The sequence below is a fragment of the Pseudomonas sp. FG13 genome, from assembly GCF_057809755.1.
The window spans coordinates 1-44,369 of record NZ_JBMDKO010000044.1 but is presented as its reverse complement, the minus strand read 5'-3'; the positions used below and the strand labels follow the sequence as shown (position 1 = coordinate 44,369).

The following is a 44,369-nucleotide window of genomic DNA, read 5'->3' as shown; positions in this document are numbered from 1 at the left end:
TTTTGAGCGTACGTGTTCCCCCTGTGGGAGCGAGCCTGCTCGCGATGGCGTCGGTTCATGCAGCACTTTTCAAACTGACCCACCGCTATCGCGAGCAGGCTCGCTCCCACAATTGATCGGGGACAGCGGAAAAAGATAGGTCGCCTTCGCGAGCAAGCTTTGCTCCCACAAGTGGATTCAGGTACAGCCGGAAAAGTCAGGCCGGCCACTAGGCCGCCTCGCTTTTGCTTTTGCTTTTGCTTTTGCTCTTGCTCTTGATCTTAGACGCCCCGTAAACCACAAGGGCCGAACGCAGGCGTTGCGTAGTGGGCAATCCGGCATGGATGCCGGATTAGCCGCGCTGGGCCATGGATGGCCCTTCGCGGCGGGCCCACGGAGCAACGCCGGAGTGAGGGAACACCTCGCCTTGGCGAGGTGCCCAGTGGTGGGGCAAAGCGCTTTTGGTTACTTTTGGCGCTTTTCCAAAAGTGACCCGCCGTAAGGGCGGAACCTTTAGTGGCCGTTACCGAAGAAATGGATATACACACCTACTGGCATTTGCAGGCGATTGAAATCATCAGCGATCTATCGCGCGGTCTGTCAGACGCACCGAAGTTTCCGACAAGTTTTTAAGGTTGTCCCTCGGAAGCGGCGGCTCTAGCCTGTGGGTGTCGCTGCCAATTCAGCGACCGGATTTGACCGTCCGAGAATCTAGACGCGCCAGCGTTCCAAGACCCAGTTCAGGCGTTTTTCTTTCGTCTGATGTATCGTGTCGCGGCGGCTGTGCGTGGGACGTCCTCGGACGTGCCGGATTCCTGATTCCCGGTCGGTCAACCCGCGTACAGCTGCCACTTTTTGTTTGACCGCAGAAGGTTGGCAACTCCACCGAATCAGGAGCTGCACATGATCAAAGAAACCCCAAACCCTCCAAAACCCGCATCAACCTTCCCCTACGGCGACTACGCCCCCGAAAAGCTCCAGCAGGCCGGTGATCGAGCCCTGGACTTCTATCTCAAGCCTGAAGACAGCGAACCCGAATCCAAATCTTCGACGCAGCTGTTCATCGTCGCAGACAGCGTCGACACCGAAGTCCTGCTAGCCAACCTCAGCGAAACCCTGGCCTCGGCCAATGCCATGCTCAGCGACCTGGCCTTCGACCTCGACGGCTCGCGGCGGCATGTGGCGCTGGGGGTGGCGCAGATGATTGAGTTGGGCGCGCTGTTGGCGGACAAGGCGCTGGATCGGGTGGAGCTACGGGCTTGATGGCGTAAGGGCCGGCGCCATCGCGAGCAGGCTCGCACCCACAGGGGGGTGTTCACATATGTGTGGCCCCCCTGTGGCGAGGGGATTTATCCCCGCTGGGCTGCGCAGCGGCCCCAAAGCAAGCGACTCAATCTGCCTGACGCACCGGGTTGTTTGGCTTTAGGGACGCTGCGCAGCCCAGCGGGGCGGTGCGACGTTTCGCTGAATCCCCTCGCCACAAAAGCTTTCATGTCGCAACAAGGCTTCCATGCCTCAACAAGCGCTTGCCACATAAGAGACAGACGCTACGGCCGGATCTCGATCATCGTGCCATCCGGCACCAGGTTCCAGACTTCGCGCATGTCGACGTTGCGCATGGCGATGCAGCCATCGGTCCAGTCCAGGGTGTGGAACAGCTGTTCAGGGGTTTCTTCGGAATCAGGCGTGCCGTGGATCATGATCATGTTCCCAGGCTCCACGCCTTCGCGCCGGGCGCGGGCGGCGTCGCTGATGTTGGGGTAGGAGATGTGCATCGACAGGTAGAAGCGATCACTGACCTTGCGCCAGTCGATCCAATAGAAACCTTCAGGGGTGCGCTTGTCGCCCTGGATCAGCTTGGGGCCTTTCTTGGCGCCCTTGCCGAGGGAAATACGGTAGGTCTTGAGTGGTTTGCCGTCGTTGATCAATTGCAATTGATGGGCGGACTTGAGCACCAGCACTTTTTCGATGACCTTGCCGTCGTAGGTCCCCACCGCAGAAGCCTGGGACACAGCAGCGAACGACAAGCAGAACAGCACAAGCAACCAGCGCATTGAAACGGTATCCCTAAAGGTCGTGACGATATGGTTTTTCAGGTCTTGGCAGGCTGAGCCAGGGGTGGGATCGATTCGGATCGCACCGGGTAATGCTCGGTCCGCCGATCAGCATAGAAGTATTCCAGGGTCCGGCCCACTGTGCGAAAAGCCAGTTCGTCCCAGGGAATGTCCGCTTCTTCGAACAGTTTCACTTCCAGGCTCTCGGGTCCGGCGGCGAAATCCTCATCCACCAGCTCGGCGCGAAAGAATACATGCACCTGGCTGATGTGCGGTACGTCGATCAACGTATAGATGCTTAAATTTCGCACCCGGGCGCAGGCTTCCTCGGCGGTTTCGCGTTCGGCGGCCTGTTCGACGGTTTCGCCGTTTTCCATGAAGCCCGCCGGCAGCGTCCAGTAACCGCGTCGCGGCTCGATGGCGCGGCGGCACAGCAGGACTTTGCTGCCCCAGGTCGGTACGCAACCGGCCACGATGTTGGGGTTCTGGTAGTGGATGGTGTGGCAGGTGTCGCAGACAAAGCGCAGGCGCGAGTCGCCTTCGGGTATGCGCTGGGTCACCGGGTTACCGCACTGGCTGCAGAATTTCATGCTTGGGTTCCTGAATGCTGCGCCTATCTTGGCGTGCGGGACGGGTGTCGGCAAGTTGTCGTTTCGCGACACGACGCGGTCCGGGGGTTGGGCGGCTTGAACGATTGGTGCATGATGCAAGGCAGCGAATGAATCGAGAAGTCTCATGCTGGACGAGCTACTGCATCGAGTAAGCAACCATACCCCGCGTGATTTGCAGGCCGACCGACGTTTCCCTGAAGCCGCGGTGCTGGTGCCGATCACCCGCAGTGACGAGCCGGAGCTGGTACTGACCTTGCGCGCCAGCGGGCTCTCGACCCATGGCGGCGAAGTGGCCTTCCCCGGCGGACGGCGCGATCCGGAGGACCCGGACCTGGTGTTCACCGCCCTGCGCGAAGCCGAAGAGGAAATCGGCCTGCCCCCCGGCCTAGTGGAAGTGATCGGCCCCCTCAGCCCGTTGATTTCGTTGCATGGCATCAAGGTCACGCCCTATGTCGGAGTGATTCCGGATTTCGTCGAGTATCAGGCCAACGATGCCGAGATCGCCGCGGTCTTCAATGTACCGCTGGACTTTTTCCGCAAGGATCCCCGCGAACACACCCATCGCATCGATTACCAGGGCTGCAGCTGGTACGTGCCCAGCTACCGTTTTGGTGAGTACAAGATCTGGGGCCTGACGGCGATCATGATCGTCGAGCTGGTGAACCTGCTGTTCGACGCCGGCATTGACCTGCACAAACCACCTAGAAGCTTCATCAATACCTGAGCCCGAGGATCCTCATGAAATACCGCCTGGGCGATGCCCGTGTCGAAACCCACCCACAGAGCTGGGTCGCCCCCAACGCCACGCTGGTGGGCAAGGTCCGCCTCGAAGAAGGCGCCAGTGTCTGGTTCAACGCCGTGCTGCGCGGCGATAACGAGTTGATCCTGATCGGCAAGGACAGCAACGTGCAGGACGGCACGGTGATGCACACCGACATGGGTTTTCCACTGACCATCGGCACCGGTGTGACCATTGGCCATAACGCCATGCTCCACGGTTGCACGGTGGGGGATTACAGCCTCATCGGCATCAATGCGGTGATTCTCAACGGCGCGAAGATCGGCAAGAACTGCATCATCGGCGCCAATGCGTTGATCGGCGAAAACAAGGAAATCCCCGACGGTTCGCTGGTGATGGGCTCACCTGGCAAGGTCGTCCGGGAACTGACCGAGGCCCAGAAGAAGATGCTCGAGGCCAGTGCGGCGCATTACGTCCACAACGCGCAGCGCTATGCCCGCGACCTGGTCGAGCAGGAATCATGAACACCCCCGAACGCCCGGTGCCTTCGCCCTGCGTGAGCATCTGCTCGCTGGACGATGACGATGTCTGCACCGGCTGCCAGCGCACCGTGTCCGAGATCACCCGTTGGCGCAGCATGGACAACGATGAGCGGCGTAGCGTATTGGCGTTGTGTCATGAGCGGGCGAAGGCCAGTGGGCTGGTGTGGATGTTGCCGGGGAGGTCTTGAGTACAAGTCCTCTGTGGCAGTCTTCTAATACCGTTGCCCCATCCACCGATCCAATCCCACCACCCCCAGCGCAATTCCGACAAACCCCAGCAATATCTCCCCGGCATTGATGAACACCTGTGGATAACCCAGCGTTGCCACGTCGATGAAAGGGTAGGGGTACGCCCCGAGGAAACTCCCCCGCAACAGGACATGGGCGAAGTACACCACGGGGTAAATCACCCACAGTCCGATATGCCACAGGCGCAGGGTGCCTTTGGGCACGTACCGCCACCAATAGGCGATGAACAGCAGTGGCATCACGTCGTGCAACAGTTCGTCGGCCACGAACTGCCAGCCTTCGGGTTGCCACAGATGGCGCAGCAGCAGGTTATAAGCCAGGCCGACCAGGGCGATGCTCGCGGCGATACCACTGCTGACGGCGGGGCGCAGGAACCAGCGTCGGGCGGCCGATTCGCGGCGGGTCACTTCACACGTCAGCACCACGGCCACCAATGTATTGGTCAATACCGTGAAGAAGCTGAAGACATTCACCAGGCCGCCCAGCAGGCTCGCGCCCAGTTCCCAGCGCCCCAGCAGGATCAGATACAGCTGGATGCTCAATCCCGCCCAGCCCAGCAGCGCCGCCACGGATACGAAGCGCTGTCGAAGGTTCATGAGTCAGACCGGCCGCTTGGTACGCATCAGCTTGATATACAGCCGCTCGACTTTCTCCCGCGCCCACGGCGTCTTGCGCAGGAAGGTCAGGCTCGACTTGATGCTCGGGTCGCTCTTGAAGCAACGGATATCGATGCGTTCGGCCAGGCCCGACCATTCGTAGTGCTGCACCAGGGCGTTGAGGATTTGCTCCAGCGTCACGCCGTGCAGGGGGTTGTTGTGCTGTTCGGTCATGGAGGTATTTGCGTGAAGAGGAATAAGCCGCGCACCTTATCCGAGGCGCCCATGTGTTGGAAGTCTAGTGGCAACACTGTTACCGGATTCGAAAAGATTCATGTCGGCAAAAGCGCTTTCTCTATTGGTAGCGGGCCATTATTCTTGCGCCCCCTGCTGAAACGGTTCTTCTGACGTATCAGGATTTAAAAAGATAGCGCTGTCTTTGCCTGCAACCTCATGTGGGAGCGAGCCTGCTCGCGATTACGGCGTCACACGCAACAGGCGTGTTGGCTGATCCACCGCAGTCGCGAGCAGGCTCGCTCCCACAAGAGGCTGCTGATAGCGGGTCAGCTTTTTACTGAACCATGCCTGCGCAAGATCGTCATCTACAGTGATTACTTGCGCGGGACTCCTTAAATATCACGGAGAATCACACTATGAGCACTGAAGGTGCTTTGAACCGAGGCCGTCTGCTACCGAGTCTGCTCGGCATTCTGCTTCTATTGATGGGCTTGGCCCTGTTGGCCGGCGGGGTCAAGCTGAGCACGCTTGGCGGTTCGTGGTATTACCTGCTGGCCGGTATCGGCTTGGCGCTGACGGGTGTGCTGTTGATCATGGCCCGTCACGCGGCCCTGGGCCTGTACGCGCTGGTGCTGTTCGCCAGTACGGTATGGGCCTTGTGGGAAGTGGGCCTGGACTGGTGGCAACTGGTGCCGCGCCTGGCGATGCTGTTCGCCTTGGGCATCGTCCTGTTGTTGCCATGGTTCCGCCGTCCGTTGCTGACAGCCGATGCGTCACCCATGGGCACTCGTGCGCTGGGCGCCGCCGTGGTCATCGCCGGTGTCGCGGCACTTGCCAGCCAGTTCACCAACCCGGGTGAAATCAAGGGGCAACTGGACCGCGACAACGTAGCGGGCATGGCCAACACCGCGCCGGCAATGCCGGACGGCGACTGGAATTCCTATGGACGTAGCGCCCATGGCGACCGTTATTCGCCGCTGGCGCAGATCACGCCGCAGAACGTCAGTAAGCTGGTACCGGCCTGGACCTATCGCACCGGCGACCTGCCGGGACCGAACGACCCGGGCGAGACCACCGCTGAAAACACCCCGTTGAAAGTCAACGGCATGCTCTACGTGTGCACTCCCCACAGCCAGGTGATTGCCCTGGAGCCTGAAACCGGCAAGGAAATCTGGCGTTTCGATCCGAAGCTTTCCACCCAGAAGGCGGAAAACTTCAAGGGTTGGGCCCACATGACCTGCCGTGGCGTGAGCTATCACGATGACGCCGCGTACGCCTCTGCCGAGCAGAGCCCCACCGGTGCTGCCAGCACCACGCCGGCCAGCGCCGTGTGCCCGCGTCGCATTTTCCTGCCGACCGCCGACACCCGCCTGATCGCCCTCAATGCCGACACCGGCAAGATGTGCGAAGACTTCGGTGACAAGGGCCAGGTCGACCTGAGCGCCAACATCGGTGGTTTCACCGCGGGCGGTTACTACTCCACCTCGCCTCCGGCCGTCACCCAGAACCTGGTGGTGATCGGCGGTCATGTCACCGACAACGTTTCCACCGACGAACCCAGCGGCGTCATCCGCGCCTACGACGTGCACACCGGCAAGCTGGTGTGGAACTGGGACAGCGGCAAGCCGGACGACACCATGCCGATTGCCGAGGGCCAGACCTACACCCGCAACTCGCCGAACATGTGGTCCATGTTCAGCGTCGATGAAAAACTCGGCATGCTCTACCTGCCGATGGGCAACCAGACTCCCGACCAGTTCGGTGGCTTGCGCACCCCTGAATCGGAAAAATACTCCGCCGGCCTGACCGCGCTGGACATCGCCACCGGCAAGGTGCGCTGGTACTTCCAGTTCACCCACCACGACCTGTGGGACATGGACGTCGGCGGTCAACCGACCCTGATGGACATGAAGACTGCCGACGGCGTGAAGCCGGCCGTACTGGCTTCGACCAAGCAGGGCAGCATCTACGTGCTGGACCGCAGCAACGGTCAACCGATCATCCCGATCAAGGAGATCCCGGTGCCGCAAGGCGCGGTAGAAGGCGACCACACCTCGCCGACCCAACCGATGTCCGACCTGAACTTCGTGCCGCCGGTCCTCAAGGAACGCGACATGTGGGGCGTGACCCCGTTCGACCAAATGCTCTGCCGGATCGACTTCAAGTCGCTGCGCTACGACGGCATGTACACGCCGCCGTCGCTGCAGGGTTCCATTGTTTACCCGGGTAACTTCGGGGTGTTCGACTGGGGCGGCATTTCGGTAGACCCGGTGCGCCAGATCGCTTTCGTCAACCCGAGCTACATGGCGTTCAAGTCGAAGCTGGTACCGGCGGCCGAAGTGGCCGGTGGTCCGGGTCGCAAGAGCGAAACCGAAGGCGTGCAGCCGAACAAGGGCGCACCCTATGGCGTGATCCTCGAAGCGTTGCTCTCGCCCATGGGCCTGCCCTGCCAGGCTCCGGCCTGGGGTTATGTGGCCGCGGTCGACCTGACCAACAACAAAACCCTGTGGAAACACAAGAACGGCACCGTGCGTGACAGCTCGCCAGTGCCGATTCCGCTGAGCATGGGCGTACCGAGCCTGGGCGGCACGTTCACCACCGCCGGTGGCGTGGCGTTCTTGAGCGGCACCCTCGACCAGTACCTGCGTGCCTATGACGTGAAAAACGGCAAGCAACTGTGGGAAGGCCGCCTGCCCGCCGGCGCCCAGACCACGCCGATGACCTACACCGGCAAGGACGGCAAGCAATACGTGCTGGTCGTTGCTGGCGGTCATGGTTCCCTGGGTACCAAGCAGGGTGACTATGTCATTGCGTACAAGCTGCCGGAATAAGCCCAATCGGCGCTCATGAAAAAGGCGACACCCTTGCGGGTGTCGCCTTTTTTTGAGCTTGTTGATCGTTCCCACGCTCTGCGTGGGAATTCAGCCCGGGACGCTCCGCGTCCCAAAGAGCCGAACGCGGAGCGTCCGCAGAGGCGTTACCACGCGGAGCGTGGGAACGATCAATGCAGCAGGGTAGTCGCCAAACTTAAAGCTCGATCTTCACCGCCTGGGAAGCCCGGGTCGCCTTGGCGCGGGCGGCTTCGATGGACTCGTCGCGGGCCAGGGCCACGCCCAGGCGGCGTTGGCCGTTGACTTCCGGTTTGCCAAACAGGCGCAGCGCGGTGTCCGGTTCGCTCAGGGCCACGCCCAGGTTGGCGAAAGCGGTCTGGGTCGACTGGCCTTCCACCAGGATTACCGCCGAGGCCGACGGGCCGAACTGACGGATCAACGGGATCGGCAGGCCGAGGATGGCGCGAGCGTGCAGCGCGAACTGCGACAGGTCCTGGGAAATCAGCGTCACCAGTCCAGTGTCGTGAGGGCGCGGAGAGACTTCGCTGAACCACACCTGATCGCCCTTGATGAACAGCTCGACGCCGAACATCCCACGCCCTCCCAGAGCCTCGGTCACCGCCTTGGCGACGCGCTCGGATTCGGCCAATGCCGCCGGGCTCATGGCCTGGGGCTGCCAGGATTCCTGATAATCGCCTTTCTCCTGGCGGTGACCGACCGGCGCGCAGAAGGTGGTGCCGCCGACATGACGCACGGTCAGCAAGGTGATTTCGTAGTCGAAGTCGATAAAGCCTTCAATGATCACCCGACCCTTGCCGGCGCGGCCGCCTTCTTGGGCGTAGTCCCAGGCTTTCTGCACGTCGTCGTTGCCACGCAGCAGGCTCTGGCCCTTGCCCGACGAGCTCATCACCGGCTTGACCACGCACGGGAAACCGAGGGTTTCAACGGCCTTGCGGTAGTCTTCCACGGTATCGGCGAAGAAGTACGGCGAGGTCGGCAGGCCCAGCTCTTCGGCGGCCAGGCGACGGATGCCTTCGCGGTTCATGGTCAGCTGCGCGGCGCGGGCGGTAGGGATCACGGTGAAGCCTTCGGCTTCCAGTTCCACCAGGGTAGCGGTGGCGATGGCTTCGATTTCCGGCACGATGAAGTGCGGCTTCTCGGCCTCGATCACGGCACGCAGGGCGGCGCCGTCGAGCATGTTGATCACATGGCTGCGATGGGCCACTTGCATGGCGGGTGCGTTGGCGTAGCGATCCACGGCGATCACTTCCACGCCCAGGCGCTGCAATTCGATTACCACTTCCTTGCCCAGCTCACCGCTGCCACACAACAAAACGCGGGTCGCGGTGGGCGACAAGGGAGTTCCGATACGGGTCATCTGAAGGTCCTCAAACAGGAGCGGATCATCGAGGGTTGCACGCCGGGCGAGCTTCCCATAGGGAGAAAGCGCGGCATTTTACATGAACCACGGGGTTTGGCTTCAGCCGGCGACGGCCTGTTTGCGCAAACGCCAGGCCATGATCAGCCAGACGGCAGTGACCCCGGCGAATTTCGAGGCCAGGGCGGTGATCACCACCGGTGGGGTCAGGGCGTCGATCAGGCCGAAGAAGATGAACGTGTCCAGGGGAATGCTCAGCGCCGAGCTGATCCACAATCGATCATGCAACGGACGCTTGGTGATCGTGAACACCAGCCAGTCGATGCACTCGGACACCGCGAACGCCGTGGCGCTGGCCAGGGCGATGGTCGGGTCCGAGGTGACGTAGGACAGCACCAGCGCCGCCAGCATCGCCGCGATGGCGCCATGACCGAACCGGGTCTGCACCATGTCCCGCAGGATGAATACCAGGCCACCCCAGGCCGACCAGATGATGTCCAGGTGCGGTGCGGCAGAAAAGGCGTAATTGATCAGCACGACGCTGGCGATGTAGGCGATCAGGAAAAGCATAAATAGGAAATACCTGATGAATTTCGGGCAACGATACACCTGTGGCGAGGGGATTTAGCGAAACGTCGCACCGCCCCGCTGGGCTGCGAAGCAGCCCTAAAACCAGCCAACTCGGTGGGTCAGGCGAATTGAGGTAACAATGATGGGGCCGCTTCGCAGCCCAGCGGGGCGGTGCGACGTTTCGCTAAATCCCCTCGCCACAGATAAACCTGCCTTGCCCTGGCAGGCCGGTTTTGTCGGAGGATCATTCCTCCTCGCTACCATCCGCCTTCCAATAACCCACCGCTTTTACGAAGTTCTGGTCCAACCCTTTCTCCTCCAGCAACACCTTGCGAATCTGCCGCGACACCTTGCTTTCGGTGGCGACCCAGGCGTACAGCTTGCCGACAGGCACTTCCAGTTGACGAACGGTGGTCAGCAGGCTGTCGTGGCGACCTTCGCGCAGCACCCAGATCACGTGGACCTGGGCCGGACTTTGCAAAACCTGCTGCTCGGCACCGTTTTCCACTTCCACGACCACCAGCGCACGCCGGTTGGGCGCCAGGCCTTCGAGGCGACGGGCGATGGCGGGGAGGGCGGTTTCGTCACCGATCAGCAGGTAGCTGTCGAAGATGTCCGGCACGATCATCGAGCCCCGTGGCCCTCCGATGTGGAGGTACTGCCCTGGCTCGGCCTGGGCCGCCCAGGTCGACGCGGGGCCGTCGCCGTGGAGCACGAAATCGAGGTCCAGCTCCAGGGTATCCAGGTCGTAGCGGCGCGGGGTGTAGTCGCGCATTTCCGGCAGCGCGCTCTGGGCCTTGCCGGCGCTGGGATCGAAGGTTTCCAGGGCGGCCCGTTCCTCGGCGTTCTGCGGGAAAAACAGTTTTACATGATCATCCGTGCCCAGGCTGACGAACCCGGCCAGTTCCGGCCCACCGACGGTGATGCGGCGCATGCGCGGGGTCAGGTCCACCACCCGCAGGACTTGCAGGCGACGACGCTTGATCTCGTGGCTGACGCGGTGAATGGTGTTTGGATCGATTTCAGTCATCGCTTGACTCCGAAACAGGTGGACGGGCAGGGCCGTCCATGATGGCTTTGGCGGTGTCGTTGAGTAGATCGCGTATCCGCTGGATTTCTTCCGGGCTCCAGCGATCCTGGTGTCTCTGCAGGGCACGACGCAGGTTACCCACCGCTTCGTGGATTTCAGCCGGTCGATCCTGCTCGCGCAGGATGCGCTTGCTGGCTTCGATGCGTATCCGCACGCCGTCCAGCGCCTCGGCCTGGTCTTGAAGGAATAGGCGTCCGACATCGGTGGCGCTGTAGCATTTTTTCCCGCCCTTGGCGTCTCCGCTGACCATCTTACTCATTTCCAGATGAGTCAGGGTGGGGTAGATCACGCCGGGGCTTGGGGTATAGGCACCGTCGAACATGGCCTCGATCTGGCGTATCAGCTCATAACCGTGACAAGGCTTTTCGGCGATCAGTGCCAGCAGCAGCAACTTAAGGTCGCCGGCAGCGAACACCCGTGGACCGCGCCCACCTCTCTCACGGCCCGACGGGCGCCGTTCGAAGCCATCGTGATGACCCTGTTCGCGAATGGAAGGAGGATAAGGAACTGTCATCTATCTGCTCTCTGTTCTGCATAAATAGAACCGAGATATATCTTTGACTTCAGATATATCTTCGACTATAGATATATCTTTGTTAAAAGATATATCTCAGTTGCGTCATACTTGAAATGAAACAAGACCTTACCTGAATCCCTTATGTCTGCGGGACGAAACCGGATGGTTGTCTGGGTGTTTTAACGGCAACTAGTGAGAATGTCGGAAGTCTCTTACATTAAAAGTTACGTTTTATCGAAAAGTGCGTATTTTTCGACGTTTTGTATGCGCGATTTACTACATGAGTCTACGAACTTTCCTGCTTATTTTTAATTAAAGAGCGACGATCATGCACCGGCGTTGAAGGGGCACGCCAAGCTGTATTGGTGTGCAACTTCGGCCCTTCTCTCTTTATTGCTATGAACAGGTGTTAACAATGCTCATGAAAATCGTAACCGCCGCTTCCCTGACCGCTGCGGCCCTGAGTTCTTCGCTGGCTTTCGCTCTCGATGACGCACGTTCGTCCATCCACATCACCGCGAATATCCCGACCCAGCAGTTCCATGTGCAGCCACGCGACGGGAGCTGGGGTAAGGACGAGACCATGTCCTACAACACGGTCAGCGGCACTCTGACTTCGCTGCGTCAGACCTACGACGTGAAGAACACCGACGGTTCGGTCAATGCCTACATCGAAGGCGGCCCGGCTTCGCTGTACAACGGCAGCGATGCCATCGCCCTGACCACGACCTTCAATGGCGTCACCCTGACCGCCCTGTCCCAGGAAGTGGTCGACGATGCAACCTCTACCCCGGGCACCCAGGCTGAGATGACCATCGTTCCGGCCAAACCGCTCGCGACCCAGAACGGCCTGTACACCGCCGACATGACCGTCATCTTCGACGCCGTGCCGCGCCCGTAAGGCTATTCGTTACCCGGTGAGCCTCACCTCGCCAGCAGCAGGTCGGCCGGATCTCCCCAGCCGGTCGGCCTGAACCTGAAACACCCCGAAAGCTCGCTGATTATGAGAGTCCGTTGATGTTACCGATGACACCCATCGCGGGTGCGCTTGCGCTGTTGTTATGCGCGAGTGCATTGGCCGCGCCGACTGCCCCCGGTACTACACCGACAAGCCTGCTGTCCCAGGCCAAGGGTCTGCCGGCGGAGTTTGAAGCCCACTTCTTCGATGTGCCATTGGCTGTTCGTATTGAGCTCAATCAACAGTATCTCGGTGAAGCCATGGTGGTCTTGACGCGGGATGATCGCATTACCCTGCTGGAATTTACCGACACCCACGACAGCACGATCAAAGCCGCTGAGCGGGACCAATGGGAGCACACACTCAAACAGGGACAACTGTTAGGTGCCTGTGAAAAAAACTGCACCGCCGGGCTGCTTGCAGTGCACTACAGTCTTGAAAACTCACTGGTGTCGATCCTCACTCGGGATGTCGAGCGCGGTACCGAAACCCAGCGCTATCACGACCAGCCCCAGGGGGGCAGCCTCGGCCTGATCTTCAACAACCAACTCAACCTCAACGGTGGCCAGGAACAGGACACCGGTGGCCGCTATGGCCTCAATGCCAGTTCCAGCGTGGGCAACTGGAGCCAGTCCATGGACCTCCAGCTCTCGCGCCTGGGTGGGCCGGACGACAAGCTCTACCACGCCGTTTATGAGCTGTTCACCCAACGTGAACTGGAAGGGCATTTTTTCCGGCTGGGGTATTTCACCCCCAGCTCCGATGGCTTGAACCGCCAGATCCGCTCGTTTGGCGCCAACCCGGACACTGCTCTGGGCGTGATGTACGGCAGCTCGGACAGCCTGGCGATCGAAAACCCCAAGCCCAGCGTCTACCCCATTTACGTCACCGCCAGCCGCCAGGCTTCGGTGGAGATTTATCGCAGCGGCCTGCTGATCAATACCCAGGCCGTCAGCGCAGGTTTGCAGAGCCTGGACACCCGCCCATTGCCCGGCGGCATCTATGAAGTGGAAGTGCGGCTGATCGAGGACGGACAAACCACTGCCACCAGTCAGGAACTGGTCTACAAGCCGAACAATTGGAGCAGCACCGAGGAGCGTTGGCGCTACAACCTGTTCGCCGGTCGTGAAACCCGGCTCTGGAGCAATTGGGAAGACCAGCCCTCGGGGTTCACGACGGCGGGGTTTGGCGTCAATTACCTGCTGCACCCACGGGTTATCGTCGGCGGTTCCACGCGCCAGGTGCAGGACAAACTGCAACTCGGCACGTCGGTGGACTGGACGCTGGCCTCCCACACCAGTCTGTACGCCAACGTCTACCACACCGAGCAGTACGGCAACGGCATGGACGTGCAAGCCCTGTACAGCTACGGCCAGGGCAGTCTCGTCGCCAGCCACAATCGCAGTTGGCTGGACACCCGCAACACCTACGAGACCCTGCCGGACGGCACCCGCATCCGGCAGCGCAACGTGTTCGTCGGCCAGACCAGCAACTCATCGCTGTCGGTCAATCATCGCTTGAACAACAAGTCCTCCATCAACGGCCGGCTGGCCTATAGCGAAGGCAATGTCCAGGGCGCGGGCCTGGACCTGGGCTGGACCCAGCGCGGCAAGTTGCGTGGCAGCGATGCCAACTGGCGGCTGTCGGTGTTCGATCGTCCCGGCACCTCGAGCACCAACGACCGTCGCAATCGCGGCGTGGACCTGAGCTTCAGCGTGGCATTGGGCGGGCCGGGGGAATACTGGTCGGGCAGCATCGGCACCCGCACGTCTCGCGAAGGTGACCGGGACAACAATGCGTCGCTGACCTATCGCCGCGACCTCCAGGATCACGTGCTGCAAAGTGTCTCCGGCACAGCGCTGGCCGATACCTATGGCGTGGGCCTGTCCGGCATCGCCAGCTTCAGCACCGAGTCGCTCTATGGCGACGGTTTCCTCCAGCGCTCGTCCTATAACGACAACCTCACCGGCGGCCTGAACCTGAGCAGTACCGTGGCCGTCGGCGGCGAGAAAGCCGTCTTCACCGGTCTGCCCCAGGGCCGTGGCGCGGGGATGATCGTCGACGTGGAAACCGACCTGGACGACATCGTCCTGCGCGCCGACGACCTGACCGGCGGCAGTACCACCTTGCATCCGGGCCGTAACTTCGTGCCGATCACCGCCTATCGCAACAGCATGGTGACCTTCGACTTCGAGGGTGTGCATCCACCGGCGGCGAGCATCGAGCCGGCACGCACCCGTTATCACCTGAACAAGGGGGGCGTCGATTACCGCAAGGTCAGCGTGGTGAAAACCGTGACCGTGCTCGGACGCTTGCTGGACGAACAGGGGCAACCGCTCAAGGGCCATCACGTGATCAACCACGCCAGCCGCGGCGTCAGCGAGGCGGACGGATTCTTCTCCATGGAGATGAATGCCGCGTCCCCGACCCTTGAGGTGCGCTACGGCAACGAGTTGTTCTGCCGCTTCCGTCTCGACCCGGAAAACGCCAGCGACGAAGGCGATGTGTTGATGATCGGCGACCTGCGCTGCACGCCGGACAGCCTGGCCGATAGCTCACTGGCCGCGGCCGACCTGGCGAAGCAGCGTTCATGAGTTGTGGGAGCAAGGCTTGCCTGCGATGAACGATAACGCCGTTCGCGTGAAGACCGAGGCGCCTGCATCGCGGGCAAGCCTTGCTCCCACTGTGAAATTTTCTCCCAAAAAACTAGCAGGGATTGGCTTTGATGTATGAGGTTGTATAAATGAAATCCTTATCGGTAGCCGTGAGCAGCGTGGTCTCGATGCTGTTGCTTGCCTGCGTGCCTGCTGCCAATGCCGTGAACCAGAATATCAGCGCGATATTCAGACCCGATGCTTCGAAACCAAACCTGAATCAATTTACCAATACCACCCCGGTCAGTGGCTATTGCACCTTCTATCCGGCGGATTGCGCGGCCACCAAGATATTCAGTATTCAGTTGCCTATCCGCTTCAGTTCGGTCGGCCCAATTCAGGCGAATCACACTGATTACCGGCAAGGGGCGACGTTCAAGGTACCCGCCAACTGGCGTACCGCCCAGGTGACTCACGCCGGTACGGGTGAAACTGAAACCATCGAAGTACGCTTTTCGGGAATCGGCTCGAGATACCGCCTTCCGATGAGCGTGCTCGAACTGATAGGTAATCCAAGCATAGACCTTACGCTGGCACACAACCGGTTATGGGGCGGTTATGGGAATAGCTGGGTGAACCCCCCTTCACCTTGCGGATATACCGGTCACGGAGGTTTGAACGCGACGACTTACAAGTTTTTCTGGAAGACCCGAGTCGAAGCGCCTTGCTCCAAAAAGAGTAGTTTTCTGATCCCCAGCCTGGTCTACGACTATCTGGACTTCGCCTACGAATTGCGCACCCCGAACCCCCTGAAAATGTCGAGTGGTTTGTACACGGGGTCTTTGACCTACAGCATCGGGCCGGGCCAGGATCTGGACATGGGCGATATCATGATCCCCTCCGATCCGATACTCACGTTCGATTTCAAGCTGACTGTCGAACACACCCTCAAGGTCGAAGTCCCCCCCGGCGGCAATCGCGTGGAACTGGTGCCCCAGGAAGGTTGGCAGTCCTGGCTCAACAGCGGACGCAAGCCAACGCGCCTGTTCCGTGACCAGCGCTTTCATATTTCCGCCTCATCCCGTTTCAAGATGGCAATCGAATGCCAGTACATCAGCGGCAACACCTGTGCGATCGCCGAAACCGATACCGGCCACACCGTGCCGGTGAACGTCGGCGTGACCCTGCCCGATGGCGTGACGGACGGCGCCGGGCAACCGGTCAATCGCCGACGACTGTTGCGCGACGGCAGTGGCACCGAATTGTTCCAGCCCGGCATCTACGTCGATCGCCGGCTCGGGATGCTGCATTTCGAAGTGGACCGCAGCGGTGTCGAGGCGATGCTCGACACCGGGGCCACGCGTTACGCCGGCGATGTCACGGTGATCTGGGATTCGGAAGTTTAAAGGGCATGGATTGGCCAGCCTGAGGCGAAAGGAAGGTGAGGGATTGATGAAAGGTCTACCAGTAGCAGTGCGTAGTGTGGTTTCGGTGATGTTATTGGCCGGCGCATCGACGGCTCATGCCGTGAGCAAGGAGATCACCGCAATCTTCAGGCCCGATCCATCGAAGCCCAACGAGAATACCTTTCGCAATACCACGCCGGTCTCGGGTTATTGCGCCTTTTACCCGGCCGACTGTGAAAGGGAGAACATGTCCAGCCTTCAGTGGAACATCAACTCCTATTCCAACGCGCCCATCCAGGCCAATCATGCGGATCTGCGGCAAGGGGCGATATTCCATGTGCCTGCCAATTGGCGTCTGGCGCAGATCACTCATACCGGTACGGGCGAGACTGAAATCGTCCAGGTACGCATCGCCGGCATCGGCTCGATGTACTACCTGCCGGTCAGCGTGATCGACCTGGTCGGAGGGGGGGTGGACATGGGGACCGCTCATGCGATGTTGTGGGGCTCCACCTGGAAGTACGCCCCTGCACCTTGTCGATCCAGCAGCCAATCGAGCTTGAACGACCGTGCCTATTCCTTCTTCTGGAAAACCCCGGTCGAAGGGAGCTGTGCCAAAAGGGCCCGTTACCTGATCCCGGGCATGGAATACACCTCCATGGACTTCGCCTACGAACTGCGCACCCCCAACCCGTTGAAGATGTCGTCCGGCCAATACACCGGCTCCCTGGTCTATGGCCTCGGTCCGAGGCAGGACTTCGACTTCGGTGACGTGATGATCCCCAATGAATCGGTGATCACCCTCAATTTCAAACTCGACGTCGAGCACACGCTCAAGGTGGAGGTGCCCCCGGGTGGCAACCGGGTGGAACTGGTGCCCCAGGAAGGCTGGCAAGCCTGGCTGAACAGCGGGAGCAAACCGACGCGGCTGTTTCGCGACCAGCGCTTCCATATCTCGACCTCTTCTCGTTTCAAGATGAGGCTCGAATGCCAGCACGCCAGCGGCAATACCTGCGCGATTGCGGAAACCGGCACCGGCCATGCCGTGCCGGTGGACATCAAGGTGACGTTGCCTGAAGGCCTGACCGACGCCGCTGGGCAACCGGTCAACCAGCGCCCGTTGCGGCTTGACGGCAGCGGCACCGAGCTGTTCCAGCCGGGCTTTTATGTCGATCGCAGGCTGGGAATGCTGCACTTCGAAGTGGCCCGGGGCAGCGTCGAGGCGATGCTGGACAGCGGCGCCAAGGCCTACACCGGCAGTGTCACGGTGATCTGGGATTCGGAAGTCTAGCGGCTTGTACGGTTAGTTTGAGTACACGAATTAGCCACACAGGCCACCAGTGACCTGCCGGCCAAATTTCTAGTGAGTTGCGTTTAATGCATGAGGTTAAGCAAGTGATGAAACAGCTATGGGCATGGGTTGGTTTTTCCCTGTTTTGCGGCGTGGCCCAGGCCGGTCCGCAGATCGGTGTCGGGGTGGTCTACGACTACCTGGACGGCAACAAGACCACGTACATGAAACGGGTGTTCAACGGCGGCACGTCGACGGCTTTCGTCAAGGTGAACATCTTGGAAATCATCTACAACGAAGACGGCACCTACAGCGAGGTGCCCCTGCAGAACCAGGCCAGTGCCCAGGCCAAGGATGGTCTGATGGCCAGCCCGGCGCGGCTGATCGTGCCGGCCAACGGTGTGCAGGGCACGCGGTTGCTGTTCATGGGCAACCGTGACAAGGAGCGTTACTTCCGTGTGCGCTTCGTGCCGGTGGTGCCGGAAGCGGAAGACGAATTCGCCGTCAGCGCGGAGGAGCGCGAAGCGTATAAAAAGGAACGCGTGGCGGCCGGGGTCAAGGTACTGGCGGGGTACGGCACGGTGTTCTTCGTACGGCCCAAGGACACCCGCTTCGACACCGTGATCGATAACAACGCCAATCGCTACGTGCTGCGCAACAACGGCAACAGCGTGGTGGTGGTCGATGAGTTCAAGGACTGCGAAGCGAAGAAAGAGAACGAATGCCGGCCGACCACCAAGCATCACGTCATGACCGGCCGCACGTTCTCGTTCGACAAGGAAGCAGGGCGTGAATATCGCTTCACCCTGATCGAAGGCAGCAAGACCCAGAACGTCGAGATCAAGGGCTGACGGCGACCGTCGCCGAACCGTCGTTGACCCAAGAGGTAAATCAAAATGATCAAGACACGGCTACGCCCCCTTGCATTGACGGCCCTGCTGATGCCCTGGACCTCGGCCTGGGGGGCTGTCGAACGGGAAACCTTCGAACTCTACGTGACCATCCCGACGGCCGACTTTTATGTGTTGCCCCTCGACCCGCAGTTGGTCCAGCGCGAGCAGCGCCTGCCGTTCAGCACCATCACCTCGGACCTGAGCCCGTTGCGGGCTACTTACGAGGTGAAAAACAGCAACGGCTCCATTGGGGCTCGCCTCGGGGAGGAGGCCTATCTGTCCAATGGCCGTGATCGCATCGACTTGCGCGTGCGCTTCAACGGCGTCGAACTGACCCTGGATTCCGCCCAGGTGGTCTCGGCCGTCGAGGCACGGCCGGGCCGTCAGGTGCCGCTGGAAATCGCCGCCATCAAGCCCGATGACGACTACAAGCCCGGCGACTACTACGGCACGGTGCACATGGTGTTCGACGCCACGGCGCCGTAGGGCGACCGGAGGCAGTAAAGAACCTGCGCGGTGAGGGAACAAGCTCCCTCGCCACGGGTTAGCAGTAATGGCATGGACGCTTCTTTAACAATAACGATGAAAAAAGGTAGCAAGCATGCTCAAGCAATTTGTTTCCGTCATGGCCCTGGGCGTCGCGACCCTGAGTCCTTCGCTGGCCTTCGGGGCCGATGATGCGCGGTCCGCCATTCATATCAAGGCGAACATTCCCACCCAGCAGTTCCATGTCCAGCCACGGGATCCCGAGTTCGGCAAGCACGAGGTCATGCATTACGACCCGTTGAACGACGACCTGGGCATTTTGCGCCAGATCTTCGACGTGAAGCACACTGAAGGTTCGATCCACGCCTACATCGAGGGTGGCGCGGCGTTCCTGTCCAACGGCAATGCCAGAATCCCGTTGCGGGTCCGGTTCAACAAAGTCCGCCTGGATGGCCTGCCTCGGGAAGTCGTGGACGATGCGTCCTCCACGCCCGGTACCCAGGTCGAGATGACGATTCGTGCCGATGCCATGCCGGTCCAGCGCCGGCCGGGCTTCTATACCGGCGACTTTACCGTGATCTACGACGCAGTGCCGCGGATCTCTGCGTGACCCATCCTGTTCTTCTACGGCTGAAAAGGTATTTGGCATGTTCAATAAAAAGGTAGCTGCAATGGCCCTGGGCGCCGTTGCCCTGAGTGCTTCGCCGGCGCGCGCGGCGGATGATGCTCGCTCGTCGATTCACATCACTGCGAATATTCCGACCCAGCAGTTCCATGTGCAGCCCCGGGACCCGGAGTTCGGCAAGGATGAGGTCATGTATTGGGACGCTGTGAAGAGTCAACTGTCCCCGATACGCCAGACTTTCGATGTGAAGAACACCGACGGTTCGGTGCATGCCTATCTCCCGGCTGGCCAGCCAGCGCTGACCAACGGCAGCAGCGCCATTCCCCTGCTTGTCCGGTTCAACAACGTCACCCTGACCTCCACGCCCCAAGAGGTGGTGGACGACCCCACGTCCACCCCAGGTACGCAGGCAGAGATGGTCATCTATGCCTCGGCCATACCGCTTCCCGACCAGACAGGCCTGTTCAACGCCGACTTCACGGTGATCTTCGATGCGGTACCGCGGGTGAGCCCGTAGTTCTACCCTGGCGACGAAACGCCCTGGCGCGCCACCAACGGCGTGCACTGGGTGTGACTGCCCGGCTGCAAGTAGGGCGTGAGAAACGGCGCCATCCCCTTGAGCACCTGCACCGGCAAGGCCGAGGTGAACTTGAAGTTCTGCGCCGAGGCCCCCGGTACATAGGCGGTGAGGGTGCCGAAATGGCTGTCGCCAATGTAGAACACGAAGGTGGCCGTGCGGTTGATCGACTTGGAACTGAGGATGCGCCCACCGGCGCCGATGGCTTCGATACGGTTGTCGCCGGTGCCGGTCTTGCCGCCCATGGCCAACGGCGTACCGTCGGCCAGTTTGAAACTGCCGGCCACCCGTTTCGCGGTGCCGGCATCCACCACCTGGGACAACGCACCGCGCAGGGCCTGGGCCACTTCCGCCGGCATCACGCGTTTGCCTTTATCCGGGTCGTTGATCAGTTGCGTTTCGTAGGGGGTATCGACGGCGAAGTGCAGGCTGTCGACCCGCAGTGCCGGTTGACGGATACCGTCGTTGAGAATGGTGCCCACCAGCTCTGCCAGTGCGGCGGGGCGGTCACCGGAGCTGCCGATTGCCGTGGCCAGCGAAGGCACGAGATGGTCGAACGGGTAGCCGACTTTCTGCCAGCGCTGGTGGATATCCAGGAACGCTTCGATCTCGAGCATGGTGCGGATGCGACTGTCGCGTGCGCTCTTGTGCCGGCTTTTGAACAGCCAACTGTAGACTTCCTGGCGTTCGAACTCACTGGCCTTGACGATCTGGCTGAACTTGGCGTCCGGGTTGTTCAGCAGGTAACCCATCAACCATAGATCGAGCGGGTGGACCTTGGCGATAAAGCCCTGGTCCGGCAGGTCATAGGCGCCGGGACCGTAGCTCTGGTAGAGCCGCTCCAGGCGTTCGTCGGTGAGTTTCTCGGCGTTCTTGGCCGATTGCAGATGTGAACGCACGAAGCGGTTGAAGCTGTCCTGGCTGTCGTTGGGAAAGAAATAGCGGTGCACGGCGGCCAGGCGGATCGCCGTGGGGTGCATGCTGTCGAGAAAGGTTTCGAGGCGCTGGCTGGTGTCCTTCTTCTGATACTTCTTCCAGAACCTGAGCAGGAACGAGGTGCCTTCGCGGTCGGCGAACTGGGCCAGGTATTCCTGGCGCCGCGGGTCGCTGTCGTCCTTGAGCAGTTCAGCGCTGTTGTTGGGCCCGGCGTAAGTGGCGTAGCGCACCAGGTCGCGCATGAGACGGATGAACGGCAGGTTGATCGACTCGCGCAGGGCATCGCGCAAGGTGGGGTTGCGGCCGTTGTCCTCGCTGCGGAAGTTGTGGAAGGTGTGCAGCCCGCCGCCGGTAAAAAATGCCTCGCCGGGGCTGGCGGAGTACGTACGATCCAGTGCCGCCTCGAGCATCTTCGGCAGGCTGCGGTCGCTGTTCTGGATCAGGTAATCGACGGCCCAGCGGGACAGGCGATCCTGCTCGGCGACCTCGACTTTTTTCAGGGCCGCCGGAGTTTCAGCGCCATAGCGGTCGTGCAGTTCGGCAATGATCTGCAAATAGGTGGTGAGTACCCGCAACTTGGCGGTGGAACCGAGTTCGAGTTTGCTGCCTTCGTTGATGTCGAAAGGCTGGTCGGTGCTATCGGTCTGCACCCGCACGCGCGAACCGTCCGGGGTCAGTTCCAGCAGGGTAAAGCTGTAGCGCACCTGGGTGGTGCTGGTGGGGGTGAGCAGGCGTTCTCCCATGAGGCCGATCTCCGTCGCGAAGGCCGGGTCGGCCAGGCGCTTGAGGTACTCGGTGGCCTGGGTCTGCAAGTCGTTTTGCAAAGTGCTGGTGGCGGACAGGTCCAGTCGGTCGAGGTCGTACAACGGCCGGTCGAGCAGCGTGGCGAGCCGACTGCGGGCGGCGCTGATGCCTTTGTTGGTTTCGTTGGGCTGGATCGTCGGTTGCTGCACCCAATCGCGATAACTGACCTGACTCGCCAGGGCGGCATCGGCCAGGGCGGCGTCGATCACACCGTTCTGGGCCAGCAGCCGGATGTGGCTGTCCGTCAGGCTCGCCAGCTCGTCATGCCCCTTGGACAGGTAATGGGAAGGGCGCCGCTGAGCGATCATCAACGACAGCATCTGCCGCAAGGCCAGACCCTTTTCCGCCAGGCTCCGCGGATCGGTGGCGGTGCTGAACAACTGCTCATTGGCGCGGTTGAAGTCGGCGCCGTACCAGACCCGCAAACCTTCGGCCATGCCATGGACCTCTCCATGCCCCGGCACGGCGGAAAGTGGCACACTGTTGAGGTAATCGCGCACGATCCGCTGCCGCGCCTCGAGGGTTTGCGGACCGCTCCGATAGGCGCGCACGCTGGCGGAAATCATCTGGCGGATCTTCTCACTCCCCGAGACGGTCAGGCCATCGGGGGAGTGACGGTACTTTTCCAGCTGCGTCGCCAGGGTGCTGCCCCCGGCGGACTGCCCCGGCAAGCTCAACAGCTTGGCCACCTGCGACCACGCCGCCATGCCGAAGCGCGGCCAGTCTACCGCCGGGTTGGCCTGGGGCTGGTGGGGATCGAGCAGGAAGCGGTTTTCGATGAACAGCAGGCTTTGCACCACCACGGGAGGGATGGCGTCGAAACTGGCATACAGCTGTTGTGGATACTTGAACTGATACAGCGGCGCGGCGCGGCAATCGGTGATGGTCAGGCCGGCCTGGATCTTTTCCGTATAGGGCACGAACAGGCCTTTTCCGACGTAGTCCATCAAGGCTGGCGAAAAGCGGGTCTGGGCCTGGATCACGTAGTTGCGCTTGAGCAGTCGCGGCAGGAACTCCCCCAGCGAGCTGTAGCCCAACCGCCGGTCGAATGGGCCGGCTCCGGGATAGACAATGGCATCGCTGGGCCCCGGTTGCAGCGAATAGCTCAGGGAGGCAGCGTATTTGCTGATCTCCCTGGCCTGGAATCTGGAGGTGCGCATTTCCTTGGCCACCGCGAGCCCGACCACCACGACGATAATCAGCAGCAGCAACCAGAACGCCCGCCAGCCATGCCGCGCGCGGCGTTTTTTTTGGGGTGTAGACGCTTCTTCCATACGTTCAGTCGGGACCATAGGTTTGTTCGAATCGGTTTGCCATAGAGCGCCCATAGTCGACTGATCCATTCACGCAGATTGATCGGACTTGCTTGAAGCTTAGACGGTGGTTTGCGTGGGGGAGGGAAATTGTGGACAGGCCGGCACCCTGAAATCCTGTAGGCACCATGAAACCCCTGTGGCGAGGGGATTTATCCCCGCTGGGCTGCGCAGCGGCCCTAAAACCAGACTACCTCGGTACATCAGGCAGATCCGGTCGACTGTTTTAGGGCCGCTACGCGCCCCAGCGGGGATAAATCCCCTCGCCACAGCTTCAGAGCCAGATGGCATCCCAGAGCGGGTAATCGCCAATTCGGCTTACCAGCCCTGCGCGAACCGGGTTGGCAATGATGTAGCGGGCGAAGGGCTGGATGTCTTTATTGTCGCGGAGTGCATGGTCGTGGAAGCTGCTTTGCCAGAGCGGGCCGGACGCCCCGGTCCGACTGTTGACGCTGTGTGTGCATCGAGCTTTGGTGGCACCAATGACTCGACTCAGAGGGGTATTGTTGATTTGAACCAGCCAATGGAAATGATCCGGCATCACCACCCAGGCCAAGGAGTTGACCTGGCCCGAGTCATGGGCTCGTTTAAATTCAGCTACTAACAATCTTCCAACTTTCCAGTCAGCGAATATTGGACGTCGTCGATGAATGACAGCCGTTACCAGGTAGCCGCGCCCTTGCTCCGAACAGCGACCTCGGCGCAAGCGATGGGAATCGGGGCGTGGATGCATTCCTTGCTTCCTTTGAAGGGGGTGTCAATGCAGCCTAGCCGTGTAGGTGTTTCCACGACGCTGAGACGTATGAGCGAAAATTCCGAAATCTGCGTAGTCCCCTGTGGCGAGGGGATTTATCCCCGCTGGGCTGCGCAGCAGCCCCATCCCCAAAGCACTCAATCTGTCTGACACACCGAATCAGCAGGTTTCAGGGCTGCTACGCAGCCCAACGGGGATAAATCCCCTCGCCACAGGGGGGGCGGTGCTCTTAAATCCTCTGTATTCCCAGTCAATGCTTCTCCAAAAACCCGACTTTTGCTGTGGCTTATCCCTGAATTTCCAAAGTTTTACAGTGAAACTCTCTATCCTTGGCTTTTTATACTGCACGACCCACCGGTCTTGACGTTCTGGTTTCCGGGACGGTCTGTCCACGAGGCAGGCCCGGTTTCGGCAAGGTGGCAGGCTTATCGGCCTGTGGCCTTGGAAACCCGGTGGCTAATCCAATAACAAAACGGAGTTGTATCCCTATGCCTGTCGGCAATCATCTGCCCCATGGCGAGACCGCTCAGGGCGGTCCGCTCAAACGTGAACTCGGCGAGCGGCATATCCGCCTGATGGCGCTTGGCGCTTGCATCGGTGTCGGACTGTTCCTCGGTTCGGCCAAGGCCATCGAAATGGCCGGCCCGGCGATCATGCTGTCCTACATCATCGGCGGCCTGGCGATCCTGGTGATCATGCGCGCCCTCGGCGAGATGGCCGTGCACAATCCAGTGGCCGGTTCGTTCAGCCGTTATGCCCAGGATTACCTCGGCCCGCTGGCGGGTTTCCTCACCGGCTGGAACTACTGGTTCCTGTGGCTGGTGACCTGCGTGGCGGAAATCACCGCGGTAGCGGTGTACATGGGCATCTGGTTCCCCGACGTGCCCCGCTGGATCTGGGCCCTGGCCGCACTGGTCAGCATGGGCTCGATCAACCTGATCGCGGTCAAGGCCTTCGGCGAGTTCGAATTCTGGTTTGCGCTGATCAAGATCGTGACCATCATCGCCATGGTCATCGGCGGCGTCGGCATCATCGCCTTCGGGTTCGGCAACGACGGCGTGGCCCTGGGTATTTCCAACCTCTGGACCCACGGTGGGTTCATGCCCAATGGGGTGCAGGGTGTATTGATGTCCCTGCAGATGGTGATGTTTGCCTACCTGGGCGTGGAGATGATCGGCCTGACCGCGGGTGAGGCGAAGAACCCGCAGAAAACCATTCCCAACGCCATCGGTTCGGTGTTCTGGCGGATCCTGTTGTTCTATGTCGGCGCGTTGTTCGTGATCCTGTCGATCTACCCATGGAACGAGATCGGCACCCAGGGCAGCCCGTTCGTGATGACGTTCGAGCGCCTGGGTATCAAGACGGCTGCCGGCATCATCAACTTCGTGGTGATCACCGCTGCGCTGTCGTCCTGCAACGGCGGCATCTTCAGCACCGGGCGGATGCTCTACAGCCTGGCGCAGAACGGCCAGGCCCCGGCCGGTTTTGCCAGGACCTCGGCCAACGGCGTACCGCGCCGCGCGTTGTTGCTGTCCATTGCCGCGTTGCTGCTGGGCGTGCTGCTCAATTACCTGGTGCCGGAAAAAGTCTTCGTCTGGGTGACCTCCATCGCCACCTTCGGGGCGATCTGGACCTGGGTGATGATCCTGCTGGCCCAGCTCAAGTTCCGCAAAGGCCTGAGCGCTTCCGAGCGTGCCGCCCTGAAATACCGCATGTGGCTGTATCCGGTCAGCTCGTACCTGGCGTTGGCGTTCCTGGTGCTGGTGGTTGGGCTGATGGCGTACTTCCCGGATACACGGGTGGCGCTGTATGTGGGGCCGGCGTTTCTGGTGCTGCTGACGGTGCTGTTCTACACCTTCAAGTTGCAGCCAAGGGCTGATCAACAAGGCGCGGTGCGTCCGGCTTTGTAACGACGCCAAGTGGAAGAAATCGGCCGCCTGTCGGAAAGAGCTGCGAACCTGTAAGTTCTGACAGTAGACCGTCCCTGCATGGTGACCTAGCTTTAAAACCCGCTAACGGGTCAGAGCAAGGTCTCACGATGAAGGGATTCTCTGCATTGATGGTTATCGGCCTGGCCAATGGACTGATCCATTGGCAGGTCTTTTTCGTATTGCGTAGTGCTGTCGGGCTGAGCCAGGCGGTCAGCAACCTGACGGCATTTTGTGTGGCCACAGCGTTTTCATTCTATGTGAATGCGCTCTACATCTTTGAGCCTGGGGCGCCTCGGCGCGGTTATTTGCCGCTCACTGCTGCGATGGCTGGCTTGAGCTACGGTATTGGAGCTGCCGGCGATACCCGAAACCTGCCTGGATGGGTGGCGTTGGTTTCGTTTTCGTTGCTGAACCTGGCGATTGGCTACAGTTTTTTTCGGTTTGTCGTGTTTCGTGACCGTCATCAAGTATGAACGCCTGCGACCAGGTAGTGCAGCCTATGACGGAAGACCGTTCAGCTTCGCTGCCCTTTGTTGTCGACCTGGATGGCACACTGCTCAAATCTGATCTGTTGTTTGAATGCGCCATGGCGTTTGTCCGCAGCCAGACTTGGCGCTGCCTGAAAGTTTTGGTCTGGGTGCTTCACGGCAAGGCCTACCTGAAGAAGCAGCTGGCTCAATCGACGGATGTCGATGTCAGCCTATTGCCCTACGACCAGGACGTGCTGACCCTGATCGACGAACAGCGCGGGCTAGGCCGCAGGATCGTGTTGGCCACCGCCAGTTATCATTCGTTGGCGCAAAGGATCGGAGAGCACTTGCAGGTGTTCGACGACATATTGGCGACTCGCCTGGAATGTAATCTGACGGGGCCGCACAAGCGTGATCGATTGATTGAATTGTTCGGCCAACGAGGCTTCGATTACGTCGGTAACGCACTGGACGACCTTGTGATCTGGCGCTCGGCCAGGCTTGCTTACGTGGTCAATCCTTCCGCACCGGTCGAACTGGCCATCCTTAGCCTGGACAATGTCGTGCGACTGATCCGCTCCGGCACGACGGGGTTTGGCGAATGGCGAAAGGCCTTGCGCCTGCATCAATGGGCAAAGAATGCGCTGATTTTCGTGCCGTTGCTGGCCGCACATCAGATCACCAACCCGCTGTTGCTATGGCATGGCTTGGTGGCATTCATATCGTTCGGGTTATGTGCTTCCGGCGTTTATATACTCAATGACCTGCTGGATCTGGAAGACGATCGAAGGCATCCAACCAAACGGAACAGACCCTTTGCAAACGGATGTCTGTCGATCAAGTCGGGTCTGATGATTTGCCCATTGCTGTTGATCATATCGCTTGGCGGTGCCTGGTGGTGGCTACCTTCACAGTTCGTTTCGGTGTTGGCGTTTTATTACGCCTTGACGCTGGCCTATTCGTTCAAGTTGAAGCACATCATGCCCCTGGACGTGATTACACTGGCGTTGCTCTACACCTTGCGAGTCATCGCTGGTGGCGCGGCCTTCGATTTGGAACTGACGGCATGGATACTTGCGTTTTCCATGTTTATTTTCCTAAGCCTCGCTTTGGTCAAGCGCTATACCGAACTTCTGGTGGTCTCGCGCAACGGGGTTACCGGTAAAGCCAGCGGTCGAGATTATTACCCAGACGATATGGCGATGCTTTCATCGCTAGGCGCGGCTTCCGGTTATCTCGCGGTACTGGTTTTGGCACTGTACATCCGCGACGGCGCAACCGTTGCTCTGTATGAGCGTTCACAAATCATCTGGCTTGCCTGCCCCTTGTTGCTGTTCTGGATCACTCGGATCTGGATGCTGACTCACCGCGGATTAATGAAGGAGGACCCGGTGGTGTTTGCGCTAAAGGACCGGTTGAGCCTTGCCGTAGGCGTGTTGTTTTGCCTGATTTTCTGGAGTGCGACATGAACGATTGTCCTGATGCCGCAGGCCTTCTCATTGATACCGCGCAGTCGTGCCTGCAATGAGCTTACCGTTGAGTTCGTGGGGGCAATATCCCGCTGAACCGCAAATCGCTCATCCCTGTGCCTGGCGAAATGATCTGGATGATCAGTGGCTGCGGGTCAGTAAAATCCATGGCTCGACATTGCCGTTCGGGAATGGCCGCAGTTATGGCGACAGTTGCTTGGCCAGCAATGGCCATGTGTTGCACATGCGGCCCTTGAGTCGGTTCATCGAGGCCAATTGGCAAACGGGAGAGATCTGCGCCGAGGCGGGGGTCACTTTGGGTGAAGTGCTGCAGCTGGCCGTTCCTCGCGGCTGGTTTTTGCAGGTCACGCCTGGAACCCGCCATGTGACGCTGGGCGGAGCGGTAGCCAACGATGTTCATGGGAAAAATCATCACTGCCGTGGGACGTTTGCCCACTCGGTCTTAAGTTTTGGATTACACAGGTCCGAGCAACCTTTGATGGTGTGTTCGCCAACGGAAAATCCCCAGTGGTTTGCGGCTACTCTCGGCGGATTAGGTCTGACGGGCATTATCAGCTGGGTCAGCATTCGTCTGCGCAGAATCCAGTCCAGTCGGATCGATACGACCCGGGTGCGATTTGGTCGACTGAGTGACTTTTTCGCGCTGGCGACAGAGCTTGATGCCTCTCATGAATACAGCGTGGCCTGGATTGATTGCCAGGCCAAGGGCTCTGCGTTGGGGCGCGGTGTCATGATCGTAGGGGACCACTGTGAGCACGGACCGTTGGAAGTGCCAACGCCCCGTGTCATGACGTTACCCGCCTCGCCTCCGGTGTCCTTGGTCAACCCATTCATGGTGGGATTGTTCAACCGCTGTTACTGGCACATGCAGCCGGCCAGCAGGAAAAACCAGGCGATTGCTTACAGTCCGTTTTTTTACCCGCTGGATAGTATTGAGCGCTGGAATCGGATCTACGGCCGCAAAGGATTCCAACAGTTCCAGTGCGTAGTACCACAAGCGGTTGCCGAGGACGCCTTGGCGCAGTTGCTCGACGTCATTGCCCGTAGCGGACTGGGATCTTTCCTGGCGGTACTCAAGCGTTGTGGTGATATCGCTTCCCCGGGATTGTTGTCCTTTCCGATGCCTGGGACTTCGCTGGCGCTGGACTTCCCCCAAAGCGGCGCCCTGAACAGCACCTTGCTGCCGCGGCTGGACGCTATTGTCCATGAGGCCGGCGGCCGGTTGTACCCGGCCAAGGATGCGCACATGAGCGCCCGCGATTTTCGCCAGGCTTATCCCGCTTGGGAGCGTCTGGAGGCAATGCGCGACCCGACATTGATGTCCCGTTTCTGGCAGCGAGTTACACAATGAAAAAAATCCTGATTGTGGGCGCTACTTCTACCATCGCCTGTGCTTGCGCACGACGGTGGGCGATTGAGCAGAGCGAGTTCTTTCTGGTTGCCAGGGATGAGTCAAAACTGCTGCAAACCTGTGCCGATCTTGAGGCGCGAGGTGCAAGCAGGGTTATTCCCTGGGTGATGGACCTTGGCAATATTGATGCACAGACCATCATGCTGGAGCAGTGCCTGGCTGTGATGCAATCGGTGGATATCTGTTTGATTGCTTATGGGTCTTTGCCAAATCAACACGAATGTGAGCGAAGTGTCGAATCGGCCATGGCCGAGTTCGCCAACAATGGCAGTTCGGTGATTGCCTTGCTGACTCGTCTGGCGAGTCTGATGATCGTTCAGCGCTGTGGCACGCTGGCGGTTATTTCTTCAGTTGCCGGGGATCGCGGGCGCCCCTCCAACTATGTGTATGGCGCAGCCAAAGCGGCCGTTTCCACATTCTGCGAAGGTCTGCGCGCGCGGCTGTTCAAGTTGGGTGTGCATGTGATCACCATCAAACCCGGCTTTGTCGATACGCCGATGACCCGCGGATTGGCATTGCCGGCTTTCCTGGTGGCGCAACCGGAAGCTGTCGCCCGTCGAATTGTGGCGGGTATCGAACGCAAGGTCTCGGTGCTTTATGTACCAGCGTTCTGGGCGTTGTTCATGTGTCTGATACGGGCATTGCCACAGCCACTGTTCAAAAGGCTCAACCTGTGAACCAGATCGTGGCTTTGACAGGATGGCGCTATCAGTTTTTGATCGGTTCGGCGATCTGCTCGGCCCTGGCTTACCTCGCCATTTCCCTCTGGGGTGGATGGGCGGCGGTGAGCGGGGCGGTCAGTCGGGTAGGGTGGTGGGACGGGGCGCAAATAGTCGTCTTGGTTCTGCTTGGCTATGGGCTGCGTTTTTTGCGCTGGCAGATTTATCTCAGTGCCTTGGGACATACGTTGCCTTGTTGGCCCAGCTTGAAAATCTATCTGGCGGGATTTGCATTGACTACAACACCTGGCAAGGCGGGCGAGGCGTTGCGTGGAGTTCTGCTGAAACGCTGGGATGTGCCATACGCACACAGTTTTGCTGCGCTACTGAGTGAGCGGTTTTCGGATTTACTGGCGATAGTTGTTTTGGCGCTGTTGGGCTTGAGTGCTCACCCCAAATGGCTGCCGATGATGGTGGCCACTCTGGCGTTGCTGGTCTGCGGCGTACTGCTGATGGTGCGTCCAGCACTAATAGGGAGCATTGCCCGCCGTATCGACAAGGGAAGTCGCTGGATTTCCCGGATGCTGCGCCATCTCCTTCGAGTGTTGCGTCAGGCACGCCGGTGTCATACCCCACGTCGACAGATTGTCGCGACGTTATTGAGTCTCATGGCCTGGGGGCTTGAAGTGTTGGCGTTCTACTGGATTTTGAGGGCTGTGGGAGCGGACGTACCTCTCACGTCGGTCATGTTCATTTATGCCATTTCCATGCTGGTTGGAGCCCTGAGTTTCATGCCCGCCGGATTGGGCAGTACCGAAGCGGTAATGGTGGCTTTGCTGGCGTCTGGTGCCGTTGCGATGGCAAGTGCAATTGCAGCGACGGTTCTGTTGCGGATGGTGACGTTGTGGCTGGCGGTAGGGCTGGGGGCTGCATGCTTGATCGGGCGGGAACGATCGTTACTTGGACGAGGACGTGGAGAACAATAATGATCATGAAAGCAACTCCACAAAGTGGACCAATGTATCTATCGTTGGCAGGCGCAATGATCGTCGGTTGCTATTTGAGATTGCATAACATCGACACGCATGGACTTTGGCTGGATGAAGCATTCAGTGTGGCAGTCAGTGATCCGGATAACAGTTTCAAGCGGGTCTATGAACGCACATTGCTAGATGTGCACCCACCACTCTACCAGGCACTTTTATGGCTATTTTATAAAGCGTTTGGTTACGCTGAGATAAGCGGAAGGTATCTGTCGGTTTTTTTCGGTGTCTTGCTGATACCGAGCGTTTTCTATTTGGGTTGGAAGTTTTTTGGCCGACGGACAGGACTGATTTGTGCGTGGCTGGTGGCGGTTAATTTTTATTTGATAACGTACTCTCAAGAAACCAGGTCGTATGCATTACTGGTGTTGCTTGTCGTGCTTTCGTTTTTGGTTTTTTTAACGCTGGTGCACAACCCTACAGCCTTGAATGCAGTTTTGTATGCCGTCGTGACGGCAATGCTGGTGAATACCCACTATTTCGGTTTTTTTCCAGTCCTCGCCCAGATCGGATTGTTTTATCTGATTTATGGCCGAAAAGCTTTTCGGATGAGAATGATTTTGATGTTTTTGGCCGTTGGGCTATTTGTCTTTCTGAGCCTCCTTCCAAGCATCGGATATATAGTGGCTAATATAGAGCGAAGTGGGTTTTGGGTGCCGGCTCCGGACGACAATTTTTTTACTGAATTATTTGCGCTGTATTTTGGTAATAAAACCCTCGCCATGATGGTCGCCATTTTAATGATGTTCGGGCTCTTGGATATTCTCAAAGGCAGTGAGAGGAAGGAGTTTTTATGGTTTTTTATTCTGTGGATAGGTGTGTGCGCGATGGTTCCCTATATGCGCTCTTTCTATATTCAGCCTGTCTTGACGATGCGTAATCTTATCGTATTGTTGCCTGCATTGTTGATGCTGGCGGGGTATGGCCTCGGTCTTTTGCGAGATCAGGTGCTTTTTTATAGTGTAATGATTGTTGTTTTTTGTTTTTCGCTAACGCCTTTGTACACTGGGGGCAAGCCTGTTTATACTTTCAGAAATCAATTGCCTCCTGTAAGTCAGATGCGTGATGTCATACAGTTGATAGCGGGTGAATGCGCTGATCGAGCAGTATACTCGTTCGCACATTTGGAGGCTCAAGGGTATGCGAAGGTGCTTGGCTTGGAGTTAAAGGTTAAGAGCGTCAGTGACATGGAGAAGGATATTGAGTCCGCCGCGCAGCCAATGGAATTCTGTATTTTAGGCACGCATGGAACCTGGATACCGGACGCGGAGTATAGGAAGAAACATGGTTATCATTTTGTTGATGAGCGTGCAGTCGGAGACTCATCAATAGTTAGATACCAGACTGACATTCGATGAGGGGTTTGCGTAACACTGGATACCCGGTGTTACGCAAACTAAGCTGTGGCGATTTCCTCCGGCTCAAAACTGTCCGCCCGCGCCATCTGCCACATCCGCGAATAAAACGCGCCATTGACCTCGCCCGTCAGTAACTCCCCGGGCTTGAGAAACACATGCAATTGGGAAAACAGCTTGATCTCGGTCGCGGACATCCGCCGAACCAGGTGCTTGGGTTGCAACTGCGACGGGTGTTCGAGGCCTGCGGCGGCGAGCATTTCTGCCAGGGCCTTGAGGGTGTTGCGGTGAAAGCTGTAGACCCGCTGGGCCTTGTCCGGGACGACCAGGGCGCGCTGGCGCAAGGTGTCCTGGGTGGCGACGCCGGTGGGGCATTTATTGGTGTGGCAGCTTTGCGACTGGATGCAGCCGATGGCGAACATGAAGCCCCGGGCGGCGTTGGCCCAGTCGGCGCCGATGGCCAGTACGCTGGCGATGTCGAAGGCGCTGACGATCTTGCCGCTGGCGCCGAGCTTGATCTTGTCCCGCAGGTTCAGGCCCACCAGGGTGTTGTGAACGAACAGCAGGCCCTCGCGCAGCGGCGCGCCGATGTGGTCGGTGAACTCGACCGGTGCGGCGCCCGTGCCGCCCTCCTTGCCGTCCACCACGATAAAGTCGGGCAGGATGCCGGTTTCCAGCATGGCCTTGGCGATTCCCATGAACTCCCAGGGATGACCCAGGCAGAACTTGAAGCCCACCGGTTTTCCACCGGACAACTCACGCAACTGCTGTACGAACTGCATCAACTCGATGGGGGTGGAAAAAGCGCTGTGGCAGGACGGTGAAACGCAATCCTCGCCCATGCGGATGCCGCGGGTTTCGGCGATCTCCCGGGTGACCTTGTGCTTGGGCAGAATCCCGCCGTGGCCGGGTTTGGCGCCCTGGCTCATCTTGATTTCAATCATCCGCACCTGTGGGTTCCGGGCCTGGGCGGCAAAACGCTCCGGGTCGAAGTGGCCGTCCGGGGTGCGGCAACCGAAGTAGCCGCTGCCCAGCTCCCAGGTCAGGTCGCCGCCATGTTCACGGTGATAAGGGCTGATGCTGCCTTCGCCGGTGTCGTGGGCGAAGTTGCCGAGCTTCGCCCCTTGGTTCAAGGCCCGGATGGCGTTGGCGCTCAGGGAACCGAAGCTCATGGCGGAGATGTTGAACACCGAGGCCGAGTACGGCTGGGTGCACTGCGGGCCGCCGACTGTTACGCGAAAACCGCTGGGGTCGCTCAACGGGGCTGGACGCATGGAGTGGCCAATGAATTCGAAACCGGCCTGGTAAACGTCGATCAGCGTGCCGAAGGGTTTGTCGGCGCTTTCGTTCTTGGCCCGGGAATACACCAATGAGCGCTGGGCGCGGGAGAAGGGCAGGGCGTCGCTGTCGGATTCGAGCAGGTACTGGCGGATCTCCGGGCGAATGCCTTCGACCAGGTAGCGGATATTGCCCAGGATCGGATAGTTGCGCCGCACGGCGTGGCGGCTTTGCAGCAGGTCGAACAGCCCCAGCAGGCTCAGCAGGCCTGTCACCAGCGCGAACGGCCAGAGCCAGTCATGCGCAAGGAACGGCAGGCTGGCGAGGGTGAACAGTACACAGCCGGCGAAGAAGGCGTAACGGCTCAGTAGCGACAGGCTCATGCGGTTTCCTTGGGGTAGGGGCGAAGGGCCATTCTGCGCTGGTGGCGAAACGCTGGGCAACTGGTGATGAGAGGATTTCATGTGCCGAGGGATTTATCTGTGGCGAGGGGATTTATCCCCGCTGGGCTGCATAGCAGCCCCAATACAATCGACTCAATCTGCCTGATGTACCGAGTCGACTGGTTTTAGGGCTGCTGCGCAGCCCAGCGGGGATAAATCCCCTCGCCACAGGTCATCCTTCCACAGATAAATCATGTTTAATCAATGTCACCCCACCAATTTCATCTGCCGCACCGGCAACTCGACCCGGAACGTCGTCCCCACCCCCACTTCGCTGCGCACGGTGATCTCGCCGTTGTGCTTCTTCACGATGCCATAGGACAACGACAGTCCAAGCCCCGTGCCCTGGCCGATGGGTTTGGTGGTAAAGAACGGGTCGAAGATTTTTTGCAGGGTTTCCGGTTCGATGCCCGAGCCGTTGTCGGCGACTTCGATCCACACGGTGTCGCCGTCGACGCCGTTGCGCAAGGTGATGGTGCCGCGTTCGGGACCGATGGCCTGGGCGGCGTTGACGATCAGGTTCATGATCACCTGATTGATTTGCGACGGCAGGCATTCGACCTCTGGCAGCGGGCTGTACTCCTTGACCACATCGGCTTTGTACTTGATTTCGTTGGCCACGATGTTCAGCGTCGAATCCATGCCCTGCTGCAGGTTCGCCATTTGCCATTCCTGGTTGGAGTCGACGCGGGAGAAGTCCTTCAGGTCCTTGACGATCTGTCCGACCCGGGCGATGCCGTCCTTGGATTCCTTGATCAGCAACGGGATGTCTTCGACGAGGAAGTCCAACTCCACCTGCTCGCGCAGCTTGGTCAGGTACATCACCAGCTCCGGCGAAGCGATGGCTTCTTCGGCATTGCCATAGGCCAGGAGCATTTCCTCCAGCTTGTTGAAGTAGCCGTCCAGCGCGCCCAGGTTGGAAGAAATGAAACCGATGGGGTTGTTGATTTCATGGGCCACCCCGGCTGCCAACTGGCCCAGCGAGGCGAGTTTTTCCGATTGCACCAACTGGGTTTCGAGCATCTTGCGTTCGTCGATTTCCATCTGCAGCAAGGTGCTGGCCTGTTTGAAGGCCTGGGTGCGTTGCTGCACCAGTTCTTCGAGTTTGTTCATTTTCAGTTGCGCGCGGGAGGTCATTTCCCACTTGGTGGTGAGGGTGTTGGCCATCTGCTGGACTTCGATGTTATCGAAGGGCTTTTTCAGGATCAGCAGGCGGTCGTGACCGTTCAGTCGATCCAGCAATTCATCCCAGGAATAATCCGAATAGGCCGTGCACACCACCACCTGCAACTGCGGGTCGCATTTCCACAGTTCCTCGATGGTCTTGGCACCGTCCCACCCCTCTGGCATGCGCATGTCGACGAAAGCCAGGGCATACGGGCGGTCCTTTGCCAGCGCCGCCTGTAATTTGCTCAGGCCTTCCTGGCCGCCATAGGCCGAGTCGAGCTCGAACACCGTACCGACCGGTTTCGGTGCATCGCCAAACAGCGCGCTTTCCATGTCTTGCAGGTCGGCGTTGCTGTCGTCCTCGGGGGTGAGAATCTTGCGAAAATCCTCATGAATGGCGGGCGTATCGTCGATCAACAGGATGCGCCGGTTACTTAAACTGTTCATGAATCGTCTTCCGCGAGTTTCAGGGGTACGTGTAGTACGAACGTCGCCCCCTTGCCTGGCCCCTCACTGTGGGCGGTGAGGCGGCCGTTCATTTCGATGGCGGCCGTTGCACAGCTGTGCAGGCCGAACCCGTGGCCTTCCTTGCGTGTGGTAAAACCGTGGGCAAAGATACGTGTCATGTTTTCTTCCGGGATACCTTCACCCTCGTCCTTGACGCTGATCTGCAACGTCTCGTCATTTACGACCTCCGCACGCAGGGTCATGTTCCGCGCATGGTTCGAGACTCCGGCCATGGCATATTTGGCGTTGCTGATCAGGTTGATCAGAATCAGCAACAAACGGTGTTTGTCACCCATGATCCGCGGCAAGTTGCCGTACTCCTTGATCACCGTCACATGGTGCCGGGTCAGGGCGCCGGAGTTCATGCGCAAGGCATCTTCCAGCAGTTCGCTGACCACCAGCGGTTCCACCAGGCTGTTGGCACCGGCATAGGATTGCTGCGTGGAGACGATGTCCTTGATGTGGTCCACGCTCTTGCTCAACTGGGCCAACTCATCGATCAGGCTTTGCTGTTCGACCGCAATGGCGTCCGCCAACTGGTTGAGATAGCCGGGTAGGAGCTTGCCTTTCTCGTCTTCGCTCAGGAAGCGCCCCAGGTCATGGGCATGATCGTTGATCAGGGTCATTGCCTTGCCCAGTCCCTGGGCCTTGCTGCTGCGCAATTTGCGACTGACCAGGTCGGCGGAGATGTTCACGCTGTTGAGCACGTTGCCGACGTTGTGCAGCACATTGGTGGCGATCTCCGCCATGCCGGCCTGGCGGGCGGTGTCCATCAATTCGCTCTGGGTATCCTTGAGCTGGCGGGTGCGCTCTTCGACCCGTTGTTCCAGTTCGTCGTTGGCGGTTTTCAGGGCTTTGTTGACGTGCTTGATCTCGGCAAAGCTGCGTACCAGCCGGATGGCCAGCCAGATCAATATCAACACCAGGAGGGTGGCGAACACCAGCAGGTACACGTGGTTGCGCTGGTACTTGTCGGCGGCTATTTCCTGATCCTTCTCGATCAGGCGGGTGATGGTGTCCAGATGATCGGAGACGGGAACGGCTTCGATGCTCTCCAGCAACTCGTTGACCCGCGGCTGCTCGCGCAGGATCAGGGCGATGTGCCGGCTCAGGATGTCGATGGAGTCATGCAAGCCCACCGGCAGGCGCTCCTTGTTGACATCGAGACGGTTCAGGCCCAGCAGCACCTCGGCGGCTATTTCGCGGGTGGTGAGCTGGGAGAATTCCATGCTGCTGAGCAGCAGGTCGTAGGTGTCGATGGCGACACTTTGCAACTGCAGCTTGTCCTCGTCGGACAGTTGCGCGAACTCGGCCTGAATGTCGTCTTCGGCGGTGGGCAGGAAGGCCAGGGAGTTGCGCAGCACCGCGTTGTGGGACTTGAACTGTTCCACCAGGCGGGTTTTTTCCTTGACGGCCTTGAGATACTCGTCGCGCTGGGTCTCCCAGAGCGAGGGCGCATGGCGACCGGGCTCCGATTCAATGGTGTCGAGGCGTTGCCACAGGCGCGTCATTTCGTGCAGCGGGGAAACCAATGGGTCGTAGTTGTGGCTCAGGGCGATCCGGGATTTGAGTACCTCGTTGTCCCAGATGGCGTCCTGCTGCTTGAGCAGGCGGATCAGGTCCCGGGACTCAATGTACGAGGCAGCCTGTTGCGCACTGGAATTGACGTACATGAACAGCAGGACCGAGGCGAGCAGGGCGCCGATGAAGAACAGGCCGAAGCGACGAAGGGCCTTCATAGTGGCTTGCCCTCGTGTTCACCGGTCAGGGTCTTGAGGAATTCGACGATCAGTTCCGTGTCGTTCTTCAACGGTTCACGGCCCAACTGGTATTTGAACATCACTTCCACCGCACGCTCGAGGGTCGGTGCGGATCCGTCGTGGAAATACGGTGCGGTAACGGCCACGTTACGCAGGCTGGGGACCTTGAAGACCTGACGGTCGGAGTCATCGCCGGTGACGTTGAAACGTCCCTCATCGACCCGGGTGGGGTTGCCCCGGTCCGCGATGTAGTCACCCATGACGCCGAACTTCTGGAACATGTTGCCGCCGATGTTCACACCTTGGTGGCAAGCGATGCAGCCGTATTCCTTGAAGCGCTGGTAACCGAACTTTTCCCGGGGGGTGAGAATGTCGGTGTTGCCCAGCAGATATTGGTCGAAGCGCGAGTTGGGTGTCAGCAGGGTGCGCTCGAAATCGGCCAGCGCGCCCTGGATATTGGGCTTGGTGACACCGTCGGGATAGGCACTGGCGAAGTCCTTGGCATAACCCGGGTCATCGGCGATGCGCTTGACCACCGCTTCCCAGGTATTGCCCATTTCCGTGGGGCTGGTCACCACGGCGTGGACCTGGTCTTCCAGGGTATCGACGCGGCCGTCCCAGAACTGATGGAAGTTCAGGCTGGCATTGAACACGGTAGGCGTATTGACCTCCACCGGCTTGCCATCGAACCCCAGGGAAAGCCGCTTGTCGTCGGCGCCGCCCTTGTCAAGATGATGGCAACTGGCGCAGGAGAGAGTGTTGTTGACCGAGAGCCGAGGATCGAAGAACAGTCGCTGTCCCAGTTGGACACGCTTGGGGTCCAGGGTCGGAACAGGGGGTAGCGGTTTGAGCGGCTCGTCCAGTGGTGCGGCGTGAGCAGTCACGCCCAAGCCCATGAGCAGGCCGAGAGCGAGTAACAGTCCAGATGACGCCATCGGATGCTTCCTTGAATCTTTTGGTTGATGGGTGTTTCACGAAAACGGATTCGGACGTCGTTCCCACTGGGCCATCCACTGGACAAAGGCTAGCGGCTCCACCGCCTTGCTGAAGTAATACCCCTGGGCCTCTTCGCACTGGTGGACCTTGAGAAACTCCAACTGCTCGCGGGTTTCCACACCTTCGGCGATGATGTGCAGGTTCAGGCCCTTGCCGAGGTTGATGATGGTGCTCACCAGCTTGGCGTCGTTGCTGTCGATGCTCAGGTCACCGACGAACGATTGGTCGATCTTCAGCACATCCACTGGAAATTTCTGCAGGTAGCTCAAGCTCGAATAGCCGGTACCGAAGTCGTCGATGGCCAGCCGGATCCCCTGTTGCTTGATGGCCTTGAGGATGGCGACGGTGGTATCGATGTTCTGCATCAACACGCTTTCGGTGATCTCCAGTTCTAACTGTGTCGGGTCCAGTCCCGTTTCCTTGAGGGTGCGGGCGATGCCTTCGACGAAACCCCGTTGACGAAAATCGATGGCCGAGACGTTGACCGACAGGTACAGCGGCCGCATGCCTTGGGCTTGCCAGGTGCAGGCCTGCTGGCAGGCTTCCTGGAGTACCCATTGGCTGAGTGGCACGATCAGCCCGCTGTCCTCGGCCACCGGGATGAAATCCGATGGCGGGACCAGCCCATGGCCTGGTCGGTCCCAACGCACCAGTGCCTCGACGCCGACCACCTTGCCACTACGCAGGTCCAGCTTGGGCTGGTAATGCAGCACGAACTCCTTGCGTTGCAGGGCCAGTCGCAAACCGGACTCGATGGTCTGTTGCTGTCGGGCCCGGCGGTTCATGTCTTCGGTGAAAAAACGGTAGTCGTTGGGACCGGTTTCCTTGACGTTGCGCATCGCTGTCTCGGCTTTCTTGATCAGCGCCACGGCGTCGAAACCGTCGGCCGGATACACGCTGACCCCCAGGCTCGCGGTGACGCTCAGGTCATGCCCCTCGATGGGCTGGGGCGAGTTGACGGCCGCCAACAGCTTTTCCGCCACGCCCTTGATCTGCTGTGGGTCGGCGATGTCCCCCAGCACCACCACGAACTCATCGGAACCGTAGCGAAACACTGAGTCGGATTCACGCACCACCGTCGCCAGCGCACGTGCCACGCGCTTGAGCATCTCATCGCCCACCGGATGGCCGAGGGCATTGTTGATGCGCTTGAAGCGATCCAGGCCGATGAACATCACCGCCAGTTGCCGGTCATGGCGCCGGCACTGGGCCATGGCCTGGGTCAGGCGATCACCGAGCAACATGCTGTTGGGCAATTCGGTGAGCACGTCGTATTGCAGCAGGTGAGATACCTTGAGCAATTCCTGGACCCGTTCCTCGATCGTGCGTTCCAGGCTGCGCATCTTTCTCGCCGCATCCTGGGCCAGTTGCCATTTCCAGGTCATGGCGCTGGCCATCTGGCGGATTTCCAGGGTGTCGAAAGGTTTTTTCAGGATCAGCAGTTGATCATCGAACTCGATGCGTTCGGCCATGGTTTCCCAGGTGTAATCCGAGAAGGCCGTGCACAGGGCGATTTGCAGCCGCGGGTCGGCTTGCCACAAACGCTCGATGGTCTGCAGGCCGTCCCAGCCCGGCGGCATGCGCATGTCGGCGAACACCAGCGCATAGGGCTGGCCTTCGGCCTGGGCGCGCTTGACCAGCTCCAGGGCTTCTTCGCCCTGATAGGCCGAGTCGATCTGAAATTGCAGTCGGTTGACCTGGGGCGTTCCGAACAACAGGCTCTCGGTGTCGTCCAGCGAATCATCGCTGCCGTTGCCGGGGCTGAGGATCTTGCGGAAGTCCTGATGGATGGCCGGCGTATCGTCCACCACCAGGATCCGCCGGTTGGCAGGTACCGACATGGGGTTCATGGGTTGCTCTCCGATAGCTGGCTCGCCGGCCGGGTCCAGTGATCCACCACGGGAACGATGGTGCCGGCCTTGAGCAGTTCGGCGGCCTGGCCGCTGTCCACCGCCGTGCTGAAATAGTGCCCCTGGGCTTGCATCGCTCCGCCGGTGGACATCAGTGTGGTGCGTTGCTCCTGGGTCTCGACGCCCTCGGCAATGATGCCGATGCCCACGTCCCGGGCAAAGTTGATGATCGCCCGCAGGGTCATGGCGTTGCCCGGGTCGTCGTTGGCGCTGTCGAGCAAGCGTTGGGCGAGTTTCAGGTGATTGACCCGATAGGTCTTGAGGTAATCGAACGAGGAATACTCGGTACCGAAATCATCGATGGCCACCTGTACCCCCAGTTCACACAGGCGCGGCAATACGTCGTTGTGGGTCCATTTGGTCTGGGCGAGGGTGGCTTCGGTGACATCGAAGCGCAGGTCCCAGGGGGCCAGCTCCCAGCGGGCGGTGGTCCGCAGGACATCGTAGATCAGTTCCGGCCCGGTCTTGAGCTGGGTCAGGGACAGGTCGATGGCAATGACCGGAGGGGCCATGCCCTGGTCACGCCATTGGCGCATCTGCTGGCAGGCCTGATCCAGCACCCAATGCCCGAGGGCAATGATGAGCCCGGTTTTTTCCGCCGCCGGCATGAACGCCGATGGCTCCAGCCAGCCCCGTTCCGGGTGCTTCCAGCGTACCTGCACGCCCATGCCCAGGATTTTGCCGGTGCCGAGGTCGACTTCCGGCAGGTAATGCAGGTGCAACTCCTGGTTTTCGATGGCCTGGCGCAGGTCGTTGGCCAGGGCGACCCGGTCCGTCACCTCCTGGTTGATCTCCTCGTTATGGAAGTGGTACTGGTTGCGGCCTTTTTCCTTGGAGCGGTACAGGGCCATGTCGGACTGGGCCATCAGGCTGTCGGCACTCAGGGTCTGTGGCGTGTACAGGGCGATACCGATGCTCACGGAGATCCGTACGTCGTTGCCGTCCAGGGAGTAGGGCGCCACCAGGGTATCGCGGATCTTGGCCGCCAGCGCGGCGCAGTGGGTGGGTTCGTGGACATCCAGTTGCAGGATGGCGAACTCGTCACCGCCCAGGCGTGCGACCACGTCGTTTTCCCGGGTGCAGTCCTTGATGCGCCTGGCGACTTCCTGCAACAGCAGGTCGCCGATGGGATGGCCCAGGGTGTCGTTGATCCGCTTGAAGTGGTCCAGGTCCAGGTAGAACATCGCGAACGCTGGTGCCCCCCGGCGCGCGGCGGCGAATGCCTGGTGCAGCCGCTCGATCACCGTGGCGCGGTTCGCCAGCCCGGTCAGGCCATCGGTACGGGCCAGCAGGGCGATTTTTTCCTCGGCCAGCTTGCGTTCGGTGATATCCAGGATGATGCCTTCCACCTCCAGCAACAGGCCTTGCTCGTTGCGCACCGGGATGTAGCGGTTCTCCACCCAGCGGTACGTATCGTCGCCGGTACGCATGCGGAACTCGATGGACGCACCCGCCGTATCGCGATCCAGCACGCGAACCATGGCGTCGTCGACCTTGGACTGGTCGTCGGGGTGGATCAGCACCTGTGCCCAGTCCGGTGAGCTGACCAGTTGCCCGGCGACATGACCGAACTTGGTGATGTTGTGGGAGATGTACATCAACGGGAACGGCGGTTCGCCCCGCAAGCGATAGAGGATGGTCGGGCTGTTCTGCACGATGATGTTGGCGTCGGCCAGTTCCCGGGTGCGTTCCTCCACCGCGTGTTCGAGCATGTCCATCTTCAGCGCCGCGTCTTCGGTCATCTGCCATTTGACGGTCAGGGTACTGGCCATCTGGCGAATCTCGATGGCGTCGAAGGGTTTTTTCAGGATAAGCAGGCGGTCGCCCAGTTCCAGACGCTCGGCGATGTCTTCCCAGGAATAGTCCGAATAAGCGGTGCATAGCGCGACTTGCAGCTTGGGATCGGCGCGCCATAGCCTTTCGATGGTTTCCAGGCCATCCCAGCCAGGGGGCATGCGCATGTCGATGAACGCCATGGCATAGGGCTGCCCCTGGGCCAGTGCGGTCTCGACCTTGTTCAGGGCCTCCATGCCCTGGAAGGCCGAATCAAGCACGAAATTCTGGCTGGCGACCGCGACCGGTGCGCCGAACAGGGCCTCTTCGGCACTGCTCAGGTTGTCTTCGGCGGGTGCCTGGGGGCTGAGAATCTTTCGAAAGTCCTCATGGATCGTCAGGGTATCGTCGACGATCAGGATCCGCCGATTGGCTCTTTCCAGGGGCAGGCTCATGGCCGTGCACCGAGGTGATGCTGACTACAGAACCGTGGGTACATCTGATATCCCTTTCGCTGGCATGAGTATTCTGGCCTGTACTTGGCCCTTCATGGGGTACAGCATAGTCGTCTGATCGGGATGCGCTTGGTCAGTGATGGCAAATCGTGCCTAAATTTACGCAATCTACTAGCCTGTCTTTTGGGGGTAAGGTAGAACGGTTGTCGTCTTATAGGAGGGGGGTAGCAATGGAAGATCAATCGCCGGACGTTCCGGTCACGAAGCCGACGGTGCTGTTGGTTGATGACGAAGAGTCGATTCTCAATAGCCTGCGCCGGTTACTGCGCAGCCAGCCCTATGAGATCCTGCTGGCCGACAGCGGCGCCAAGGCCCTGGAAATCCTCAAGGAACGGCCAGTCGACCTGGTGATGACCGATGCGCGCATGCCCAACATGGACGGTGCGACGCTGCTGGCCCAGATCCGCAAACTCTATCCGTCGACCCTGCGCATCCTGCTCACCGGCTATGCCGATGTGGACATGATGACCAAGGCCATCAACGAGGGGGGGCTGTATCGCTACCTCAGCAAGCCCTGGAACGACGATGAACTGGTGCAGGCCCTGCGCCAGGCCCTGGCCCACCAGCATTCCGAAAACGAACGCCAGCGCCTCGAAGCGCTGAACCGCGAGCAGAACCAGCAACTCAAGACCCTCAACGCCACCCTGGAAAAGCGCGTGGCGTCACGCACCGCCGAGCTGCAGCAGACCGCCGACATGCTCGACCTGGCCTATGAAGAGCTCAAGCGCAGCTATGTGACCGGCACTGAGGTGTTCTCGCTGATCGCCAACCTGCGCCTGCCCAAGGCCAAGCAGACCAACCGGCAGATCATCGAACTGATCCGGGTCTACAGTCGGCTGCACTTTCTCGACGAGTCCACCGATCGCGACCTGACCATGGCCGCCGCGCTCTACAACATCGGCAAGCTGAGCTGGACCGATAACATGATGGTCACGCCGGCTGACCTGCTGCATCACAACGAATTGGATCTGTATCGCTCCTATCCGAAGCAGAGCGAATCGCTGCTGATGACCCTGGACCCGATGAAGGACGCGGCGCGCATCATCCTCCATCACCAGGAGCGCTGGGACGGCAGTGGTTTCCCGGATCACCTCAAGGGCGAAGCGATTCCGTTCGGTTCCAGGCTGTTGAAGCTGGCGGTGGACTTCATCGAACTGCAGCGCGGGCTGATTCTCGAACGGCAGATGAACAGCGACGAGGCGCTGGTCTACATCCGCAAATACGCCGGCAAGCTGTACGATCCGGACATGGTGGAGGACTTCATCAAGGCCTGTGCCGAATACCTGGAGGACGTGACCCTGTCCGACCCGACGGTGAAAGTCATGACCACCCGCGAACTGGCGTCCGGCATGGTCCTGGCCCGCAACCTCAACGCCGACAACGGCATGCTGTTGCTCAATGCCGGCAAGGTGTTGAGTGGCCCGTTGGTGGATAAGCTCATCGCCTTCGAAGCGATGGAAGGGGCCCGGTACAGCGTGTTCGTCAAGATCCCCGAGGAAGAACTGGATCCTTCGGCGCCGAAGCCGATGTTGGGGTGATCCAAGCCTGACTGGCGACTCGAATCCCCCTGTGGGAGCGAGCCTGCTCGCGAAAGCGGCGTATCAGCTGTTGAGCAGTTGACTGACACACCG

General features: G+C 59.8%; 37 protein-coding genes. 21 read left to right on the top strand and 16 right to left on the bottom strand.

The features are described 5' to 3' along the window. The first annotated feature begins 882 nt into the window (after nt 1-882). Nucleotides 883-1,242: a DUF6124 family protein gene (locus tag ACODTO_RS24375; RefSeq protein WP_489107184.1), complete on the top strand. Its 360-nt coding sequence runs from the start codon at nt 883-885 to the stop codon at nt 1,240-1,242. A gap of 284 nt (nt 1,243-1,526) precedes the next feature. On the opposite strand, the gene ACODTO_RS24370 is transcribed toward ACODTO_RS24375, so the two are convergent. Further along, entirely contained in the window at nt 1,527-2,033 is a 507-nt protein-coding gene (locus tag ACODTO_RS24370) for a L,D-transpeptidase family protein (RefSeq protein WP_139645056.1), read from the bottom strand. A gap of 38 nt (nt 2,034-2,071) precedes the next feature. Further along, nucleotides 2,072-2,623, bottom strand: a complete 552-nt coding sequence (locus ACODTO_RS24365) for an NUDIX hydrolase (protein WP_139645058.1) — start codon at nt 2,621-2,623, stop codon at nt 2,072-2,074. A gap of 145 nt (nt 2,624-2,768) precedes the next feature. On the opposite strand from ACODTO_RS24365, the gene ACODTO_RS24360 reads away from it, so the two are divergent. From ACODTO_RS24360 to ACODTO_RS24350, 3 genes are read left to right on the top strand one after another with little or no spacing between them, the layout of a single operon-like run. After that, on the top strand, nt 2,769-3,368 hold the full coding sequence (locus tag ACODTO_RS24360; protein WP_041023011.1) for a CoA pyrophosphatase: 600 nt from the start codon (nt 2,769-2,771) through the stop codon (nt 3,366-3,368). Between the two features lie 14 nt (nt 3,369-3,382). Next, a complete protein-coding gene (locus tag ACODTO_RS24355) occupies nt 3,383-3,907 on the top strand; it encodes a gamma carbonic anhydrase family protein (protein WP_489107183.1) in 525 nt (174 codons plus the stop codon). Then, nucleotides 3,904-4,113 (top strand): DUF1289 domain-containing protein, encoded by a 210-nt coding sequence (locus tag ACODTO_RS24350; RefSeq protein ID WP_139645062.1) that lies wholly within the window; start codon nt 3,904-3,906, stop codon nt 4,111-4,113. Before ACODTO_RS24355 ends, ACODTO_RS24350 begins: the two co-directional genes overlap by 4 nt. A gap of 24 nt (nt 4,114-4,137) precedes the next feature. Here ACODTO_RS24350 and ACODTO_RS24345 read toward each other — a convergent pair whose 3' ends face one another. Together ACODTO_RS24345 and ACODTO_RS24340 are read right to left on the bottom strand one after the other, a co-directional pair. Next, nucleotides 4,138-4,770: a Pr6Pr family membrane protein gene (locus ACODTO_RS24345; RefSeq protein ID WP_489107182.1), complete on the bottom strand. Its 633-nt coding sequence runs from the start codon at nt 4,768-4,770 to the stop codon at nt 4,138-4,140. A 3-nt stretch (nt 4,771-4,773) separates the two neighbouring features. After that, nucleotides 4,774-5,004: a VF530 family protein gene (locus tag ACODTO_RS24340; RefSeq protein WP_024780901.1), complete on the bottom strand. Its 231-nt coding sequence runs from the start codon at nt 5,002-5,004 to the stop codon at nt 4,774-4,776. Between the two features lie 419 nt (nt 5,005-5,423). Between ACODTO_RS24340 and ACODTO_RS24335 the strand changes: the two genes are divergently transcribed. Beyond that, nucleotides 5,424-7,838 (top strand): glucose/quinate/shikimate family membrane-bound PQQ-dependent dehydrogenase, encoded by a 2,415-nt coding sequence (locus ACODTO_RS24335; protein WP_139645066.1) that lies wholly within the window; start codon nt 5,424-5,426, stop codon nt 7,836-7,838. Between the two features lie 196 nt (nt 7,839-8,034). On the opposite strand, the gene purT is transcribed toward ACODTO_RS24335, so the two are convergent. The 4 genes from purT to ACODTO_RS24315 all read right to left on the bottom strand — a co-directional run bounded on the left by purT (nt 8,035) and on the right by ACODTO_RS24315 (nt 11,390). After that, on the bottom strand, nt 8,035-9,216 hold the full coding sequence (gene purT / locus ACODTO_RS24330) for a formate-dependent phosphoribosylglycinamide formyltransferase (RefSeq protein ID WP_175362982.1): 1,182 nt from the start codon (nt 9,214-9,216) through the stop codon (nt 8,035-8,037). A gap of 102 nt (nt 9,217-9,318) precedes the next feature. Continuing rightward, nucleotides 9,319-9,786, bottom strand: coding sequence for a preQ0 transporter (locus tag ACODTO_RS24325; protein ID WP_139645070.1), 468 nt, complete (start codon nt 9,784-9,786; stop codon nt 9,319-9,321). Between the two features lie 244 nt (nt 9,787-10,030). Further along, nucleotides 10,031-10,816 (bottom strand): siderophore-interacting protein, encoded by a 786-nt coding sequence (locus ACODTO_RS24320; protein WP_489107181.1) that lies wholly within the window; start codon nt 10,814-10,816, stop codon nt 10,031-10,033. Continuing rightward, nucleotides 10,809-11,390: a PadR family transcriptional regulator gene (locus ACODTO_RS24315; protein ID WP_139645074.1), complete on the bottom strand. Its 582-nt coding sequence runs from the start codon at nt 11,388-11,390 to the stop codon at nt 10,809-10,811. Before ACODTO_RS24315 ends, ACODTO_RS24320 begins: the two co-directional genes overlap by 8 nt. A gap of 418 nt (nt 11,391-11,808) precedes the next feature. Between ACODTO_RS24315 and ACODTO_RS24310 the strand changes: the two genes are divergently transcribed. The 8 genes from ACODTO_RS24310 (at nt 11,809) to ACODTO_RS24275 (ending at nt 20,163) form a co-directional block, all read left to right on the top strand. Beyond that, nucleotides 11,809-12,294, top strand: a complete 486-nt coding sequence (locus ACODTO_RS24310) for a CS1 type fimbrial major subunit (protein WP_139645076.1) — start codon at nt 11,809-11,811, stop codon at nt 12,292-12,294. Nucleotides 12,295-12,410: 116 nt separating this feature from the next. Beyond that, a complete protein-coding gene (locus tag ACODTO_RS24305) occupies nt 12,411-14,945 on the top strand; it encodes a CS1-pili formation C-terminal domain-containing protein (RefSeq protein ID WP_139645078.1) in 2,535 nt (844 codons plus the stop codon). A gap of 149 nt (nt 14,946-15,094) precedes the next feature. Continuing rightward, entirely contained in the window at nt 15,095-16,351 is a 1,257-nt protein-coding gene (locus ACODTO_RS24300) for a hypothetical protein (RefSeq protein ID WP_139645080.1), read from the top strand. Nucleotides 16,352-16,397: 46 nt separating this feature from the next. After that, nucleotides 16,398-17,642, top strand: a complete 1,245-nt coding sequence (locus tag ACODTO_RS24295) for a hypothetical protein (protein WP_139645082.1) — start codon at nt 16,398-16,400, stop codon at nt 17,640-17,642. A 107-nt stretch (nt 17,643-17,749) separates the two neighbouring features. Further along, nucleotides 17,750-18,493: a molecular chaperone gene (locus tag ACODTO_RS24290; protein ID WP_175363055.1), complete on the top strand. Its 744-nt coding sequence runs from the start codon at nt 17,750-17,752 to the stop codon at nt 18,491-18,493. 45 nt (nt 18,494-18,538) lie between these two features. Continuing rightward, the gene (locus ACODTO_RS24285; protein ID WP_139645086.1) at nt 18,539-19,021 is read left to right on the top strand and encodes a CS1 type fimbrial major subunit; all 483 of its coding nucleotides are present in this window, start codon (nt 18,539-18,541) and stop codon (nt 19,019-19,021) included. Nucleotides 19,022-19,136: 115 nt separating this feature from the next. Next, nucleotides 19,137-19,631 carry a CS1 type fimbrial major subunit gene (locus ACODTO_RS24280; RefSeq protein WP_139645088.1) on the top strand — a complete coding sequence of 165 codons (495 nt, stop codon included), beginning with the start codon at nt 19,137-19,139 and terminating at the stop codon, nt 19,629-19,631. 37 nt (nt 19,632-19,668) lie between these two features. After that, a complete protein-coding gene (locus ACODTO_RS24275) occupies nt 19,669-20,163 on the top strand; it encodes a CS1 type fimbrial major subunit (protein WP_139645090.1) in 495 nt (164 codons plus the stop codon). A 2-nt stretch (nt 20,164-20,165) separates the two neighbouring features. On the opposite strand, the gene ACODTO_RS24270 is transcribed toward ACODTO_RS24275, so the two are convergent. Then, on the bottom strand, nt 20,166-23,291 hold the full coding sequence (locus tag ACODTO_RS24270; protein ID WP_175384644.1) for a transglycosylase domain-containing protein: 3,126 nt from the start codon (nt 23,289-23,291) through the stop codon (nt 20,166-20,168). A 259-nt stretch (nt 23,292-23,550) separates the two neighbouring features. Continuing rightward, nucleotides 23,551-24,009 carry an REP-associated tyrosine transposase gene (locus tag ACODTO_RS24265; protein WP_489107180.1) on the bottom strand — a complete coding sequence of 153 codons (459 nt, stop codon included), beginning with the start codon at nt 24,007-24,009 and terminating at the stop codon, nt 23,551-23,553. 509 nt (nt 24,010-24,518) lie between these two features. On the opposite strand from ACODTO_RS24265, the gene ACODTO_RS24260 reads away from it, so the two are divergent. From ACODTO_RS24260 to ACODTO_RS24230, 7 genes are all read left to right on the top strand, one after another. Continuing rightward, nucleotides 24,519-25,940, top strand: coding sequence for an amino acid permease (locus ACODTO_RS24260; RefSeq protein WP_139645096.1), 1,422 nt, complete (start codon nt 24,519-24,521; stop codon nt 25,938-25,940). 128 nt (nt 25,941-26,068) lie between these two features. Then, complete coding sequence (locus tag ACODTO_RS24255) at nt 26,069-26,434, top strand: GtrA family protein (protein WP_139645098.1); 366 nt, start codon at nt 26,069-26,071, stop codon at nt 26,432-26,434. A 26-nt stretch (nt 26,435-26,460) separates the two neighbouring features. Next, on the top strand, nt 26,461-27,900 hold the full coding sequence (locus ACODTO_RS24250; RefSeq protein ID WP_139645101.1) for a UbiA family prenyltransferase: 1,440 nt from the start codon (nt 26,461-26,463) through the stop codon (nt 27,898-27,900). Nucleotides 27,901-27,955: 55 nt separating this feature from the next. Then, on the top strand, nt 27,956-29,272 hold the full coding sequence (locus ACODTO_RS24245) for an FAD-binding oxidoreductase (protein WP_139645103.1): 1,317 nt from the start codon (nt 27,956-27,958) through the stop codon (nt 29,270-29,272). Beyond that, nucleotides 29,269-30,009 (top strand): SDR family oxidoreductase, encoded by a 741-nt coding sequence (locus tag ACODTO_RS24240; RefSeq protein WP_489107179.1) that lies wholly within the window; start codon nt 29,269-29,271, stop codon nt 30,007-30,009. Before ACODTO_RS24245 ends, ACODTO_RS24240 begins: the two co-directional genes overlap by 4 nt. Further along, nucleotides 30,006-30,977, top strand: coding sequence for a lysylphosphatidylglycerol synthase transmembrane domain-containing protein (locus ACODTO_RS24235; protein WP_489107178.1), 972 nt, complete (start codon nt 30,006-30,008; stop codon nt 30,975-30,977). The genes ACODTO_RS24240 and ACODTO_RS24235 overlap by 4 nt, the downstream gene beginning before the upstream one ends. Next, on the top strand, nt 30,977-32,392 hold the full coding sequence (locus ACODTO_RS24230) for a glycosyltransferase family 39 protein (protein ID WP_489107177.1): 1,416 nt from the start codon (nt 30,977-30,979) through the stop codon (nt 32,390-32,392). The genes ACODTO_RS24235 and ACODTO_RS24230 overlap by 1 nt, the downstream gene beginning before the upstream one ends. A gap of 38 nt (nt 32,393-32,430) precedes the next feature. Here the strand turns inward: ACODTO_RS24230 and ACODTO_RS24225 are convergent, their stop codons facing one another. The 6 genes from ACODTO_RS24225 to ACODTO_RS24200 all read right to left on the bottom strand — a co-directional run bounded on the left by ACODTO_RS24225 (nt 32,431) and on the right by ACODTO_RS24200 (nt 42,678). Then, nucleotides 32,431-34,050 carry an FMN-binding glutamate synthase family protein gene (locus tag ACODTO_RS24225; RefSeq protein WP_139645111.1) on the bottom strand — a complete coding sequence of 540 codons (1,620 nt, stop codon included), beginning with the start codon at nt 34,048-34,050 and terminating at the stop codon, nt 32,431-32,433. A 267-nt stretch (nt 34,051-34,317) separates the two neighbouring features. Then, the gene (locus ACODTO_RS24220; RefSeq protein WP_139645113.1) at nt 34,318-35,724 is read right to left on the bottom strand and encodes an ATP-binding protein; all 1,407 of its coding nucleotides are present in this window, start codon (nt 35,722-35,724) and stop codon (nt 34,318-34,320) included. Continuing rightward, on the bottom strand, nt 35,721-37,523 hold the full coding sequence (locus tag ACODTO_RS24215) for a DAHL domain-containing protein (RefSeq protein WP_489107176.1): 1,803 nt from the start codon (nt 37,521-37,523) through the stop codon (nt 35,721-35,723). Before ACODTO_RS24215 ends, ACODTO_RS24220 begins: the two co-directional genes overlap by 4 nt. Continuing rightward, nucleotides 37,520-38,479, bottom strand: a complete 960-nt coding sequence (locus tag ACODTO_RS24210) for a cytochrome-c peroxidase (RefSeq protein WP_489107175.1) — start codon at nt 38,477-38,479, stop codon at nt 37,520-37,522. The genes ACODTO_RS24215 and ACODTO_RS24210 overlap by 4 nt, the downstream gene beginning before the upstream one ends. Before the next feature lie 36 nt (nt 38,480-38,515). Next, nucleotides 38,516-40,390: an EAL domain-containing response regulator gene (locus ACODTO_RS24205; protein ID WP_139645119.1), complete on the bottom strand. Its 1,875-nt coding sequence runs from the start codon at nt 40,388-40,390 to the stop codon at nt 38,516-38,518. Next, complete coding sequence (locus ACODTO_RS24200; RefSeq protein ID WP_489107174.1) at nt 40,387-42,678, bottom strand: GGDEF/EAL domain-containing response regulator; 2,292 nt, start codon at nt 42,676-42,678, stop codon at nt 40,387-40,389. Before ACODTO_RS24200 ends, ACODTO_RS24205 begins: the two co-directional genes overlap by 4 nt. 230 nt (nt 42,679-42,908) lie before the next feature. Here ACODTO_RS24200 and nosR point away from each other — a divergent pair, with 230 nt between their 5' ends. After that, the gene (gene nosR, locus ACODTO_RS24195) at nt 42,909-44,276 is read left to right on the top strand and encodes a response regulator c-di-GMP phosphodiesterase, NosR family (protein WP_489107173.1); all 1,368 of its coding nucleotides are present in this window, start codon (nt 42,909-42,911) and stop codon (nt 44,274-44,276) included. Nucleotides 44,277-44,369: the final 93 nt, after the last annotated feature.

Bases quoted from the DNA above. Each gene is read 5' to 3' on its own strand.
- ACODTO_RS24285 (WP_139645086.1), top strand. From the start codon at position 18,539: ATGATCAAGACACGGCTACGCCCCCTTGCATTGACGGCCCTGCTGATG.
- nosR (WP_489107173.1), top strand. From the start codon at position 42,909: ATGGAAGATCAATCGCCGGACGTTCCGGTCACGAAGCCGACGGTGCTG.
- ACODTO_RS24340 (WP_024780901.1), bottom strand. From the start codon at position 5,004: ATGACCGAACAGCACAACAACCCCCTGCACGGCGTGACGCTGGAGCAA.
- ACODTO_RS24240 (WP_489107179.1), top strand. From the start codon at position 29,269: ATGAAAAAAATCCTGATTGTGGGCGCTACTTCTACCATCGCCTGTGCT.
- ACODTO_RS24345 (WP_489107182.1), bottom strand. From the start codon at position 4,770: ATGAACCTTCGACAGCGCTTCGTATCCGTGGCGGCGCTGCTGGGCTGG.
- ACODTO_RS24265 (WP_489107180.1), bottom strand. From the start codon at position 24,009: ATGCATCCACGCCCCGATTCCCATCGCTTGCGCCGAGGTCGCTGTTCG.
- ACODTO_RS24295 (WP_139645082.1), top strand. From the start codon at position 16,398: ATGAAAGGTCTACCAGTAGCAGTGCGTAGTGTGGTTTCGGTGATGTTA.
- ACODTO_RS24225 (WP_139645111.1), bottom strand. From the start codon at position 34,050: ATGAGCCTGTCGCTACTGAGCCGTTACGCCTTCTTCGCCGGCTGTGTA.
- ACODTO_RS24290 (WP_175363055.1), top strand. From the start codon at position 17,750: ATGAAACAGCTATGGGCATGGGTTGGTTTTTCCCTGTTTTGCGGCGTG.
- ACODTO_RS24335 (WP_139645066.1), top strand. From the start codon at position 5,424: ATGAGCACTGAAGGTGCTTTGAACCGAGGCCGTCTGCTACCGAGTCTG.
- ACODTO_RS24260 (WP_139645096.1), top strand. From the start codon at position 24,519: ATGCCTGTCGGCAATCATCTGCCCCATGGCGAGACCGCTCAGGGCGGT.
- ACODTO_RS24310 (WP_139645076.1), top strand. From the start codon at position 11,809: ATGCTCATGAAAATCGTAACCGCCGCTTCCCTGACCGCTGCGGCCCTG.
- ACODTO_RS24370 (WP_139645056.1), bottom strand. From the start codon at position 2,033: ATGCGCTGGTTGCTTGTGCTGTTCTGCTTGTCGTTCGCTGCTGTGTCC.
- ACODTO_RS24355 (WP_489107183.1), top strand. From the start codon at position 3,383: ATGAAATACCGCCTGGGCGATGCCCGTGTCGAAACCCACCCACAGAGC.
- ACODTO_RS24360 (WP_041023011.1), top strand. From the start codon at position 2,769: ATGCTGGACGAGCTACTGCATCGAGTAAGCAACCATACCCCGCGTGAT.
- ACODTO_RS24350 (WP_139645062.1), top strand. From the start codon at position 3,904: ATGAACACCCCCGAACGCCCGGTGCCTTCGCCCTGCGTGAGCATCTGC.
- ACODTO_RS24375 (WP_489107184.1), top strand. From the start codon at position 883: ATGATCAAAGAAACCCCAAACCCTCCAAAACCCGCATCAACCTTCCCC.
- ACODTO_RS24245 (WP_139645103.1), top strand. From the start codon at position 27,956: ATGAGCTTACCGTTGAGTTCGTGGGGGCAATATCCCGCTGAACCGCAA.
- ACODTO_RS24275 (WP_139645090.1), top strand. From the start codon at position 19,669: ATGTTCAATAAAAAGGTAGCTGCAATGGCCCTGGGCGCCGTTGCCCTG.
- ACODTO_RS24325 (WP_139645070.1), bottom strand. From the start codon at position 9,786: ATGCTTTTCCTGATCGCCTACATCGCCAGCGTCGTGCTGATCAATTAC.
- ACODTO_RS24210 (WP_489107175.1), bottom strand. From the start codon at position 38,479: ATGGCGTCATCTGGACTGTTACTCGCTCTCGGCCTGCTCATGGGCTTG.
- ACODTO_RS24215 (WP_489107176.1), bottom strand. From the start codon at position 37,523: ATGAAGGCCCTTCGTCGCTTCGGCCTGTTCTTCATCGGCGCCCTGCTC.
- ACODTO_RS24205 (WP_139645119.1), bottom strand. From the start codon at position 40,390: ATGAACCCCATGTCGGTACCTGCCAACCGGCGGATCCTGGTGGTGGAC.
- ACODTO_RS24315 (WP_139645074.1), bottom strand. From the start codon at position 11,390: ATGACAGTTCCTTATCCTCCTTCCATTCGCGAACAGGGTCATCACGAT.
- ACODTO_RS24305 (WP_139645078.1), top strand. From the start codon at position 12,411: ATGTTACCGATGACACCCATCGCGGGTGCGCTTGCGCTGTTGTTATGC.
- purT (WP_175362982.1), bottom strand. From the start codon at position 9,216: ATGACCCGTATCGGAACTCCCTTGTCGCCCACCGCGACCCGCGTTTTG.
- ACODTO_RS24270 (WP_175384644.1), bottom strand. From the start codon at position 23,291: ATGGGCGCTCTATGGCAAACCGATTCGAACAAACCTATGGTCCCGACT.
- ACODTO_RS24320 (WP_489107181.1), bottom strand. From the start codon at position 10,816: ATGACTGAAATCGATCCAAACACCATTCACCGCGTCAGCCACGAGATC.
- ACODTO_RS24300 (WP_139645080.1), top strand. From the start codon at position 15,095: ATGAAATCCTTATCGGTAGCCGTGAGCAGCGTGGTCTCGATGCTGTTG.
- ACODTO_RS24220 (WP_139645113.1), bottom strand. From the start codon at position 35,724: ATGAACAGTTTAAGTAACCGGCGCATCCTGTTGATCGACGATACGCCC.
- ACODTO_RS24230 (WP_489107177.1), top strand. From the start codon at position 30,977: ATGATCATGAAAGCAACTCCACAAAGTGGACCAATGTATCTATCGTTG.
- ACODTO_RS24255 (WP_139645098.1), top strand. From the start codon at position 26,069: ATGAAGGGATTCTCTGCATTGATGGTTATCGGCCTGGCCAATGGACTG.
- ACODTO_RS24280 (WP_139645088.1), top strand. From the start codon at position 19,137: ATGCTCAAGCAATTTGTTTCCGTCATGGCCCTGGGCGTCGCGACCCTG.
- ACODTO_RS24250 (WP_139645101.1), top strand. From the start codon at position 26,461: ATGACGGAAGACCGTTCAGCTTCGCTGCCCTTTGTTGTCGACCTGGAT.
- ACODTO_RS24200 (WP_489107174.1), bottom strand. From the start codon at position 42,678: ATGAGCCTGCCCCTGGAAAGAGCCAATCGGCGGATCCTGATCGTCGAC.
- ACODTO_RS24365 (WP_139645058.1), bottom strand. From the start codon at position 2,623: ATGAAATTCTGCAGCCAGTGCGGTAACCCGGTGACCCAGCGCATACCC.